The following is a 44,829-nucleotide window of genomic DNA, read 5'->3' as shown; positions in this document are numbered from 1 at the left end:
ACTTCCTTCAGATTCGACCTCGAAGTCGACATCCTTGTCTTAAGTTAATGGCTACTACTGCCTTCGCCATTCAGGACTTGAACCCTATAGATGACCCCCATGCCGAGCGCACCAAAAAATGGCCGCTTTTAAAAGGCCATTTTTTCCCTCAAAACTATATATACTGTACCTTCCTAATTCTGTGGCTGCTGCATCTGCGCTACACGTCTGCGTACTTCCTCCAATTGCTCCACCATCTCAGCGACAGCGCGCTGATTTTCGCTTGTATTCGCTTGTGCGATTGCACGTTCTGCCTGTTCAATAGCATTTTGAGCGCCTTCAAGCGCTTGCTGGGTAGGGTGGGATTGCATCTGAGCCGCAGCATTCTTTGCCTGCTCTACCGCGTTTTGCGCCTGAGAAATCGGGTTTTGCGTCTGTATGCTGGATTGTTGATTATCCATGTGATTGCCTCCTGCTCACATTTTTTCTGTATTTAATATAAGCACCTATCATTTTCTTTATCCGTCATTCTCCCATTAAAACCTTTTACCAAAAATATTTTCAATCAATTTAAATTTCATTTAACCTCTTGATTTCTCATTTTTATTTCCTATAATTTAACTTATTAATCAAATATATATTTCGGATGAACCATGCAGGAGAAGATGAACCGTGATTCACTGGTTTGTCTACCGACGGGGCAAGAAGCAAAAGCTTCGAAACTCTCAGGTCTTGGGATCAAGTAGAACTGTATGGGGACGAAACTCTGGAGAGACCCCCTCCGCTTCCACACTAATGAAACGGAGGAAAAAGGGCACCGAAGGAGCAAGTCTGCGCCACCGCGCAGATAATCTCTCAGGTAAAAGGACAGGGATTACAAAAAAGAAAAAAAGGCCAATCTTTACTTTATTTTATGGAAAGGCGTTCTTTCACCATTTATTCTCTACCTTGCCATATCTCCAGAGACCATTTTATCCACAGGATGAAATGGTTTTTTTATTTCTAAAAAGGAAAGGGAAAGGCAAATGGATGCTCTAGCAAAACTACTTGACAAAATCAACGGATACGTATGGGGAATGCCTACGCTCATTCTCTTGGCCGGAACAGGCCTTCTGCTCACTGTGCGTCTGCGTGGCCTCCAATTCACGAAACTTGGATATGCACTAAGCCTAGCTTTTGGCAGAAAACAGGACAAAACATCAGAAGGGGATATTAACCATTTCCAAGCGCTTATGACGGCTCTTGCCGCTACAATCGGAATAGGAAACATCGCGGGTGTAGCCACGGCAATTACCACCGGAGGGCCTGGTGCAATTTTTTGGATGTGGCTTACAGCCCTGTTCGGTATGGCGACCAAATACTCAGAAGCCATTCTAGCCGTCAAATACCGAGTAAAAGGAAAAAACGGGGAATACTCAGGCGGTCCCATGTACTATCTGGAACATGGACTAGGAAAAAAATGGCTGGCTGTGCTATTTTCTCTTTTCGGAATTTGCGCTTCCTTCGGCATCGGCAATATGGTGCAGGCTAATTCCGTCGCGGAAGCGGTAAAAATAAACTTCTCGGTTCCCCCAGTCATTACCGGTATTGCACTTGCCGTTCTCACTGCCTTTGTCATTCTCGGCGGCGTGCAGAAAATCGGGCAGGTAACAGGCGTGCTGGTTCCTTTTATGGCTATCTTTTATATTACAGCAGGAGTTGTGATCATACTTGTTCATATTGAGCACGTCCCTGACGCGATCGCTGCCATTTTGTCCGGCGCTTTTAACGGTACAGCGGCTGCTGGAGGTTTCCTCGGTGCGACAGTAGCCCAAGCGATTCAAATGGGGGTTGCACGCGGCGTTTTCTCGAATGAAGCTGGTCTTGGCAGCGCTCCAATCGCCGCGGCCGCGGCAAAAACCGATTCGCCCGCAAAACAGGCGCTTGTTTCAATGACAGGAACGTTTATTGATACGATTATCGTCTGTTCAATTACCGGACTAGCGCTTGTTACAACCGGCGTCTGGGAAATGGGCAAAACAGGCGTAGAAGCGACAACGCTTGCGTTCCGTAGCGTGTTCGGCAGTACCGGAAGCGTCATTTTAGCAGTTTCGATTATTCTATTCGCTTACTCCACGATTCTTGGTTGGGCGTATTACGGCACCAAATGTATCGAATACCTTCTGGGCCGCAAAGCCGTATGTTATTACCAAGCTATTTTCATTATCGTTATCGCCTTTGGTTCGGCGCTTAAGCTTCATATTGTCTGGACGTTTTCCGATATTGCTAACGGCTTAATGGCTATTCCAAATCTTATCGGTCTGATTGGATTAAGCGCAGTAGTTGTAGCTGAGACCCGACGATTTCTTGCTTCCGAAGCAAAACCGAGAAAAGAAAACACGAACCAAGCTCTATGATGATAGGAAAAGTAAAAACCTTTGAATTGTCTGCGCTTTTCCGTTATGATACCCTAAAAGAGGGACATTGCTGTTTTCTCCCGGGGACTTAAACCTTGAGGAAAGGAACTCTGTGTCTCTTTTTGTTTATATTAATGACATCATGTGAAATACATTACTTTTTTGCGAAGATCATACAAGGAGGTAGAAATGAAGCAAACACCGAACTACATTGAGAAGAAAGATGATGTATTATGGCTTACGGAAGATGAGCGCGAAAATTTGAAAATAAGCTACCGCATTAAAGAAATCGTCGCCTCGGAATCTTCTCCTTTCCAACATGTGATGATCCTTGACTCATATGATTTCGGTAGAATGCTGGTGCTTGACGGCGTTGTACAGACGACTTCAATTGACGGGTTTATATACAATGAAATGATTACCCATGTGCCGTTGCATTTCCACCCGAACCCTAAACGCGTTCTTATTATCGGGGGCGGCGATTGTGGCGCAGCGCGCGAAGTGACAAAGTACAAAAATGTGGAACAAATCGACATGGTTGAGTTGGACGAACTGGTAGTCAAATTCTGCAAAGAACACTTGCAGGAAGTTTCCGGGAATCTCTCTGACCCGCGCGTTCGTTTTATTTACAATGATGGCGTCGCCTTTGTCAAAGACATTGAAAATCACTACGATGTTATTATTGTGGATTCGTCTGATCCGATCGGGCCGGCGAAACAATTGTTTGAGTTGGATTTCTATAGAAATATCCACCGCGCTCTCAAAGAGGATGGCATTATGGTTTGCCAAAGTCAGTCGCCGATTTTCCACTTTGATGTTCTACAGCAATCATATAAGCATATCAGCGATCTCTTCCCGTTAACCAAACTGTACACTGCCGTTGTCCCGACATATCCGGGAGGGATGTGGACGTTTACAATGGGATCAAAAGTATATGACAAACCGGTAGAACATGCTTTCCAGCAAGATACGAAATACTTTAATAAAAATATTCTCGACGCTTGTTTCCAGCTTCCACAGTTTCTAATCCAAAAATTACAGGCCTAGCGCTGGGCCTGTAATTTTTTGTTCCAGAATCATTTGACAATACACAGACTTAAATAAGCCTCCTATTATTTCTCGCCCGCTGACGTCTATTTGCCGAAGTTGGGCTGTACGCCTGGGCAGGCATTGCAACGGATACATACACATAAGAAAACGAGGCGGCACAGATGCTACGGCACCCCTTCGGGCAAGTGCATCCATCCCCTCGTTTTTTGCCTTAACGAGAATGTTCCAACCGCCGCGCAATAAGCGACAGGCTGAAGTTAACGACGAAATACAATAAAGCGATTAACAGCAGAATCGGGATAACATATGAATAATTAGTATTGTAAATAACCTGTCCATTGTGCATCAATTCCGGAAGAGCAATGATAATTGCCAGCGAAGTATCCTTCAACAGCGAAATAAACTGACTAACGATCGGTGGAATCATACGACGCAATGCCTGTGGTAAGATAATGTAGCGAAGGGCTTGCCCGTACGTTAAACCAGACGCACGCGCAGCCTCAATTTGTCCTTTATCCACCGACATCAGACCGCTTCGGACAACCTCGGAAATCATCGCCGATTCGAAAATTGTTAGCCCTACTACTGCCGCGCTGAATACCCCCAGTTTAATTCCGACATCACGCAAGGCAAAATATACAAAGAAAATAATTAAAAGCAATGGCAGATTCCTAATCATTTCCACCCATACAAATAACAGTTGCGATAACACCGGGATTTTTGTATATCGAATAATCGCCACAATAATTGCAATCACAAATGAAAGCAAAATTGCCAGCGCTGCTACTTCAAGCGTTACCAGAAATCCTTCCAGCAAATAACGCAAATTCGGCCAACTGTACGCACCAGCAAAATCCATAAACTTCACTCCTTTTCCTCTCCACTACATTCAGGCATGCTTCAGGCGACGCTCCAACCAATTCACCAGAATAGAAAGTGGTACCGTAATGGTTAGATAGAAAAAGCCGACAAGAATATACGTATCGAAAACATTAAGCGTATTGGAAGCGACAATATCCGCATGATACATCAAGTCCATTCCCGCAATAACACCTAGGATAGATGAGTTTTTAACAAGGTTAATAAACTGGTTACCAAGCGGAGGGATAACAATTCTAAAAGCCTGTGGCAAAATAACGTAACGCATCGCCTGAATATAGGTCAGACCGGAAGCACGAGCAGCTTCCATTTGGCCTTTCGAAATTGAATGAATTCCGGCTCGGATAGCTTCCGAAATAAAAGCGGCCGTGTAAACTGTAAGGCCAAGTGTGCCTGCGGTGAATGCGCCAATTTGAATGCCGAGCGAAGGCAAACCAAAGAAAAAGAAGAATACTTGAATTAATAAAGGAGTATTACGAATGAATTCAACATAACACCGCCCGATAATAACCAGAATGCGAAAAGGCGAGATGCAAAAAATGGCGAGCATAGTGCCCAACGCTAAGCTCGCGATCAATGAGATGAAACTAACTTTCAACGTTGTGATCAGACCGCTAATATACTCAGTTCGGTATTCAGACAAGATTTCAAATATTGTTTGCAGCATACGTTCTGTTCCTTTCCTCCGGAAAGATGAAAAGGGCCTGCGGCCACCGCGCCGTCAGGCCCCTTCTTCCCCTATTTTTTCTGCGGCTTTTCGCCAAACCATTTTTCGTAAATCTTGTCATACTCACCGGAAGACTTCAGTTCCGCGAGCATTTCATTGATCGTTTTCAGCATCTCGTTGTCGCTTTTGCGAACTGCAATACCGTATGGTTCATCCGTAAATAGGCCTCCCACCAGTTTGAAATTCGGATCTTCTTTCTGCATACCAAGCAGAATGGAGTTATCCGTTGTAAGAGCGTCGCCTTTTTTCGATTTCAGCGCCGTAAACGCTTCTGCATAATTCTCATACTCAGCTACTTTCGCCTGCGGAGCTTTTTGGCGAATATTTTTCGCAGAAGTGGAACCTTTCACCGCGATAACCGTCTTGCCATTCAAATCCTGTATGCCTGTAATCGGAGAATTTTTCGGAACGAGCAAGGACTGGCCTGCTTCAAAATACACATCGGAGAAGTCAACCGTTTTCTTACGTTCTTCCGTAATGGTCATAGTCGCGATAATCGCATCAATATCACCATTTTTCAGCATTGGAATACGCGTCTTAGACGTTACTTCTTTCAGTTCAATCTTCGTCTCATCACCCATGATTTTTTTTGCTAGCGCTTTCGCTATGTCAATATCAAATCCTTTTACTTGACCATCAACCGGATCTTTCTTGCCGAACAGGTTCGTGTCATACTTTACACCTACGATCAGCTTGCCACGTTCTTTCGCCGCGGCTACTGCGCTTTTTTCTGCGCTCCCGTCGCTTGCCGCCGAACCCGCATCCGCTGGTTTGCCCGCTTCCTGCTTACCGCCGCAAGCCGCAAGCATAACAGACATGACCAGCATAAAAATAAGGCTTAAAATCGATATTTTTTGCTTCACCATGTAAAACCCCCTTTATAAATTGCATAAATTAATGGTTCAACAGGCGACTCAAGAAGATGCGCGCTCGTTCTTCCTTCGGATTTGCGAAGAACTCTTTCGGCTCGCCAACTTCTACAATTTGCCCGTGATCCATAAACACCACACGATCGGCTACTTCCTTGGCGAATCCCATTTCGTGGGTCACGACTACCATAGTCATGCCCTCTCTTGCCAAGCTTTTCATCACTTCCAGCACTTCGCCGATCATTTCCGGGTCAAGCGCGGATGTCGGTTCATCAAACAGCATAATCTTCGGCTGCATTGCAAGTCCCCGCGCGATTGCCACCCGCTGCTGCTGACCGCCAGAAAGGGCTGAAGGGTAAGCATCCGCTTTGTGTAAAAGCCCAACCTTCTCCAAGTAATAACGGGCCGTCTTTTCTGCTTCTTCACGCGAAATTTTGCGCACCTTCATCGGAGCAAGCGTAATATTCTCCAACACAGTCATGTGCGGATACAAATTAAAGTGCTGAAATACCATGCCAATTTCCTGCCGCAACGCATTTAGATTTGTTTTTTTGTCATGAACATTTACGTTATCAACAATGAGCTCCCCACTTGAGATTTTCTCCAAATGATTGATGCAGCGAAGCAACGTCGACTTTCCTGATCCGGAAGGACCAATAATCACAACCACTTCCCCTTCGGAAATCTTCAAGTTAATATCCCGCAGCACATGAAAATTGCCATAGTACTTATCTACATGGCGAAACTCGATCACTATGTACCTCCGTAAACTCCTAGTTTATGTTGGATAATATTGGCTGTCCTAATTTGATCATACTATAATTAATTGATAATTGCAAATATTTTATTAATTAATTAACATTCATCATTTAGACCCTTAATATTTAGGAAAATAGACTTCAATATCCTTAATTTTTTAATTTATAGATAAACAAAGAACATAAATACAAGAGAAAAAGCGATTCATCCCCCACCTATAGAGGAAGGAGACTTCTCGCTACTTATATAAAAAATGTCGTTCCCACCATAGTTTGTACGGGTGTCTGAAGCAAAAAATTAGTCACTGCTTCGATGTCTTGCGCAAATACGCGATCTTCACTAATTGGCGCCGTAACTGCGCGGGCCATGGCATGAAATTTTCTGGTTTTCGTTGCCATCTTCTCAACCCCATGATATTCGGCTGCCTGCAATGCGCAGATTAATTCAATCGCAAGCACCCGGCGGCAGTTTTGTATAATCTGATAAGCATGGCGTGCTGCAATTGTCCCCATACTAACATGATCTTCCTGGTTGGCCGAAGACGGAATAGAATCGACGCTCGCCGGGTGTGCCAGCGTTTTGTTTTCCGAAACAAGTGAAGCAGCACAGTATTGCAAAATCATCGCACCTGATTGCAGTCCGGGTTGCGGACTTAAAAAAGCTGGCAAGCCGCTTAATTGTGGATTAACCATCCGCTCAATCCGGCGTTCGGAAATATTAGCCAGCTCCGCGACAGCCATTTTTAGAAAATCCATCGCCAGCGCAATCGGTTGCCCATGAAAGTTCCCTCCAGAAATCACCTGCTCCCCGTCTTGAAAGACGAGCGGATTGTCCGTGGCGGCGTTCATTTCAATTTCTAACTTTTCTTTCACATACCCAAGCACCTGCCAAGAAGCGCCGTGAACCTGTGGGATGCAGCGCAATGAATACGCATCCTGCACGCGCAATTGACCTTGTCTTGTCGTTAGTTTGCTATCCGCAAGATAGTCACGCATCCGCGCCGCAACCGCTACCTGTTCCGGATACCCACGCGCGACATGCACTTCTTCGGCAAACGCGTCCATGATACCACGCAGTCCTTCCATCGTTACGGCGGCAATAAGTTCCACCTGATAGGCAAGCTGTTCCGCTTCGAGATAAGCAACTATACCCATGGCCGTCATAGCTTGCGTTCCATTAATTAGCGCCAGCCCTTCTTTGGCTGTCAAAACAAGCGGCTGAATGTTTTCTGCCTTAAGGGCTACGGAAGCGGGAACGATTTGCCCTTTGTAAAACACGTCACCTTCCCCAATGAGCGCAAGTGCCAAATGGGATAATGGAGCCAGGTCGCCGCTCGCGCCAAGCGAACCTTGTTGTGGAATAACCGGATGGATTCTACGGTTGAGAAAGGCAAGCAAGCTGTCAATCACTTCCCGACGCACGCCAGAGTACCCCTTTAAAAGTGCGTTCGCCCGCAGCAAGAGCATCGCCCGTGATACCACTTCCGGAAATGGTTCGCCAGTTCCACACGCATGGCTACGAATGAGATTTAGCTGCAATTTCTCCACATTTTTCGGATCAATCAACACGTCGCTTAACTTGCCAAATCCCGTGTTAATACCATAGGCAATTTTATTTTCTGCCACGATTTTTTCCACCGCACGTCGACTCGCTTCCACCCGCTGCAAGCTTTCCGGCGACACTTCTACCTGTTCAAACTCATACAGAATACGTTGCGCCTGGGCTAGTGTTAAAGAATAGCCGTTCAATTTGACCATACGCTTCACTCTCCTTTTCAAAATAAACAAAAAGGGAGCCACATATGCCTAAATAAAGCGATAAAACCGCTTCTTAAGCAATATGCAGCCCCCTATTATCTGTTTGCTATGGGCTTTCTAAATTCTTATTCAAATGTGATTGATTCCAAGTCCCAGCGTCTCGTGCTCCAGTCCGCGAACCGGTGCACCGATCGTGCCGTACAGCGCCACGGCGATCCACTCACCTTCTCGCTCACTATCATACGGACATCCCCGTACAATCGCAAAATTTAATCCTACAGTCCGAAGTACAGTGCCAAGCTGGACCTGGCCACGGGTAACGCCCTGCATCGCTTCGATGATGGCATGGTATAGCGCATGTGCCTCACGGTAAAACGAGCCGTCGATAATCTGCTCCTTTTTGGCGGCAGTTTCAATAGCGGCCACCACTTTATGAGCGTCCATAGAACCAACTTTTCCCCTACAATACTGATAACCTAACTTCTCTAACCTGGCAAGGGAAAAATCTTCTGCTTCAAACTCGTCTTCTTCCAGCAACGCCAACTGCATTGCCATCTTGCCGATGCGATGCTCAATACGTAAAGACACGTCTTCACCACTCACTAACTATAACGATCTGCTACTATACTAATATATAAATATGTCAGAAAATAGTCAATGTTTACACACAAAACTTTTTACACCTACGCTTGCTAATCTTTTCCCACACTGTCTCACATTATTTTTTCGGTTCTTTTATATGCGTGAGCAACTCGATTAAGAGAATCGAAAATGTGTGCAGACGCTCCTCCATTCTACCTGGGAACTGTGAACGGATAAAATTCAAACTATCTTTCTCAGGATTATGCCATATAGCCCCATGCTTTTCCGTTTGAACATAACCATCCTGATCACCCAGCGCCCAGTTTGTCGCTTCAAAATAAGCGAACGGGATTCCTAGTTTCTTAAATGCCGCATGGTCGCTCCAATCACCCGTCGAACCTTTCGGATATTCAGGATTAAGACCCGGATTGGTTTCCACGTTCAGTTTCTTTTTCTTTGCAAGGTCCAGCGCCTGATCGCGCACCCAACCGTCTTCGCCTTCATCCCCGTATACATACATCTTATCCCCAGCGATCAAACTATCCAAATTCACCATGGCTACCGTATTTTGTATTTCTTTCGGAGTCATTTGAGAAGTGTAATACTCAGAACCTTTCGTGCCGATTTCTTCAGCCCCGAAGAAAACAAACGTTAGCGTGTAAGGCATTTTCTTATGTTGAAAACTCTCAATGGCTTCCAATATTACGCCCACGCCGGAACCATTATCATCGACTCCCTGTACGCCTTTTACCGTATCGTAGTGAGCTCCTACAATGATTTGCCTATCTGATTCCCCTATTTTTTTCGCAATAATATTCTGCGAAACAATCGTTTCCCCCGCTTCTGTTCGTTGTTGTAAATGTTTGAATTTCTGGATGCAAGCCTAACTTTCTCAACACTTCTACAATATACTGTGCCGCCCGCTTCTCATCTTCCGTGCCAGCTACCCTATCGACAATTTGCGTCGCCAGGTTAAAGATATGATCGGCAGCGATAGTACCTGGTTCTGTCTTCGATTTTGCCGTTGCCAGCGGAACAAACGAAATAAATACAAGTATCAAACAACATAGAAGAACAAATTGCTTTTTGATCATCTTTCCCCCTCCTACCCCTCTCAAAATATGACTCTATTATATTTTTGTATAAAAATGTTGTAAATAGAATATTAATACAAATAAAAAGACCCAATCCGCAAGGAAAAGATTGGGTCTTTTTACATATTTAATGCTGTATTTCAATTTTGGTTTGATCGGCCAAAAGCGCCACATTATTAACGATCACTGTGTCATTTTTCCGTAAACCGGACGTAATCAGCGCTTCCGCTCCCTTTTCAGCCCCTTCCTTCACTTCCACTCGTTTTGCCTTATCGCCTTCTGCTACGTACACATAGGTTTTTCCATTTTCTTTTACAATAGCAGAGGATGGGATAACAATGCCTTTTTGCGAGCCGGGAGCAATTAAGCGAACGTCAGCGAGCATGCCCGCTTTCAGCTTCACATCCGGATTCGGTACCGTAATCTCTACAGGATATCCTTTTCCTTTTTCATCAAGTGGGCTAATATTCTTCACCGTGCCTATCGTTTGGAAATTAAACGCCTTTGCCTTTACCTGAACCTGGCTTCCCGGCTGTATACGGTTTATCTGATCAGCCGGGAAATATGTCAGAATCCGAACTTCGGACAGATTGGCCACGACAAGCACAGGCGCCTGCGGGGAGACCATCTCACCGATTTCTGCTTTTTTCGCACCGATAATTCCGTCGATCGGCGAAACGACAGTCGCGTCGTCAAGCATGTCGCGTGCTGAAGCAGCCGCGACTTGCGCCTGCTTCAACGCCTGACGGCTTGCTTCAATTCCCGCTTCACTTTGCGCTACATCAACCTGTTTTTGGGCATTTTCATAGCCGCTGATTGCATTTTGATAACTTGCTGTTGCATTGTCATATGCCTTCTGCGCAGTGGCCAGCGCTTTTTGGGCTGCTCCCAATTTCTCTCTAGCATTCGCGCGTGCAATTTCTGCGCTCCGATGCGCCGCTTCCGCATTGACAAGCGATGTTTCCGCTTGTTCCAGCTGCGCTTTGGATACAGCCCCTTGTTCGAACAATTGAGCAATGCGGTCACGGTTTGCCTTCGCATCATGCAGAGCTTGCTCTGCTTTAATGAACGAAGCGTCCGCATCTTTTACCGCGTTAGCGGTCTGCTCCAACGCACTTTTAGCCTGTGTAACAGCTCCCTGCGCCTGAATCATGCCGTTTTTCGCCTGTAACATTCCGTTTTTCGACTGTACAGCACCGCCTGTTGCCTGAACCACACCTGATTTTTGCGCCATCTCCGCCGTTTGAATCCCTGCTTCCGCCGCTGATACAGCAGCTTCCGCTTTCCGTACAGCGTTTCGTAACTCTTTATCTTCCAATTTAAACAGTACCTGGCCCTTTTTGACCCGCATGCCAAGTTCTACCGGCATCTCAGCAATTTTCCCCGCGATTTTCGGTACGATATTAACTTGCTGCTCCGGAAGCACAGTACCTGTGAATATCTCTCCTGTACCAAGCACACCTTCCTGCGCTTGCGCCACTTTCACCGGGACTACGGTTTCCGGGCTTACAGCTTCTTTCGCGCTGGTTGTGCATCCCGCCAGCGCGAACGCTCCAAGCAACAGGCAGGCTACTGCCTTTGTTCGTCTCATTTTTTTCATCCCTTCTCCCTTTCTTTGTTATCCTTGTTTTGTCATCTGCGCCTGTGGCAACTTCTTTTTTTGTTTAAACAAAAATACAAGCGGAATAGCAATAAACAGAGGTATAGAAGAAATCAAAAACGTATCAGCAATACTCCACGCTGTCGCTTCACGCTGTATAATCCCTACAAGTGTCGGAATACTATTTACACCGAGGCTTTCCTGTGCGGTTTGAAACGCTACCGTATTGATAGATTCGGTAATATGCTCGGCATGCTCGGCTGCTTTATGTTGCATAATAGCTGTCAATACCGCAATTCCAAGTGAAGCCGCTACTTGCCTAATAAGATTGGAAACTGCGGATGCATTCCCAACCTGATGCGGAGCTACGGCATTCATTCCGGCAGTGGAAAGCGGCATCATACAAAGCCCAATGCCAATGCCGCGAATGGTAAGCACAGTCTCAAGCCATTCTTGCGGCGTGTTGACAGTTAAACGATGAAGCTCGTACGTCATTACGCTCAAAATCGTAAGACCGACAAATCCTAAGGGAATGACTCCGACTTTATCAAATAATTTTCCGGCTATAGGCATCATGACCGCCATCGCGATCGATTGTGGAATGAGCAAAATTCCTGTATCAATAGCGGATATCCCCTGAATGTTTTGCAGGAAAATTGGGGTCAAAAACACGCCGCCAAATAATCCGATAGTTACAAGGCTAGCAGAAATTACACTCAGCGTATACGTAAAATTTTTAAATAAACTTAAATCGATGATCGGATCTTCTTTTCCGGTCTCAACCCACAGTAAGAAGACAAGCGCCCAAAAAGAAATAAACATCAAAGCCACAATTTCAAATGAAGTCCAACCTTTCGTCTGACCGTTACTGAGCGCATATAGCAGTGTTCCTGCTGAAATCGCTGTAAGTACAAAACCGAGCGTATCAAAGGATTTGCCTTCGACTTTTTCTGTCTCCTGTAACAAAACAGATATGAGAAAAATCGCCAGAAGCGCCACTGGAATATTAACAATGAATAAAGAGCGCCAATTGAACCACTCGATTAAATATCCACTCAATGTCGGGCCGACCGCAGGAGCTACCATGGCGGAAATCCCCCACAGTCCAAGCGCCATGCCAATTTGGTTACGCGGAATGATTTTATAAATGATCGACATGCTAAGCGGCATAATCACACCGCCGCCAAGTCCTGCAATCACACGTCCAGCAATTAATGACGTATCGCTCCAGGCCAGTGCGCAAAACAATGTTCCGGCGGTAAACACGCTTAGCGAAATGATAAAAAACTTCTTGTAGCCAAGCCTGTCTCCCATATATCCGCTAATCGGAATGATCACACCGGACGCCAGCATATAGCCTGTTAATACCCATTGGATTCGTTCTGTCGTCGAACCGAGATCGTTCGTCAACTTAGGAATGGCCACATTAATGAGACTATTGTTCAAAATAGCAACGAACGCCGCAACAATAATGGCAATAAAAGCAACCCAATTCGTACCGGATGATTCGGCTGAAGGAGCGGCAGAACCCTGCGTACTCACATTTATTCCCCCTCCCCGTTATGTAATATGAACTTTGATCTCCACGTTCGTTCCCGGTATGAGTTCTACGGCATCAGGCTTATCAATACTGATTTCAACCGGAATTCGCTGTGTTACTTTATTGAAATTACCGCTTGCGTTCGTCGCGGGAATTAAAGCAAATGTGGAGTTTGAAGCCTTCCCTATTTTTCTTACTTTTCCTGTAATCGTTTTGCCATTTGCCGCATCAAGCGTAATGTCCACCTTTTGTCCAGGATGTATTTTAGAGATATCTGTTTCCTCAATATTAGCTGATACATAAAGATGTTTGAAATCCATCATCACCGCTACTGGCTGGCCGGGAGCTCCCATCTCATGCTCTTTGGCGAAAACCTTAACAACTACACCGCTAATCGGTGCGCGCAACACGGAGCGACTTACCATACTGGGGTCCATATTCGCAGGATCTTGCTCCGCAATGGCGTCATTTTCTTGTACAACATCTCCTTCTTCGACATGAATCCGCATTATTTCCCCGGCAATTTGCGGCATAATTCGATACTGGTCTCCCTGAATGCGCGCATCTTCTGTTTTAACATAGTGTGTTCCCTGGTACCAGTAGTAATAACCGATACCGCCCCCACTGATCAACATTGCTAAAAGAAGAATCCATAGTAACATCTTTCGCTTCATTTTTTTCCCTCTTTCCTTTTGATTTCTCTTTCTAATATTTTGGATGCGAAATATCCTTGCAAAAATTTTTATTTTTTTTCTTTTATTTTCTCTTTTAGGCGATCAGCCAATAATTGTAGAGCGTTAACAATATTTTTTATCTCGTCTTCCGAAACCCCTGCAAATATTCCGTCAAAATAGTCGTCCCGAAGCGCAGGAACTTCTCTACAAAGAGCTTTTACCTTTTCCGAAAAGAACACCCAGACAACGCGACGATCTTTCTCATCCCGTACCCTACGAACATATCCGTTCTCCTCCAAACGATCTACGATACCAGAGACCGTGCTGTTCGACAGGCAAAGTTGCCGACTAATATCAGAAATACGCTGCGGCTCATCTTTCAGGCAACGCAAAACAAGAAACTGCGGTCCCGTTATATTAAAAGCCGCTATTTCGCGCGACAAAAGCTCAAAGGTCATCTGATTAATCTGACGAAGTAGTAGACGAATTTGCTTGGACGCGTTCTGCATGTCTGGCTCCTTTCACATAAAAATATTTCTTTCACAAATATTTTCTATACGAAATACACATATAAGATTATAGCAGTCACGCGAAGAATTACAAGATAAAAGTTTATAAAAATGGGGGCAAACGATACAGAACTCCGAGAGGTTGGTTCTTATTTATGTATGTTTTATAGCTTTGATAAAGTATTGATAAACAACACGCCTCTTCTTCCTGTACACCCTTTTGATTTTCCTCCTAGCACTGCTGAAAGCAAACGCAAAACATCGACTGCAACTGTCTCCATCTCCAAACAGATTAGATGTTTTGCAGACGCCGCTTTTACCGAAGCAGTATGGACAAATAATACATCCTTGCGGAAAATCAATGAATCCCAGGAAGAAGAGGCATATTTGTCAACAATCTAAGACTCTGTCCAAACTACGCAGAGCTTCTTTTAATTGGCCGTCGTTTTTTTCAAGGCAATCATACGTTCTGGATGATTGGTGCAAATCTGTAACTGCGGATGAAATCCTAACAAATGTTGAATGTCATCCGGTTCATCTACCGTCCAGGCAATGACGGTATATCCTGCTTCAATCATTTCTATTACGAAATCTTTCGTTACATACGGATACGGCATCGAAAGAATAGTCGCGCCGGTTTCCGCGAGCTGCTCGCGTATCAGCCTTGGTTTGCCCCCGAAAATCAATCCTTTTTTCAAAGCGGGAGCAAGCGCATGAACCCGCTTAATTGCGTCATGATCAAAAGAAGTAATATACACTTCCTGTTCCATTCCGTATTTATAGATAAGCTCTACCACTTTTTCTTCCAATCCTGGATATCTATCACCGGCAGCCTTCAGCTCAATATTTATCTCTAATTTACCACGGACTTCCGTAAGCACCTCCTCGAGCGAAGGAATATGCTCGCCTTTAAAAGATTCGTCAAACCATAGACCAGCATCCATCTGCTTTAGTTCTTCCCATGTATAATCTTTAACCGAACCCCCAGCTTTTACTGTACGTCCTAACACAAAGTCATGCATCAGCACAGGTACCCCGTCTTTTGAAAGCTGCACGTCAATTTCAATTGCTTGAATATCAGGATACTGCAGCGCGAGACGGACAGCTGCCATCGTATTTTCCGGTGCTTTTCCTGACCAACCCCGATGAGCAATACAAACATTCATTTGTTCTTCTCCTCTCTTCTTTTACTATGATATAAACATCAAAATACCCAAAATGATAGATACAGGATAGGGAGGGTTCGTTCGCTCTCCCCATCCTGTATTTACGCATCATTTAGTCATTTTATTTCTTCAGCGTTTTTTGTGCTTTCTTCACAGCCGTCTCTAGCGCTTCATCAACGGTTGCTTGTCCGAGCATGGCGCGCTGAAGTTCGCTCATAATAATCTCTTGCAACTCTTTGTATCCCGGCACCATCGGACGCGGCTTCGCATATTCAAGCTGATCGACTGCTACTTTCAGATTCGGGTCTTTTTTGTATGCTTCTTGCATTTCCGGCGATTGCACCGCTTCCGTTGTTACCGGCATATAACCGGAAGCAAGCGACCATTTAATCGTCTGTGGTGTATCGCTCATCCACTTGATAAACTCCCAGGCGGCTTTCTTCTCTTCATCCGAAGATTTCGCCAGCATGACCAAGTTAGCGCCACCCGTGGGCACGCCGTAGCTCTTGGCCGCCGGCAGGAATGCCGCCCCTACATCAAACGAAGCGCTGGATTTTAATGTTTGCAAATCGCCTGTAGAAGTAAAAATCATGCCTACTTGCTTGTTTAAGAAATCCTGTTTCGCTACATCCCATGCATTGTACTTTTCTCCCGGAGGATTTTTCATAATTCCTTCTTTCACCATGTCGCTCCAAAGCTTTAGCGGCGCTTTCCCAGCTTCATTGTTAATGGTAAGCTTTTTGCCATCTTCGCTTAGAATATTGCCTCCGTTCTGGAATACCAACGCTTCATAGAACCAAATATCAATCGGAGTGGAAAAACCGTACGTCTTTGTTTTATCGCCTTCCTTCTTCGTGAGAGCACGCGCGTATTTCACCAGCTCATCCCATGTCTTCGGACCAGACGGATCAAGGTTCGCTGCTTTCAACATATCACGGTTCACATACAAAAGAGGAGTCGAACGGTTAAACGGAATCGCATACAGCTTATCTTTCCAGTAAGAATTCCCCATCAGGCCCGGAATGTATTTCTTCTCCACCCCCTGTGTGTACGGCGTCAAGTCTTCCAGTACCTTCGCATCGGCAAACGCGCCCACGGACGCGATTTCTACCATCGTTACATCAGGCTGGTTACCCGCGGCTACCGCGGAAAGCACTTTGGCATGGTTTTGATAGTAATCCCCTTGGTAAGCGGGTTTGACTACAATATTTTTGTGAGTAGCGTTAAATTCTTTTACCATCTCTTCAATGACTTTGCCGTTTTTGCCTCCCAGAGCATACCAGAAATCAATCTCCACCGGTTTGCCTTCACCGGAACCGGCAGCCTGTTCCCCTTCCGCCGAGCCATCCGTTTTTGAAGCAGTTTGTCCCGAACAGCCCGCAAGTATAAGCGACATACTTAACAGCAACATCAGAAAAATACTGGCCCACCTTTTTTTCATACCTGACTTCCTCCCGGATTCGTAAAGTTATTTGGATTGATATACAAACGCGCTAATGATATGGCGTTGTGCAAAAAAGAAAATAACAAGAATCGGAATCACTAGAATCATATTGCCAGCCATAATGATATGCCACAGGGTGTCTCCTTCGGTCGATTTCAACATGGAAATGCCGACGGGCAACGTGCGCGCCTGTTCGCTATTGGTCATAATGAGCGGCCAAAAATAATCGTTCCAGTGATAGATGAAGCTAAACAATCCGAATGTAACAAGCACCGGCTTAGCCATCGGCACCATAATTGTCCACATGATTTTCCATTCACTGGCGTTATCCAAACGGGCTGCTTCAATAATTTCATCCGGCACCTGCATAAACGACTGGCGCAACAGAAAAATACCAAATGCGCTCGCCCCATATGGAAGAATGAGCGACCAAAGTGTATTTACAAGGTCCCATTCACTCATAAACACATAAATAGGTAAAAAAATTACCTGCGGCGGAATCATGAGCGCAATAAGCGTCAGGCCAAACAACATGTTGCGCCCTTTAAACCGATACCTAGCAAACGCATAGGCGGCCGGTACAGCGGTTAATAGCTGAAAGATGAGAATCGTAAGCGTAACAATTAGGCTATTTACCAGATAAGTAAGAAACGGACCCGACTTCCAGGCAATGGAAAAGTTCACAAATTGCCATTTCTCCGGCAGAAATGACGGTGGAAACCGGAACACTTCCGGCAACGTTTTAAAAGCGGTCAGCGCCATCCAAAGAAAAGGAAAAACAAAAACAAGCGCGATTGCAAGCAAAAGTATCCATTCAATCATTTTCCGCATATAAAGACCAAGAGAATACACCCTATGCTCCCCTTTCCTCCGGGTTTACCGATAATGAACCCGCCGGGACATAAAAGCAAAATGAAGCAATGTTAACAACCCGACAAGCAAGAGCAAGACGACAGAAGCAGCCGAAGCGAGACCACCATTGAAGAAATCCATCCCCTGCTCATAAATATAAAACACAAGCATGTTCGTGCTGTTCACCGGTCCTCCCTGCGTCATAATAGCGATCGTATCAAACGCCTGAAATGAAGAAATCGTGTTAATGATGAACAAGAAGAAAATTGTTGGCGAAAGCATCGGAATCGTAATTCTCCGCAGCGTCTGCAAGCGCGAAGAACGGTCAAGGGCTGCCGCTTCATAAATATCTTTCGGAATGCTTTGCAGACCGGCGATAAACACGATCGTGTTATAGCCGACTATTTTCCATACGCTAACAAGGACAAGGGACAAAAGCGCGCTCTTCGTATCGCTCAACCATGTATAAGCAGGCAACCCTACCGCTTTCAGCATCGCATTTAACAGTCCATACTGCGGATCCATCATCCACATCCACAGCATGGAAATTGACACAAGCGAAATAATATGCGGGCTAAAAATCGCACCCTGAATCACGCCGTATATTTTCGCTTTCCTGTTCAGCCATAATGCCAGCAAAAAGGCAAGCCCAAGCCCGAGTATCACCGTAAGCGCAGTGAACACCGCCGTGTTTACAATAACCTGATGAAAGTCTTTCTCCTGAAACAAGTCCTGAAAATTCGCCAATCCTACCCATTCTTTTTCTTCCAAATTCAATAGCGACCAGTCGTGAAAACTCAAATAGATCATGTAGCCAATCGGATAAAAGAAAAAAATTACAAAAAACAGAAAGGCAGGTGTCAAATATACATAAGGCCACCATCTTTCCCATTGCCGCACCGGAGACAATACCCGAACCGTCGACTTCCAAACTTTCGGTTTTGCTACCGCTTCATTTTGCATCTATGCAATCCCTCCAACAAGGGCATTTCTAATTCCCCGCACTTGTTCTCCAGTCATCCGTATACCGGTTTCTTTATGGAAGAAGTATAAATGCTTGGCTTCAACCGATACTCTCACACTTGTACCGAGCTCGATAATGCTCTCCGCGCTCCCTTTCACTACAATACGCTCCTGATTAACCTGAACATAATACAGCATTTCCGAACCGAGAATCTCACGCGAAACGAGCGTTCCTTCAAACGTTAAGCCTATATCTAGCACGGTCGCCTGCCCGTTCCTGTTCTGAACATCGATTTTTGCTTTTTCCGGACGAAAACCAACCACGCAGAAAGGATGGTTGCGAATTTTCACAATATTCATAGGTGGCGAACCGATAAACTGGGCTACAAACAAATTTTCCGGCATCGAATATAAATCGATAGGTGAAGCCACCTGCTGGATCTTCCCTTGATTCATAACGACAATCTGATCGCCCATCGTCATGGCTTCCACCTGATCGTGCGTGACATAAACAAACGTGGTGCCCATTTGCTTATGCAACGCTGTTAATTCTACGCGCATCTGGTGGCGCAGCTTAGCATCCAGATTGGATAAAGGTTCATCCATCAAAAACACTTTCGGCTTTTTCACCATCGCCCGCGCCAACGCAACTCGCTGCCGCTGTCCACCGGATAGCTGGGACGGTTTGCGCTTTAAATACTCAGTCAAACCAACTACTTCAGCGATTTCTTCAACCAGCTTTTTTGTTTCTGTACGAGACACGCCGCGATTGCGAAGACCAAAGCCGATATTGTCAAACACGCTCATGGTCGGATATAACGCATAATTTTGAAAAACCATGGCGATATCCCGCTTGCCGGGCGACACATCGTTTACCATTTGATCGCCGATCCAAATTTCTCCCGACGTTACGCTCTCCAAACCGGCAATCATACGCAACGTCGTCGACTTTCCACACCCGGAAGGACCAACCAGCACTGTAAATGAACCATCGGGAATTGTGAGATTGAGCCTTTCAATAACTGTCTGGCTTTCATACTGCTTGGTAACCTGTTTTAACATGACCTGTGTCATAGCGGCGCACGTCCTTTCATTTCGCTTTTTCCAGCACAAGCTCGCTTACAAGATCGCCAAAATTTAAAAAATAATAATCTGGACAAACGGTTACTCCGTGTTCCATACCATACCAATTCATAAAAATAGCAGCGACACCCGCTGCTCTAGCGGCCAATAGGTCATACTTGCTATCACCAATAAAAGCCGTCTCATGTAAATCGGCGCTCAATTCCGCTACCGCCCGTAGAACCGGTTCGGCAGAAGGCTTACCAGCGGCTACATCGTCCAAAGTCACAATCGAATCAAATAGTGGAAAAATACCCGCTATGTTTAATCCGCGCATCGTGAAATCGCGCTGTTTATTGGTTACAATGCCAAGTTTGCAGCCGAATGCCTTCAACTGTTGAAGCCCTTCAGCAACTCCGGGAAATAAGCGAACTGTCCGATCATGATGAGCGTCCATACGCTTGAAATAATACTGAAGTATCTGCTCCCTGGAATAAAAGCTTCCCAGCGCCTTATCGATCACATCCAAAAAATCGTCGAACGATTCCCCAAATCTGGCCAATATTTCTTCTCTCGTAAATAGTCCCGGAACATACGCTTCAGCCGTAGCATATACGGCGTCAATAATCGGATCGCGACTGTCTAGCAACGTCCCATCCAGGTCAAACAACAGGTACCGGAAGTGGCTCATTAGCTATCTCCTCCTTCCATAAATGATGATTTCCCATAGAAACGGCAATCGCTCCGCAGCGCAATGCCTGTACCATCTGTCCCCTATTCTTCAACAATCCTCCGGCGATAATGGGAACTTCAATATTCCTACGGAATTCAGCAATAAATTCCGGCAATAACGCAGGCATAATTTCTACCACATCCGGTTCCGCCTCTTTTACGGATAAAAAACCGGACTTAATCGCATCGCTATCAACGAAGAACAGGCGCTGAATGGTTAACAGCCCGTGCTTTTTTGCTTGCTTTACAAGATTATTGCGCGTTGTAATAATCCCGTCAGGTTTTACGCACCGGGCCAGAAATGCGATCCCTTCCTTATCCTGACTCATTCCGCCGATGCGCTCCGGATGGACAAAGACAGGAATACTATGCGCTTTGTAAATTCGTACATAATGAGCAATATTACCGACATCGCCGATAGACAAAACGACAGCACCCACATCGGCATGCAACGCCTTTTCCAGCGATTTTGGTTCTTTGACTGAAGCAATCTTTTTCACTTTGGAAAGCCTCATGTAAAGTTCGGTTCGGTTCACGCTATGCCTCCTTTCAAAACAAAAAAACCTTAAATAGAATTACAGAACAGGGGAAATGCCGATGTCGCAAATCTGCCGACCTTTCTCGTAAGTTCTATTTGAGGTTTCTCCAAGACTCCAACCTTTCTTTATTTACTTGTTACTTTAGAAGATACAACAGCATTGTTATCCTAAAATAAATAAACCATTAAAAAATTGTAAAAAACACCCACCTATTTTTGAAATAGGCGGGTGCTCTATCGCAATGATTTTATTCACTGCCTACAGGTTCCGCTTTGCGGCTTAGCAGCCTGCATGTAACGGCACGAATAAGACCAGGCAAAACGCCAAATGTATAAGGTTTGTATACACGTTCCGTCCATTTGTGACCATCTTTTCCGTATACACCAATATTGACGGATGAAATGTTAAGGCTGCGAATTTCATTTACCGGTACCGGATAAATATTCTCCCATTCCGGAAAATTCTTAATCAACGAAAGAATCTCTTCATCCGTCTCATGTAACGACAGAAAACTTCCATCTGCAAGATATGGAAAGAACTTCTTGAGTGCGAATTTTTCGCCTGTTTCTTTCTCCACCACTTTCAACACCTCACGGACTGCCTCAAGCAACTCGCGATCCCGCTCTTTGTCCGTGTTCAAATAATTGTGCGGCAAATACGGAGGGGCGTAGAAAATAATCACGCGCGCTTTTTTCTCCGAGTCCATGTTTTGCAGAGCCTCTACAATCTTAAAGCATAGCATGCGCGGCTCCATATCCTTATTCTGCTCCCACACTTCTCTTGCCTTCTGTTCCGGGTTCATTCCTTTTTCGGCTAGCTCTTCCATATATTCTGCAAGGCTGGTCACTTCAATATTCCATGATAGTGATTTAGCAGGAAGACCGGTACGGATCAGAAATTCTTTATAATTTCTGGATAATTTCTCCTCCACTTCACGAGTAGCTTCCACGGCAATATCTTTTAGCTTGTCCATAACTTCTTTCGCCGTTAACTCATAAATAAAGTAGTTAAAATAAAGATAACTGCTAGTCGCCGTCTGTACGTTATATACCTCCTTATTATCGCGTTGATAGAGGCATGAAGGCGGCAATACGAGTTCTCCCTCAATATTCTCGGTTAACTCTACATTATTGTGAATACGCCGTGTAATCTCCGCCGCGATTACATTCGGATCGATACCGGAAAGGGTATCCCCTACGTGCGCCTCCCGCCCGTAAATATAAAAGCTTGGCAACAGTTTGCCTGCCGCTCCCGTATAAATGTAGCGATGATGATCACCGTCATATAATGGCGTAATAAAGTCATTGTTAATGGCCATCACGAAATCCAGACCCTGGTGCCGCTTAAGGCGCTCCAGTTCCGAAATCGCCGTTATAACACCTTTATGTTGGCTTTCCTCGTCCGGATTTAGCATCAATAACACATTGCCCGAAAGTTCTTCGCGGTGCTCCGTAAAATACAGTACGTTTGCCAGATGGACAGCGATTCCGCTCTGCATGTCCACCGATCCTCTGCCGAACAGCCAATCGCCAGATTGCGCATCTTTCTGCACATCCTTATCCCGTTCATATCCAGAAAAAAACTCGGCCAATTCATCCGGCTTCAACGCATATTGTTTCATCACCCCGAAATCTTCAATTCCTACAGTATCAATATGCGAATGATAAATAATGGTTTGTTTTTCATCAGAAAGCCCTCTGACAAGAGCGAAAATATTTTTGCGTCCCAACGAGTCATTCGGGATTTTCTGCTCCCAAACATTTTCAGGATGCTCCTGGAAGTATGGAAAGCTTAACAACACATCTTTGATAAAATCCGCAATCTCTACTTCTCCAATGGTTCCGTTAATGCTTTTGATACCGACGAGCATCCGGGTTAATGTTTCAACTCTATCAAACATGTTCATGGAACGAAGCTGTGTATACATTTGATGTCTCTCCTTTGTTTATTGCGCTTCCTTTATCATTTGTCTCTCTTCTTCCGCTTTCTTATTTCTTGGCCTATTCAACTTTGTAAAATAATCTCTAGTAATTGCTCGCACTTCTCCGCTTAAGAACAAGACGGCGATAAGGTTCGGTACAACAATGAGCGCCAGTAGCAAATCAAGAAATTGCCAGATAAATTGCAGGCCGCCGACAGCGCCTACCATAATCGCACCGATATATACAAGGCGCATAATCTTAGAAAATGCGGTACCAAACAAATATTCCGCTTGCTTCTCACCATAATATACAATGACGATAACCGTTGAGATAACGAATAGGAACAGGACAATGGAAAGAAGCATATTGGCCAGCGAGGGACCAAAGATTTGTCCAAACGCTTCCGCCACCATAGAAGAAGCCTGCTCCGCTTTCAACGTTTTCCACGTTCCGGAGGTCAATACGATAAGCGCGGTCATCGTGCATATAATCATCGTATCTACGATAACTTCAAAAATGCCCCACATTCCCTGTTTGGCAGGGTGATCCGTCTTAGCGCTTGCGTGAGCGATAGGCGCTGTTCCCATTCCCGCTTCATTAGAATAAATGCCGCGTGCCAGGCCCCATCGGATAGCGGCAGCGATACCCGCACCCGCAAAACCACCCACGGCGGAAATCGGGATAAAAGCGTGCGTAAAAATTAGTGCAAACGCTTCCGGAATATGTTTTGCATTATAAATAAGCACAAGCAAAGCTCCAATTAAATAAATGGAAACCATAAGCGGCACAAGCTTTTCTGTAACTTGTCCAATTCTCCTAATCCCTCCGTATGTGGCTAACGTGACAACCGCCATCACCCCAATTCCCGTCGCCCATAACGGAACATCAAATGAGTTTTTTACCAGCGTAGAAATCGAATTGGTCTGCACCATCGTACTTGCGGCAATTTCCAGCATCAATCCGAAGGCGAACAACCAAGCGACAAATCGCCAGCGAAGCCCTTTTTCAATGTAATACATCGGACCGCCAACCCAATCGCCTTCTGCATTTTTTTGCCGGTACTTAACACCAAGCACGACTTCCGAATATTTCGTAGCCATACCGATAAACGATACAATCCACATCCAAAATACGGCACCCGGACCGCCAAGGACGATAGCAACCGGCACGCCGACAATATTCGCAGCTCCCACTGTAGAAGCCAAAGCGGACGTTGCGGCTTGAAATGGTGTCACTGAGCCTGGTTCATCGCTCTTCTTAAACATCTTTCCAAATGTTTGTCGCAGAATATGCGGCAAATAACGAATTTGAAAAAATCCTAAGCGAAACGTGAGAAAAAGCCCGCCGCACAGCAGCAACAAAATCATGGGTAGACCCCATATCCATTCCGTTACTGCCCCGATAATTTCCGTTACACTTTTCAAACAGTATCGCCCCTCTTTCCGTCTCTCTTGGTAAATAATAATATAATTACCAATTTAATATAATTTTTTATTGTCAATATAAAATTCAAGCAATAATAATGCCAAATTATGAATAAATATACTATGCAATAACAGGAAAACAGGAAAAATTTTTCAAAAAATATTTTACATTCATTTTTTTAATTTACTTACTTACTGTGATTATGCAAAATTATTTTTCTTATGAAAAAACTATTTACATTCGTTATATTATTTTGCACAAGAAAAATGCGCCTTCAAAAGGCGCAATGCAATTATACTGTATCGTGCTGCGGGGGGCGGCTATTCTTTTTTCTCAAACAGGCTTACATACTGGCCGTATCCTTCTTTCACCAACTCTTCTTTGGGGATAAACCGAAGCGCGGCAGAATTAATGCAATAACGTAATCCCGTAGGCGCAGGGCCGTCATCAAATACATGGCCCAAGTGCGAATCAGCGCCTTTACTCCGCACTTCGGTGCGAATCATAAAGTGACTGTAATCCGGCTTTTCGACGATATTTTCTTCATGTAGCGGTTTTGTAAAACTCGGCCAGCCGCAACCGGAATCGAATTTATCAAGCGAACTGAACAGCGGCTCTCCAGACACGATATCCACATAGATGCCCTCCCGCTTGTTGTCCCAGTATTCATTGCGGAATGGCGGCTCTGTGCCGTTGTTCTGGGTAACTTCATACTGCATCGGAGTTAACCGCTTCTTTAACAGGTCTTTATCCCGCTCTTTGCTCCAGTGCTTCTCGATAAACGCTTCACGTCCAGAACCGCGGCGATACATTTTGTAGTGCAACGGATTTTTCTTATGGTAATTTTGATGGTATTCCTCCGCCGGATAGAATGTCGAAGCCGGAAGAATTTTCGTTACGATCGGCTTATCAAAGCGGCCGCTTTCTTCCAACGCTTTTCTAGATGCTTCCGCTTTCCTTCTTTGTTCTTCGTTATGATAAAAGATGGCGGTCTGGTACGACTGTCCCCGGTCGTAGAACTGGCCGCCCGGATCGGTCGGATCAATCTGGCGCCAGTAAATATCCAACAGTTTCTCATACGGAAATACATCTGGTTCAAACGTAATTTGCACCGCTTCATAGTGTCCGGTTGTATCGGAACATACCTCTTCGTATGTCGGATTTTCCTTATGCCCGCCTGTATAGCCAGATACAACTTTGATAATGCCAGGCATTTCTTCAAATGGCGATACCATGCACCAAAAACAACCACCTGCGAACGTCGCAAGTTCGTAACGTTTCTCGTCCGTATTGCTACTCATACGATTTATCACCTCATTCGCTGATATCCATGTTTGAAAAACGGAGGTTCTTCTGCGCCATGTTCAATTCTTTTTTTCTCTTTTTATAATAAGCCAAGGGTGCTGCTTTCAAAAGCGAGGCAGACTCTGAAATGCGCTACCGTCAGTCTTTTTGAACTTTCACATAACAAGTACGACGGCGTGGGCCGTCAAATTCGCAGAAATAAATACCTTGCCATGTGCCGAGTATTAGATTTCCGTCCGCCACCAGCACAGTCTGCGACGCCCCCATCGTGCTCGCTTTCAAATGAGAAGCAGAATTGCCTTCCGCATGCCGATACTTTGAATGTTCCCACGGATATACTTCATCAAGGCGCATCAGCATGTCATGCACCACATCCGGGTCTGCATTTTCATTAATTGTAATTCCCGCTGTCGTATGTGGACAATATACGATCACCATTCCGTCACGTACATTTTCTTGTTCGATAATCTTACGTACCCGATCCGTAATTTCAATAAATTGATCACGCTGTGACGTTCTCAATTCAAGTTTATGTACCATATTTTTCACCCCTTCAAATTAACATCTTTAAAAAAACTTTAACTGGCGTGGGCCTAACCAATCGTATTCTACCCCAAGAAGCTCCATCAGTTCTTTCGCATTATCGGCAGCATCGCCGCCGGAATTATTATTGAATATGACACAAATTTCCTTCGTTTGCTTTTGCAGCAATTCCAGTTTTTCTTTCCATTCCTTTAGCTCTTCCGTGCTATAACGGTACAAATATCGCACCTCCCGCCAATTCGGTTGTCCGCTACTATGCCAACCCGCCGCATTGCGGCCATGAAATCGCACAATTGTTACATTCCTGTCTGTAGCATGCAACACAGTCGGAACCGAACCAACGCCTGCCTGCGGCTCGTCACAGATACTATGAATCCAGCCGTCCTTCTCCATAAATGCGAGCGTTCGCTCCCGCATTTTCGGCGCAAACCAACTTTGGTGCCTGAACTCAAGCGCTACCGGAATATCTTCCATCTTATCTTTGGTATACCGGAGAATATCCACATTTTTGCGGGTACAATCAAACCATGGAGGGTATTGGAACAGTACCGCTTTTAATTTACCTGCTTCCCTTAACGGCACAATCGAATTTTTAAACGCGTCAAACATTTCACCGATGCTTTCAAACGGATTCTCACCCCTTAAATGTCCAGTCATCCCCTGGTACGCCTTTACGATAAAAGAGAACCCCTGAGGCGTATCTTCCGCCCATTTTACATAGTTCTTAACTGGTTGCACAGCATAAAATGAACTGTCCACTTCTACAATCGGAAAATGAGTACTGTATACCTTCAGCTTATCCCGACTCAATATTTTCTGAACGTATAAATGATCATGATCCCCCCAACCGGTTAAGCCAATCAAAATCATCGCTTATGTTCGTACTCCCTTCATAAAACTCAATGTTTGCCTTATTCCTTCTTCATAGGAAGTTTTCGGCAATGGCCCGATATGTTTCTCATATTTTGCACCCGATAAAACAACCGGCTCTTCCGTTAAATACATCATTTCTCTTACTTCCCACATCATCCTGCTAAATAAACCGGCCAATGTTATCATTCCTCTGCCAATCGTGCCGACCTTCCGGCTATAGCCAGTTATCTCTTTCACAATAGAAATAATTTCGCGTCCAGAAATCACACCGTACCCTGGAATATTCCAGTTTTGCCCGTAAGCATCTTCCCTGAGCGCCAGTTCTACCGTTGCTTTCGCTCCATCCGGAGTGAAAATATATTCTCTCTTTACGTTCTGATTTCCTACAAATGCAGCCTTTTTTCCAGCAACCATTGACTCCAGCGTATAGGAAAGGAGAGTGTTGGTAGCATTCGGACCATAAAAATCAGGAAAATGAACGATTAACGCCGGAATTCCCTGACGATGCGCGTCCTTCGCCATGTGATCGATTTGCAGGCGAATGTTGCCTTTTTTCGTATGCGGTCGCTTCGGATATTCTTCAGTAATCGGTTGACCGTTTCCTCGGCCATATGCATAAATATTGTCAATCAGTACGATTTTTGAGCAGTTAGCAGCAGCTGCTTCCACGACATTTCGCATAATGGTAGGGTGTCCTTTTTCCCACTCATGATACGGAACACTCACTGTGTGAAAGATTACTTCAACTCCTCTCCCCGCTTCTTTAACATCTTCCACCTGATACACATCTCCTGACATAATCGTAACTTGTTCCATATGTCCGAACAGCTTTTCTAACTTTTCCCTTGTTCTTGCAAAAGCTACCGTTTCAATTCCCCGAGCCACCAATTCATGGACGAGCGCGTACCCCATTCCGCCTGAAGCTCCTAATACAAGCGCTTTTTTCATAAATTAGCCTCCTTTTATTGACCACTGTTCAATTATTGTTAAAAAACAATCCCAAGCCTTTGAGCAAAAAACCGACATGCGCTTTCGCCATCGTTTCTACATCAGCAAACGTCTGACCTGACCTGCAATAATGGGAAACAAAACCGTGCAATGACAAAAACAACGACCAAATCTTGGTGCTATCCGCACGGCCATCACTCAGCTTATGCACTAAATCCGCAAATTTATTGTAGCTTATCGTCGGTTCCTGACACAGATAATGATTCACTTCATCATCTTTTATCAAAAACATAATTTCATAATGGCTCTGATGGGTAAATCCGAACTCGATAAAACCAAGCAATACTTCCTCTAGCTTCTCCAGAGAATGGCCTGGCTTTCTCATGATCGTCTCTAGCTTCTTATCAAGCAAAGAAAAATACTCTCTTACAAGCGCATAAAAAAGTTCAGCCTTATTCTGAAAATGATAATAAATCGAACCGTGGCTATAGCCTAGTTCTCTTGCAATTTGCCGCATGGAAACGTTCCGGTACCCATGCGTAACGAACAATTCCCTTGCCACGTCTAAAATTCGTTCTCTTGTCAATTCCTGTTCGACCGCTTTTCTGGCTGCCAAATGATCACCCCACCATTAATTGACCACTGTTTAATTATATAAAAAACATACCATCTTTCCCCTCAATCCTCAAGATTTTAATAGAGATTCAGGGCAAAAAGCGCGAATTTTGTGCGCTAAGCCACCTTCAGACTAAAACATTGCCGAAAACGTCTATTTTCCACAGATAAACCTGCAAAACAGTCGTGGAACAAGACAACTGTTATATTGTTATCTTGTATTGTTATACTTTTATTATGTAATATAAATTCAAAATACACATAACACTTTTACAAGTTATGCCTTTTCCCGCAGATTTTGAACAAGCGGGAAACATTATAGAACATCCTTTTATTTATACAGATTTAAGGGGGATATCCATAACATGAATATGTACAAAGCTTTAACCATAGCCGGTTCCGACACAAGCGGCGGCGCTGGCATGCAAGCCGATCTAAAAACATTCCAGGAGCGCGGCGTATACGGAATGACGGCTCTTACTGTTATCGTGGCGCAAGATCCGCATAACAATTGGTTTCATAATGTGTTTCCTATTGCTATTGAAACGCTGGAAGCACAGCTCGAGACCGTACTTGCTGGTATCGGCGTAGACGCGTTGAAAACAGGCATGCTCGGTTCTATCGATATTATCGAAATGGCAGCCAGCAAAATCGAAAAATACGCCATTAAAAATGTGGTCGTCGACCCAGTTATGGTATGTAAAGGCGCGGATGAAGCTTTGCATCCAGAAACAAATGAATGTCTGCGCGACGTGCTCGTGCCGAAGGCACTCGTTGTTACACCGAACTTGTTTGAAGCATGGCAACTAAGCGGCGTTGGTCCGATTAAAACCGTCGAGCAAATGAAAGAAGCAGCTGCTAAAATCCATGAGAAAGGCGCAAAATACGTAATTGTAAAAGGCGGTGGAAAACTCGAACACGAATCTGCCGTAGATGTACTGTACGACGGTAAAACATTCGAAATTCTAGAATCGGATCGTATTGGCACAACTTACACGCACGGTGCGGGATGCACATACTCCGCGGCCATTACCGCTGAGCTAGCAAAAGGCAAATCTCCGCGCGAAGCGATTGAAGTGGCTAAAGCATTCATTACGGAAGCGATCCGCCACTCATTCCCGCTGAATAAATACGTTGGGCCAACCAACCATGCTGGTTACCGCCTGTTCGGTCCTGGAAAGAACGAAAATCTACAAGAGCAGGTAGTTGCAACCAAATAGCACAAAAAAAGCCTTCGCTTGAAAAGACGAAGGCTTTTTTTGTGCTTGCAAAAATAAAAAATCTCTGTGCAACCAAAGCTGCACAGAGATATAAACACTAATAGAAATTATATTTCCCAAGTCCTGTGAAGCTTATGATTAAGCAAATTGAACTTGAGAGTTAAATGTCATAATCCAAATAGAGCCAGCTACAATTGTAACAACGAAAACAATGCCAAGCACTAACGCCATCACATTATATCTTGGCTTCTCTCCTTCTCTGATATGCATGAAGAAGAACAGCTGCACTGCAAATTGCAGAACCGCCATTACCATAATGGTCACGAAGAGTGCAGTCCGGCTCATCATATGATTGAGTACCAATACCAAAGGAATGATGGTTAATACAATCGATAAGATAAACCCGATAATATACGCTTTTGTTGAACCATGAGCCTCTTGCTGCGACATCTTACATCACCCCCAGCAGATAAACAACCGTAAAGAGGAAAATCCAAACAACATCAAGGAAGTGCCAATACAATCCAATAATCGTTACTTTTCGTTTGGTCACTTCATTAATTCCATAGCGGCCTAATTGGATCATAATCGCTACCATCCATATCAAACCGATGGAAACGTGAAGACCGTGCGTACCAACCAACGTAAAGAATGCTGAGAGAAAAGCGCTGGCTGAAATCGTCGCTCCCTCATGAGCCAGCTTAATAAACTCATCTATTTCTAAGCCTACAAACGCTAAACCCAATAATGCTGTAACGATCAACCAACCAATTAGACTCTTAAGCTTCCCTTTATGCATGGCTAATGTTGCCAAGCCACTCGTAAAGCTACTTGTTAACAGAATAAACGTTTCAGCAACAAACACTGGAACTTCAAACAATTCTTTGCCTGTCTGCCCAGGGTTTGCATGCGTGTACAATACGGCGTAAGTCGCAAACAAAGTACCGAACAAGAGGCAGTCCGTCACAAGGAAAATCCAGAATCCCAAAACTTTTAAGGACTCGTGATCCTCATGATGATGATGTTCATGATGGGATACTGCTTGTGCCATTATACAACCCTCCCTAACGATGCTTCGGTACGTTTCACTTCGTCAACCGGGATGTAGTAATCTGTGTCGTATTGGAAAGAACGGGCTAGCATGCAAAGACCTACGCCAAGCAAGCCGATAACAGCCATCGAAATCCAGACAAACGTAAGTTTCGTTTCACCGAACGTAATGTCAGTCGGAGCAAACGTAAAACCAAATCCAGCGATAAACCAGAAAACTGCCATCACAAATGGAATTCCGGAGTTTTTCGGCATATGAATTGGCTCAAGTTTCGGCTTTTCTTGTTTCGCCTTTCCTTGCTTCATTTCTTCCTTCATCCGCCACCATACATCTTTACCTGCTGCATGAGGAATTACGGCAAAATTGTAATGCGGTGCCGGAGACGGAATTGACCATTCCAGCGTACGTCCATCCCATGGGTCTCCTGTTACATCACGCTCACCATGTTTGATGCTGTAAATAATTTGCCATGCTTGGAAAATAAATCCGATACCCATTAAGAACGCGCCGATAGTAGACAACAGGTTAAGCGGTGCCCAACCTAAATCCCAGTTACCGTACGTATAAAGGCGTCGAGTCATACCCATAAAGCCTAATGCGTACTGCGGCATGAAACATACATAGAAACCAATATTCCAGAACCAGAACGCCCATTTTCCTAAGCGATCATTCAATTTGAAACCGAACATTTTCGGCCACCAGTAAATCAATCCAGCCACATAAGCGAAAACTACGCCACCAATCAATACTTGGTGGAAGTGGGCGATTAGGAAATAGCTGTTATGATATTGATAGTCCGCCGGAGCAACTGCCAGCATAACGCCTGTTGCACCACCAATAAGGAAGCACGGGATAAAAGCGATGGTCCACAGCATCGGCTGCTCCATCCGAATCCTTCCTCGGAACATTGTAAACAGCCAGTTAAATACTTTAACCCCTGTAGGAATAGCAATCGCCATTGTCGTGACCGCAAAGAAAGCATTAACGTTAGCACCGGCACCCATGGTAAAGAAGTGGTGAACCCATGTAAAGTAACCGAGAACACTAATAATCATCATGGCGAATACCATGGACGTATAACCAAAGATCGGCTTTCTTGAGAACGTACTTACAATTTCAGAGAAAATACCGAACGCCGGTAAGACAACGATATATACCTCAGGGTGTCCCCATATCCAGATGAGATTAATATACATCATCGGGTTACCGCCACCATCAATGGTGAAGAAGTGGGCACCCGCAAAACGGTCAATAAACAACAAGGCAAGAGTTACTGTCAGCACCGGGAACGCGAAAATGATCATGATACAACTAGCCATTACTGACCAAGTAAACAACGGCATATCCATCAATTTCATGCCCGGAGCACGCATTTTTAAAATGGTGACGATAAAGTTGATACCCGTCGCCAAACTACCGATACCGGAAATCTGAATACCCCAGATATAGAAGTTCTGACCCGGTCCCGGACTAAATTGATTTTCAGATAATGGCGGATAGCTAAGCCAGCCTGCATCCGCAGAACCGCCAATTACGAACGATATGTTAAAGAGCATTGCTCCCAAGAAGAACAGCCAGAAACTTACAGCGTTCAAGAACGGATACGCAACGTCACGCGCTCCGATTTGTAGCGGAACGACAATATTGAACAAACCGAACATAAACGGCATCGCCATGAATAAAATCATGATCGTTCCGTGTGTTGTAAAAATTTCATTGTAATGTTCGGAGTGTAGAAAAGGCATATTAGGGAACGCTAATTGTATGCGCATTAACAGGGCATCCACCCCGCCACGGAACAGCATCAATAACGACGCGATGATATACATAATACCGATTTTTTTATGGTCAACGGTTGTTAACCATTCGCGCCACAACCAGCCCCACTTCTTGAAATACGTAAGAACAAAGACAATAGCAAGAGTGGTGAGTACAATCGAAACGTCCGCACCATAAATTAATGGATCTCCCGTCACAAAGAACTGGGAGGCGAAGTTTTTGATATTCTCTAACATACGGTTTTCCCCCTTCCTTTGACTTTATTTGTCCGCCTTCATACCGGACATCTCATGTTGATTTGCTCCATGCTCCATATGCTGGTTTGCATCATGATTCATGTCACCATGATTCGTGTTCTGATTCATCTTCATATGGTGCTCATGTTGTTTATAATATTGGCCACCGTTTTTATCTACGATTTCTTTAAACAATTCCGGCGGGAAGGATGAGTAGAATTGCTTATCAGAAATACCTGGTTTTGCCAGCTCTTTATAACCATCTTTGGTTAAAGCAGGCGCTGTCTGTTTTACACTTTGTACCCATTTATCAAACTCTGCTTGCGATTTTGCAACGACTTTGAATTGCATATGAGCAAATCCTTCTCCTGTGAAGTTCGCACCCGATCCAAAATACTCGCCCGGTTCATTAGCCTTCAACGAAAGACCCATTGCCATTCCAGGCATCGTATATGTCTGTCCGCCTAACTGCGGAATCCAGAATGAGTTCATCGGGGCATCCGAAGTCACTACGAACTGAACAGGAACTCCTGTCGGAATCTCAATATAGTTGACTGTTGCAATCCCTTGTTCAGGATACTGGAACAACCATTTCCAATCCAGTGAAGTCACCTGAATCGTCAGCGGTTTAGTCTCAGGATCTTGAGGTTTGGCAAGTGCAAATGTGTCCCTTACCGTGAAAAAGCCCAAAATAGCGATGATAACAATAGGAATTCCCCACCAAACAATTTCAAGCGTCTTACTATCTACCCATTCCGGAGTATAAGGCGCTTTATTACCTGGCTTATCTCGATAACGCCAAACAACATACACGAGCATAGCCAGAACAGGAATGACGACAACAAGACACAAGATGATTGAGATAATAATTAATCGATATTGTGTTTCAGCAACCGGTCCTTTCGGATTCAGAACAATATAGTTCTCACACCCGGCTAACAACATTGTCGCCAAAGCTGCCATAATGAAGAATACAACCCGACGTAGCAGCTTTTGTTTCTTCACTTTGCTTCATCTCCTCTCTTACCCATCCGCCTGTTCTAACAGCAGAAATCCTTTCTGCTTCGTGAATTGAATCAAAAAAGAATAAGACCTATCAGTATCGTTTTTATAATATCAGAGGTACAAAAGATACGCGCAACGGTTCACTTAAAGTTCATCAATTCGTCACAATTTTATTCATAAAGTTTCCACATACTATGAATAAATTTACTATCCATCCACAAAATAGGAGTTAATATCCAAGAATCATCATAAATTGGCAACAATTTCATGATCTATTCTATAGAATTGTTGTATATTTTTCTCTCTATAAACATCGGCTCACGTTCACAAAACGATATAGAAAATTTAATGATTCATGTTTTTTTCACAATCTGTTGCAGACTTTTACTGTATCAATAGTAAAAAATAAGCTACAATAAAGCATAGACAAACAATAGTACTATAAAATGTAAAGTGACAAAGGGGTGATTTCGGTGAATTCTCATCAAGTAAAACAGCGTAATTATACGCCGGTCATTGTCACACTTACGATTGTAATTAATGCAATCGTTGCGATTTTGTATTTTATGCCGGAATATAAAGGATTAAGCGACGTTGATTTAACGTTTTTGCCGTTTTTAAACGCCGTATTAAACAGTTTTACGTTCGTTTTCCTCATTGCAGCCCTTGTATCGATTAAACAAAAAAATATTCAACGTCACCGCCGTTACATTTTTGCAGCGTTCACGACGACCACGCTCTTTTTGCTTTCATACGTAACGTATCATGCACTTACAGAGTCGACACCGTATGGCGGGGAAGGCATCTTACGTTTCATTTATTATTTCATTTTAATTACGCACATCGTATTATCTGCGGTCATCGTTCCGCTTGCGCTCATATCGACGGCGCGCGGATTAAATATGCAAGTCGAGAAACACCGTAAAATCGCACGCATAACAATGCCGATTTGGCTTTATGTTAGCTTTACCGGTGTACTTGTTTACATTATGATTTCACCATATTATTAAGAAAAATGCGGAAAGAAAGAAGCGGCATTACCTCTGTGGGGATGCCGCTTCTTTTTGATTTCTTTATTATTTCATTTCGGCATTTTGAACGAACTTTTCAACGAAACGATGCGGTTAAACACTAGCTTATCTGACGTAGTGTGCTTCGGATCAACATTGAAATACCCGTGACGAAAGAATTGGAACTTATCATGCGGTTTTACGTCTTTCATATTCGGCTCGACAAAACCCTGTACGATTTCGAGCGAGTTCGGATTTACATAATCCAGGAATGTCTTACCTTCCTCCTCTTCTCCCGCTTCCTCATCCAGAATAAGAGGCTCGTACAACCGAAATTCGGCTGGTACCGCATTCTTCGCTTCTACCCAGTGGATCGTTCCTTTCACTTTGCGTCCCGTAAAACCGGTACCGCTCTTCGTTTCCGGATCATACGTACAACGTAGCTCCACTACGTTACCGTTCTCGTCCTTAACCACTTCATTGCACTTGATAAAATACGCGTGCTTCAAGCGTACCTCATTGCCCGGATACAGGCGATGATACTTGCTTGGCGGATTCTCCATGAAATCGTCTTGCTCAATGTAAATCTCTCTGGAAAATGGAATTTGGCGCACGCCCATTTCCGGATTTTCCGGGTTAATTTCCGCGTCCAGCATTTCCACCTGACCTTCCGGATAGTTCGTAATAACAACTTTCAGCGGACGCAACACACCCATCGTTCGCGGTGCTTTTAGCTTTAGATCTTCACGAATAAAGTGCTCCAGCATCTTCGCGTCAACCAGACTGTTGCTCCGGGCAACGCCAATTTCACGGCAAAACGCACGAATCGCTTCCGGCGTATATCCCCTTCGACGCAGACCAGAGATAGTTGGCATACGCGGGTCATCCCAGCCATCCACATATTGCTCGTCCACAAGCTGCTTCAGCTTACGCTTACTCATCACGGTATTTGTCAAGTTCAAACGGGCAAATTCGTACTGGCGCGGGGTATGCTCCATCTCGCATTCCCGGATAATCCAGTCATACAATGGACGATGATCTTCGAATTCCAGCGTACAAAGCGAATGGGTTACACCTTCAATCGCATCTTCCAGAGGATGTGCGAAGTCATACATTGGATAGATGCACCATTTATCCCCAGTATTGTGATGTGTAGCATGGGAAATACGGTACAATACTGGATCGCGCATATTAATATTCGGAGAAGCCATATCAATTTTGGCACGCAATACTTTTTCCCCGTCCTTAAATTCGCCCTTACGCATACGCTCAAACAGATCGAGATTCTCTTCCACAGAGCGATTGCGATACGGACTCTCCTCACCCGGTTCAGTCAACGTACCGCGCGTTGCGCGAATTTCTTCCGGCGAAAGATCACAAACGTATGCTTTTCCCTTTTTGATGAGGAGTACAGCCCGGTTATACATTTCCTCAAAATAATCGGAAGCGAAGTACAACCCATCCCATTCGAAACCGAGCCATTTCACGTCTTCTTTGATGGCTTTGACGTATTCCCTGTCTTCTTTTAATGGGTTGGTATCATCAAAACGCAGGTTTGTTTTACCGTTGAATTCGTCCGCTAACTCAAAGTTCAAACAAATGGATTTAGCGTGTCCAATATGTAAATAGCCATTCGGTTCCGGCGGAAAACGCGTGACGATCGTATCTACCTTCCCGGATTTTAAGTCTTCTATAACGATATTTCTAATAAAGTTGGAGGAACTCGGTTTTTCCAAAACGATCAACCTTTCTATATTGAAATAAAAACGCCCCGAAGCGTTTTTGCCTTTGTTATACATAATATCGTCTGCATATAGAGAGTTCAACATGCCTAGTTCCGGCATCCCTTATTCTCTACAAACAGCTATAGTTTTATTTTTTCCAAGGATGTGGCTTTTTAGGGAAACAACATAATGAGCCTTCTACTCAAACGTAAAGCCAAGATCCTCGGCGTTTGTTAAAGAGCGAATATCACTATCCTATATAGTGATCTTTTATGTAACCCATCATATGATTCTGTCTTTCCAGTTCCTTTTTTAAACTTTCATAGTTCTCAATCATAGCGCTATAGTATTGCATAAACTTATCTTGTTCAGCTTTATCAGGAAGGCTAATTTCAAATTGGAGAAATTTCCTTTCATCTAAATATTTTCTATTTGTCGTACCGGAGCTGGACTCTTTAACGATCGCCATAAACTCTGATGTCGAAGTAAATAAGTTGAACCAATCAATATTGAGCAACTCATGTTTTGCTTCATATGTCCAAAAGTTCCCCGTTATAATCGCACCTTCCAACTCCTCCGGAACAATTCCAAACGCCCCGTTCCTTGCATCTATTCTCGACAATAAAAATTGTCCTCTTGATATTTTAAACTGTCTTTTTGTACCAATTTCCTTTCCATAGACAATATCCCTTAGATAAATTCCACCATGATTCAACTTTATCGTAACCCTTTTATACTGGGTTTCATCATCTAAAATTAAAGTATCTTTTATTCTTGTTAACAATTGACCTATTTTATACTTTCTTCTTTTTCTATTAATAGAACGCACGTAATCCAAAAATGCAATTGTATTTTTCTTCCGTTCTTCCATCAGGTTTATTGCCTTTGTGCTTGTATTTATCATGACATCTCTAAGCTTATCTGCTGAAAAACAATCATCGTTTTTATTTTTATTAGGGTTCTTGATATCCAAGTTATAGTTTCTCTCAGTAATTTCATGAATAGATACCAACCAGGCATGTTCGTTGGCGCTCCTATTGTTCCACCATTTGCGTTCTATTTCAAACTCCTCATATCGAATCGGCCGTGTTTTGGAATATTTCTTATACTCGTCTGGAAGCGGATGTTCAAAATACCAAATATGTTCAGTAGATTTTCCGCCTTCAATAAAAAGCAAGTTCGTCTCAATATCAGTATAAGGTTCAAAGACTCCTTTCGGCAGCCGAACAATGGTATGAACATTCCATTCTCTTAACAATTTCTTCTTTATATTGATTTTTACTGTATCCTTTTCAAACAAAAAATTATCTGGCAAAATTACACACGCCCTACCGTTTTCCTTCAGCAAATACATAAGCAGTACCATGAATAAGTCCGCGGTTTCTTTCGTTCTAAATTGAAGGGGAAAGTTGCTAGCAATTCCATCTTCCTCTTTTCCGCCAAAAGGGGGATTGATCATAATGACATCCACTTTATCCACTGGTTTGTACTCTTCAACATTTCTAGTCAAAAAGTTATCACGGCATATTTTGGGAATATCGATGTCGTGCAAAATCATGTTTGTTACCGCAAGCATATATGGCAGCGGTTTCTTTTCAATCCCGATAATGGTTTCCTGCAAAATCCTGTTGTCATCAACGCTTTTTATCTGTTGTCTAAGATGCTCCAGCGCACTTAGTAAATAACCACCGGTACCACAGGCAAAGTCTAACACTTTTTCTCCCAGCCGGGGATTAACCATGTTCACTACAAATTGCGTTACCGGGCGGGGCGTGTAATATTCCCCCGCGTTACCGGCGCTCTGTAAATCCTTTAAAATCGTTTCGTAAATATCGTTAAATATATGCCTATCTTTTTGGGTAGTAAAATCAATCTCGTTTAATTTACGAATGACTTGCCGCAGTAAAGCTCCCGATTTCATATAGTTATAGGAATCCTCAAATACTGATCTGACAATACATGCTTTGGAATGGCTATTTCCATCGAAATGCAGCTCTTTTAACCCTTTAAATAGCTTGTTGTTAACGAACCCCAGCAATTCTTCGTCGGTCATGCCTTTGTCGTCTGCCGTCCAGTCTCTCCATCTTAAGCCTTCCGGGATGATCGGTTCATAATTATCATACAATCGTTCCCATTCTTCTTCTTTTGCGTCAAAAACTTTCAAAAATACCATCCATACCAGTTGAGAAATACGCTGGGCGTCGCCGTCTATCCCGGCGTCTTTTCTCATAATATCCTGTACAGATTTAATCACTGACAAAACGGACATTCAGCACTCCCCCTTCTTATCGTCCGAGCTATGTTATACTACTATTATTTCTCAAATCCGCTCAATACCGTGAAAAACTGCTTGAGAAACTCATAGAACCGCTTTTCTGTAGGCAACAGCTCACGGTCACTCGGAATAATCACGCCCACGGTACGGGTAACAGTCGGCTCACTGATAGGAAGCTTCACTGTTGCGCGCGGTATGCTATCAACTAATGTAATTTCAGGAATCAGCGTGACGCCAAGACCAGCTGCCACCAGCCCCTTAATTGCGTCAATGTCTTCCCCCTCAAATGAAACTTTAGGCTGAAAACCAAACTGCCGGCAAGCATTGACGACAAGCTCGCGCAGGATAAATCCTTCAGGAAACAACACAAACGAATCATCCCGCAGTTGACTCAATTGCAGAGAAGATTGACCCGCGAGGGGATGATGGGCTGGCAGAAGTGCAACAATATTCTCCAGGAACAAGATATGGCCCTGAATCTGTTTCTCATGTTTGGGTACCGGGCCAAGCAGCGCCAGGTCGATTTCCCCTTTGGCCACCGCATCAATCAAAGAGCGGTAGGAGCCTTGACGCAACTGAAATTTAACCTGAGGGTGACTTTCGCGAAATGCGGAGATAACGGTAGGTAGTGTATAGGCAGCCAAACTGCTCGGAAATCCAATACGAATCGTACCCAGTTCCGGGTCGAGAAATTCTTCGATTTCCCGCTTCGCTTTTTCGATCACCTGCATCGCCTGCTGCATGTATGCCAAAAAACTTCTTCCGATCGGGGTTAATCTAACGTTCCGCCCCTCCCGAATAAACAAATCAACTCCCAACTCTGATTCTAAGTTAAAAATCTGACGGCTTACAGCCGATTGTGCCACATGCAAAGCAAGTGCCGCCTCAGTTACATGTTCTCGTTTGGCCACTTCGATAAAATACTGTATTTGCCTCAATTCCATTCTCATCACTCCACTGTTTAATCATCTCATATCGGCATTAATATTATCTAAATTTTATATTGTTTCGATTAATTTTCAATTATAAAATACACCTGTAATTAAATAACTCGGCTATCCTCCAAAAACAATGGGTACTAAAGTAAAGCCTAATTGGATAAACCGAACGATAAAATTACAAAATATTCAGGATATTACTTTAAAGGTGGGGGGGAGAACAATGGCTACCGTACAACAAGTGCAACAAACAGAAAGGGAAGTTCTTAATCCATATCAAATCGTACAAACACAGATTGAAAACGCAGCGGCCATTCTCGGACTTGAGCGCGACATTGTAGAAATTCTAAAAAAGCCCAAGCGTGTTCTTTGCGTTACTTTCCCGGTGAAAATGGACGATGGCAGCATCCGCGTGTTTGAGGGATACCGCTCGCAACATAATGACGCAATCGGGCCAACAAAAGGCGGCATCCGCTTCCATCCTGAAGTGACGATGGATGAAGTTAAAGCGCTATCGATGTGGATGACCTTCAAGTGCGGCGTAGTAAGCCTGCCATACGGCGGCGGAAAGGGTGGCGTGATCTGCGATCCGCGAACCTTGAGCCAAGGAGAAATCGAACGGATCAGCCGGGGATTCATGGAGGCAATTGCGGATATCGTCGGCCCGGACAAAGATATTCCTGCACCGGACGTATACACCAACCCGCAAATTATGAGCTGGATGATGGACACTTTCAGCCGCATGAAAAGATCGTTCAATCCAGGTGTAATTACCGGCAAACCGCTGATCGTTGGTGGCTCCAAAGGACGCAATGAAGCGACAGCTCGCGGCTGCGTGTACACCATTGAGGAAGCGTTAAAAGACGCGGGCAGGCAGATGCGAGGCGCTACGGTAGCTATTCAGGGATTCGGCAACGCGGGACGAATCGCCGCTAATCTTCTGGCCGCACAAGGCTGCAAAATCGTGGCGGTGAGCGATTCCAAAGGTGCGCTGTACAATCCACAGGGACTTGACCTTGACATAGTAAAACAATTAAAAGATTCGTCGACGATTATGAATTATGACCAGTGTTACCACCTGCAACGACCGGAAGAAATTCTGGAGCTCGACGTAGACATTCTGATTCCAGCTGCGCTTGAAAACGTAATTACCTTGAAAAACGTAGACAAAGTGAAGGCACGTATCGTGGCGGAAGCAGCCAATGGCCCTACTACACCGCAAGCGGACAAAGTACTGTTCCAAAAAGGCATCCTCGTCATTCCTGACATTCTGGCTAATGCTGGCGGCGTAACAGTATCTTACTTCGAATGGGTTCAAAATCTGATGAATTTCTATTGGAGCGAGGAAGAAGTCAATCAGAAGCTGCGCGACGTGATGGTTCAGTCTTATCGAGAAGTGCGTTCGCTCGCACACGAATACCGAACCGATTTCCGTACAGCCGCCTATATGATTTCCCTGAAACGTATCGCCGAAGCGATGAAAGCACGCGGTTGGATATAAAATAGCGTTTAAAAAATATTTATTATATACTCCCTTTTTTAGACAAAGTGTGGCGGCAAAGCATTCTATACCACCTCAAAAAAGAAAACTTTGCCGCCGCCTCCCACTTTGTCTGAAAAATCTATCAGCTTTCACTATGATAGTTTTAAAAAAAGCATTCAAGTTATATTTGCTTTTAACTCCTTTCCCCTTAGACTCTGAATAGTTTCCAATTCCCACGACAAATGTGAACCTCGATTCTTGATTCTTGTGCCTTTGGCATTTTTCTGTGTAAAAAGAGAGCATTTCTAATCATACTGATTAAAGAGTGGGATGACAGATTTTTTCATTAGATCAATAAACGCATGTACAGTTGGCGATAGATTGTCACTTTTCCAAGCAAGGGCCGTCGTAGTGGTAAATGGATGATTCCGAATGTCACGATAGACAACTTTAGTTTTTAATACATATTGTATAAAAGATGGTACGAGAGCTACTCCCATTCCTGATGAAACAAGAGATATGACAGTAGGTAATTCCTGTGCTTCCTGTACTACCTTTGGATGGAATCCTGCCTGATAACAACAGTTCATCACTGTATCATAATGACTTTGATTTGCCTTTCTTCCCGTTAAAATGAATGGATCGTTAGATAAATCAACAAGATTTATTGGGGATGTTTTAGAAGCTAAAGGATGATCCTTTGGTAAAGCAATCACCATTGGTTCTTGTCGAATCACTTCAACATGAATGGTGTCATTTTTTATTTTTATAGGATGACAAAGTATTCCTATATCAATATAGCCTTCGTGTAAAGCTTTTACTTGTTCTGCTGTTGTTAACTGTTGCAAATCTATATGAATATTAGGGTATTCCTTTCGATAGAGCTCTATAATGGTTGGAAGAATATCATAGACTGCTGAAGCTATGAAACCAATCGTTATTTCTCCAGCCTCTCCGCGGTTCACCATTCTTATCGTTTCGATTGCTCCCTCTAAATCCTTAAAAATCTGATAAACTTTTTCTAAAAACAATTGGCCTTCTTTTGTTAATTCTACCTTTCTTTTCGTTCGATGGAAAAGAGGCACCCCTATTTCTTCTTCTAATTGACGGATTTGAAGACTTAATGGTGGCTGTGCCATATTTAAACGAGCTGCAGCTTTACCAAAATGTAATTCTTCAGCTACTGTTATGAAATATTTCAAATGACGCAGTTCCAACATATGACCCCCTTTTTAATACTTATTATATATTAATATCTCTATAAATATATATTAGACATATTACAATGAGTTTTGTAAGGTGGAAATAGAATATCTCTTCCATAACGAATGATTCTATGAAAATGGAGGTTATCATGCGAAAAGTTTTTCTCCTCACGATAGGTATGTTCGCTCTTGGGTTTGATGCCTATGTGATAGCTGGTTTGTTGCCGAATATAGAGGTAACGTTCAAAATAAGCGCCTCACAAACAGGACAAGCAGTGAGTGTCTTCACCCTTTTTTATGCACTAGCAGCCCCAATTTTTGCGACATTGTTGGCTGGAAAACCAATGCGCAGGATTTTAGTAGTGGCACTTGCAGTATTCTCATTAGGCAATGGGGCTAGTGCACTAGCCTCGAGTTTCTCCATGCTGCTTATGGCTCGTGCAATTGCAGGTATCGGAGCTGGGCTTTATTCCCCGCTGGCCGCTACAGCTGCTGCATCCCTTGTTTCCGAACAGAAACGCGGCCGTGCTCTTGGCATAACACTAGGCGGCATGAGCACAGGAACGGTCGTAGGGGTTCCACTTGGATTGATTATTGCTGAACATCTAAATTGGCACGCAACTCTCTGGTTCATCACTGCACTAGGTCTTATCGCCATGATAGGAATTGTAATATGGTTTCCAAATTTTCCAGCTTCAGCGCCACCCTCACTACGTCAACGTGTGGCCATGATGACCAATGGACGGGTTGCAGCAATTGTTGGCATCACTTTTATGACCAGTATTGCCAGCTTGGGTCTCTATACATATATCGCAACCATTTTAGATAACCTGGCAGACATTCCTATGATCACACCCTATCTTTGGGCATGGGGCATTGGTGGCGTAGTTGGGAGTTTTTCCATCGGTACTTTGATTGACCGAGCGAGTAGACCAGGTTTACTCATGTCCGGCATTTTAGTCATAATGGCTTTAGCCATGTTCAGCTTACCATTCGTGCTTCAATTTCCGATACTATCATTCCTGCCTTTCATTCTATGGGGGGCGATGGGTTGGGCCTCGCAAGCCCCGCAACAACATGAATTACTTTGCTTACAACCTAATCACGGCGCAGCTGTCGTTGCTTTAAATAGTTCCGCTAATTATTTAGGTAGTGCGATAGGGTCCGCTCTTGGAGGGGGAGTAATGCTAGCTGGATTAGCACCTTCCCAACTTCCATTTGCTGCCGGTTGTCTAGTATTAGTGACTTTACTGGGACAATGGGGGATTGTGTCAAGCAAAAGAAAGCATGGAAGAGTGAGAGAAAACATAGAAAATCAAATGCAATAAAGACTATCTCGAAATTTGATAAAAACATAATATGTATCGCCTTTATACTCAATTGGTGTCAAAAATAAACAATAAAATTCAACAGAGGCTTGAATATAAAAAAGAAACCCCCGAGTGTTCTTCTCAGAACCGCTCGGAGTTTCTTTTCTTAATCTTTCAGATCCTTGTCGGATAGAATCCCTTTGCTCAGATATCCACAGAATTATTTGAATTTTTAATCGTTGGTTAAGGAGGAATGATATCAATAATCTGATGAATCCCCTACTACTTTATATAAAATTCTTAACGGAACCTAAAATTATTCCGATTAAAATAAAAGATACTATATAAAATCGTAATTAATATATCGGCATTCTTTCGTGGTTAGAAAGGAGGAAGAATGATAAGAAGAAAAAGAAAGACTCCAGAAGATAAACAGGATATCACTTAGGAGGAACAATCATGTTACGTAGTATAAAGGGCAAGTTAGCCATTACTTTTTTATTGATCATTACGATACCAATCACCGTAATTAGCAGCATTGTTTATATCAACATGAAGCAACAAATTCTTGATGATTTTATTCAAGCAAATACGAAAGAAGTTATCCAGGTCGATAATGGAGTTTCTCTTTACTTTGAAGCTATTCGAGAAAATCTTGCCATGATGGCAAATAATGCGACTGTGAAAAAAGCAGATCAAACGATTAAGTCATATATTAATCAGCCCAATACAACAAAGCTTACGCCATTGGAAAACGGAGGCATTGAGGCTGAAATTTATAAAGAATTT

General features: G+C 43.9%; 43 protein-coding genes and 1 riboswitch (1 of these 44 running past the window's edge). Of the genes, 8 read left to right on the top strand and 35 right to left on the bottom strand.

Annotated elements, in window-relative coordinates; all coding sequences use genetic code 11:
- Window positions 1–173 precede the first annotated feature (173 nt).
- Complete coding sequence (locus tag ACH33_RS00820; RefSeq protein ID WP_057897299.1) at window positions 174–440, bottom strand: hypothetical protein; 267 nt, start codon at window positions 438–440, stop codon at window positions 174–176.
- A 295-nt stretch (window positions 441–735) separates the two neighbouring features.
- Window positions 736–860: riboswitch (glycine riboswitch) on the top strand.
- A gap of 144 nt (window positions 861–1,004) precedes the next feature.
- Between ACH33_RS00820 and ACH33_RS00815 the strand changes: the two genes are divergently transcribed.
- Window positions 1,005–2,375 (top strand): alanine/glycine:cation symporter family protein, encoded by a 1,371-nt coding sequence (locus tag ACH33_RS00815; RefSeq protein WP_057897297.1) that lies wholly within the window; start codon window positions 1,005–1,007, stop codon window positions 2,373–2,375.
- 189 nt (window positions 2,376–2,564) lie between these two features.
- A complete protein-coding gene (gene speE / locus ACH33_RS00810; RefSeq protein WP_057897296.1) occupies window positions 2,565–3,422 on the top strand; it encodes a polyamine aminopropyltransferase in 858 nt (285 codons plus the stop codon).
- 214 nt (window positions 3,423–3,636) lie between these two features.
- Here the strand turns inward: speE and ACH33_RS00805 are convergent, their stop codons facing one another.
- From ACH33_RS00805 to ACH33_RS00750, 12 genes are all read right to left on the bottom strand, one after another.
- Window positions 3,637–4,284, bottom strand: a complete 648-nt coding sequence (locus ACH33_RS00805) for an amino acid ABC transporter permease (RefSeq protein WP_057897295.1) — start codon at window positions 4,282–4,284, stop codon at window positions 3,637–3,639.
- A 30-nt stretch (window positions 4,285–4,314) separates the two neighbouring features.
- A complete protein-coding gene (locus ACH33_RS00800) occupies window positions 4,315–4,971 on the bottom strand; it encodes an amino acid ABC transporter permease (RefSeq protein ID WP_057897294.1) in 657 nt (218 codons plus the stop codon).
- Between the two features lie 71 nt (window positions 4,972–5,042).
- Entirely contained in the window at window positions 5,043–5,897 is an 855-nt protein-coding gene (locus ACH33_RS00795) for an ABC transporter substrate-binding protein (protein WP_057897293.1), read from the bottom strand.
- A gap of 28 nt (window positions 5,898–5,925) precedes the next feature.
- Window positions 5,926–6,654, bottom strand: a complete 729-nt coding sequence (locus tag ACH33_RS00790; protein ID WP_057897292.1) for an amino acid ABC transporter ATP-binding protein — start codon at window positions 6,652–6,654, stop codon at window positions 5,926–5,928.
- Between the two features lie 247 nt (window positions 6,655–6,901).
- A complete protein-coding gene (hutH, locus tag ACH33_RS00785; protein WP_057897291.1) occupies window positions 6,902–8,416 on the bottom strand; it encodes a histidine ammonia-lyase in 1,515 nt (504 codons plus the stop codon).
- A 129-nt stretch (window positions 8,417–8,545) separates the two neighbouring features.
- Window positions 8,546–9,004, bottom strand: a complete 459-nt coding sequence (gene hutP, locus ACH33_RS00780) for a histidine utilization transcription antiterminator HutP (RefSeq protein WP_057900196.1) — start codon at window positions 9,002–9,004, stop codon at window positions 8,546–8,548.
- A 130-nt stretch (window positions 9,005–9,134) separates the two neighbouring features.
- Complete coding sequence (locus ACH33_RS18430) at window positions 9,135–9,773, bottom strand: M20/M25/M40 family metallo-hydrolase (protein ID WP_236781996.1); 639 nt, start codon at window positions 9,771–9,773, stop codon at window positions 9,135–9,137.
- 7 nt (window positions 9,774–9,780) lie between these two features.
- Window positions 9,781–10,092, bottom strand: a complete 312-nt coding sequence (locus tag ACH33_RS18965) for a hypothetical protein (protein ID WP_057897289.1) — start codon at window positions 10,090–10,092, stop codon at window positions 9,781–9,783.
- 127 nt (window positions 10,093–10,219) lie between these two features.
- Window positions 10,220–11,683: an efflux RND transporter periplasmic adaptor subunit gene (locus tag ACH33_RS00765; protein ID WP_236781937.1), complete on the bottom strand. Its 1,464-nt coding sequence runs from the start codon at window positions 11,681–11,683 to the stop codon at window positions 10,220–10,222.
- 27 nt (window positions 11,684–11,710) lie between these two features.
- Window positions 11,711–13,234 carry a DHA2 family efflux MFS transporter permease subunit gene (locus ACH33_RS00760; RefSeq protein WP_057897287.1) on the bottom strand — a complete coding sequence of 508 codons (1,524 nt, stop codon included), beginning with the start codon at window positions 13,232–13,234 and terminating at the stop codon, window positions 11,711–11,713.
- A gap of 18 nt (window positions 13,235–13,252) precedes the next feature.
- Complete coding sequence (locus ACH33_RS00755) at window positions 13,253–13,906, bottom strand: HlyD family secretion protein (protein WP_057897286.1); 654 nt, start codon at window positions 13,904–13,906, stop codon at window positions 13,253–13,255.
- A 68-nt stretch (window positions 13,907–13,974) separates the two neighbouring features.
- On the bottom strand, window positions 13,975–14,415 hold the full coding sequence (locus ACH33_RS00750; RefSeq protein ID WP_057897285.1) for a MarR family winged helix-turn-helix transcriptional regulator: 441 nt from the start codon (window positions 14,413–14,415) through the stop codon (window positions 13,975–13,977).
- 111 nt (window positions 14,416–14,526) lie between these two features.
- Between ACH33_RS00750 and ACH33_RS18960 the strand changes: the two genes are divergently transcribed.
- Window positions 14,527–14,817, top strand: a complete 291-nt coding sequence (locus ACH33_RS18960; protein WP_139184955.1) for a hypothetical protein — start codon at window positions 14,527–14,529, stop codon at window positions 14,815–14,817.
- Window positions 14,818–14,846: 29 nt separating this feature from the next.
- On the opposite strand, the gene ACH33_RS00745 is transcribed toward ACH33_RS18960, so the two are convergent.
- From ACH33_RS00745 to ACH33_RS00680, 14 genes are all read right to left on the bottom strand, one after another.
- Window positions 14,847–15,581, bottom strand: a complete 735-nt coding sequence (locus tag ACH33_RS00745; protein WP_057897284.1) for a glycerophosphodiester phosphodiesterase — start codon at window positions 15,579–15,581, stop codon at window positions 14,847–14,849.
- A gap of 121 nt (window positions 15,582–15,702) precedes the next feature.
- Complete coding sequence (locus ACH33_RS00740) at window positions 15,703–17,022, bottom strand: ABC transporter substrate-binding protein (protein ID WP_057897283.1); 1,320 nt, start codon at window positions 17,020–17,022, stop codon at window positions 15,703–15,705.
- A 27-nt stretch (window positions 17,023–17,049) separates the two neighbouring features.
- On the bottom strand, window positions 17,050–17,856 hold the full coding sequence (locus ACH33_RS00735) for a carbohydrate ABC transporter permease (RefSeq protein WP_057900195.1): 807 nt from the start codon (window positions 17,854–17,856) through the stop codon (window positions 17,050–17,052).
- A 45-nt stretch (window positions 17,857–17,901) separates the two neighbouring features.
- Complete coding sequence (locus tag ACH33_RS00730; RefSeq protein WP_057897282.1) at window positions 17,902–18,840, bottom strand: carbohydrate ABC transporter permease; 939 nt, start codon at window positions 18,838–18,840, stop codon at window positions 17,902–17,904.
- Complete coding sequence (locus tag ACH33_RS00725; RefSeq protein WP_057897281.1) at window positions 18,841–19,914, bottom strand: ABC transporter ATP-binding protein; 1,074 nt, start codon at window positions 19,912–19,914, stop codon at window positions 18,841–18,843.
- A gap of 16 nt (window positions 19,915–19,930) precedes the next feature.
- On the bottom strand, window positions 19,931–20,593 hold the full coding sequence (locus ACH33_RS00720) for an HAD-IA family hydrolase (RefSeq protein WP_057897280.1): 663 nt from the start codon (window positions 20,591–20,593) through the stop codon (window positions 19,931–19,933).
- Window positions 20,565–21,170 (bottom strand): glycerol-3-phosphate responsive antiterminator, encoded by a 606-nt coding sequence (locus ACH33_RS00715; RefSeq protein WP_057897279.1) that lies wholly within the window; start codon window positions 21,168–21,170, stop codon window positions 20,565–20,567. The genes ACH33_RS00720 and ACH33_RS00715 overlap by 29 nt, the downstream gene beginning before the upstream one ends.
- Window positions 21,171–21,420: 250 nt before the next feature.
- The gene (locus tag ACH33_RS00710) at window positions 21,421–23,100 is read right to left on the bottom strand and encodes a M20/M25/M40 family metallo-hydrolase (protein ID WP_057897278.1); all 1,680 of its coding nucleotides are present in this window, start codon (window positions 23,098–23,100) and stop codon (window positions 21,421–21,423) included.
- 18 nt (window positions 23,101–23,118) lie between these two features.
- Entirely contained in the window at window positions 23,119–24,519 is a 1,401-nt protein-coding gene (locus ACH33_RS00705; RefSeq protein ID WP_057897277.1) for an alanine/glycine:cation symporter family protein, read from the bottom strand.
- A 321-nt stretch (window positions 24,520–24,840) separates the two neighbouring features.
- Window positions 24,841–25,821, bottom strand: coding sequence for a peptide-methionine (R)-S-oxide reductase MsrB (gene msrB / locus ACH33_RS00700; RefSeq protein ID WP_057897276.1), 981 nt, complete (start codon window positions 25,819–25,821; stop codon window positions 24,841–24,843).
- A gap of 142 nt (window positions 25,822–25,963) precedes the next feature.
- Window positions 25,964–26,365 carry a secondary thiamine-phosphate synthase enzyme YjbQ gene (locus ACH33_RS00695; protein ID WP_057897275.1) on the bottom strand — a complete coding sequence of 134 codons (402 nt, stop codon included), beginning with the start codon at window positions 26,363–26,365 and terminating at the stop codon, window positions 25,964–25,966.
- Window positions 26,366–26,392: 27 nt separating this feature from the next.
- Window positions 26,393–27,238: a DUF72 domain-containing protein gene (locus tag ACH33_RS00690; protein WP_057897274.1), complete on the bottom strand. Its 846-nt coding sequence runs from the start codon at window positions 27,236–27,238 to the stop codon at window positions 26,393–26,395.
- 3 nt (window positions 27,239–27,241) lie between these two features.
- Entirely contained in the window at window positions 27,242–28,189 is a 948-nt protein-coding gene (locus tag ACH33_RS00685; protein ID WP_057897273.1) for an SDR family NAD(P)-dependent oxidoreductase, read from the bottom strand.
- A gap of 28 nt (window positions 28,190–28,217) precedes the next feature.
- Entirely contained in the window at window positions 28,218–28,805 is a 588-nt protein-coding gene (locus ACH33_RS00680; protein ID WP_057897272.1) for a TetR/AcrR family transcriptional regulator, read from the bottom strand.
- A 364-nt stretch (window positions 28,806–29,169) separates the two neighbouring features.
- On the opposite strand from ACH33_RS00680, the gene pdxK reads away from it, so the two are divergent.
- Window positions 29,170–30,024: a pyridoxine/pyridoxal/pyridoxamine kinase gene (gene pdxK / locus ACH33_RS00675; protein ID WP_175493589.1), complete on the top strand. Its 855-nt coding sequence runs from the start codon at window positions 29,170–29,172 to the stop codon at window positions 30,022–30,024.
- Between the two features lie 138 nt (window positions 30,025–30,162).
- On the opposite strand, the gene cyoD is transcribed toward pdxK, so the two are convergent.
- From cyoD to ACH33_RS00655, 4 genes are read right to left on the bottom strand one after another with little or no spacing between them, the layout of a single operon-like run.
- Complete coding sequence (cyoD, locus tag ACH33_RS00670; RefSeq protein ID WP_057897271.1) at window positions 30,163–30,474, bottom strand: cytochrome o ubiquinol oxidase subunit IV; 312 nt, start codon at window positions 30,472–30,474, stop codon at window positions 30,163–30,165.
- Between the two features lies 1 nt (window position 30,475).
- Window positions 30,476–31,075, bottom strand: a complete 600-nt coding sequence (gene cyoC, locus ACH33_RS00665) for a cytochrome o ubiquinol oxidase subunit III (RefSeq protein ID WP_057897270.1) — start codon at window positions 31,073–31,075, stop codon at window positions 30,476–30,478.
- Window positions 31,075–33,090, bottom strand: a complete 2,016-nt coding sequence (gene qoxB / locus ACH33_RS00660; protein ID WP_057897269.1) for a cytochrome aa3 quinol oxidase subunit I — start codon at window positions 33,088–33,090, stop codon at window positions 31,075–31,077. Before qoxB ends, cyoC begins: the two co-directional genes overlap by 1 nt.
- 24 nt (window positions 33,091–33,114) lie before the next feature.
- Entirely contained in the window at window positions 33,115–34,095 is a 981-nt protein-coding gene (locus tag ACH33_RS00655; protein ID WP_091260548.1) for a COX aromatic rich motif-containing protein, read from the bottom strand.
- Between the two features lie 473 nt (window positions 34,096–34,568).
- Between ACH33_RS00655 and ACH33_RS00650 the strand changes: the two genes are divergently transcribed.
- On the top strand, window positions 34,569–35,105 hold the full coding sequence (locus ACH33_RS00650) for a DUF420 domain-containing protein (protein ID WP_057897268.1): 537 nt from the start codon (window positions 34,569–34,571) through the stop codon (window positions 35,103–35,105).
- 71 nt (window positions 35,106–35,176) lie between these two features.
- Here ACH33_RS00650 and ACH33_RS00645 read toward each other — a convergent pair whose 3' ends face one another.
- The 3 genes from ACH33_RS00645 to ACH33_RS00635 form a co-directional block, all read right to left on the bottom strand.
- Window positions 35,177–36,850, bottom strand: coding sequence for a glutamine--tRNA ligase/YqeY domain fusion protein (locus tag ACH33_RS00645; RefSeq protein ID WP_057900192.1), 1,674 nt, complete (start codon window positions 36,848–36,850; stop codon window positions 35,177–35,179).
- 229 nt (window positions 36,851–37,079) lie between these two features.
- The gene (locus tag ACH33_RS00640) at window positions 37,080–39,083 is read right to left on the bottom strand and encodes an N-6 DNA methylase (protein WP_236781936.1); all 2,004 of its coding nucleotides are present in this window, start codon (window positions 39,081–39,083) and stop codon (window positions 37,080–37,082) included.
- 59 nt (window positions 39,084–39,142) lie between these two features.
- On the bottom strand, window positions 39,143–40,048 hold the full coding sequence (locus ACH33_RS00635; protein ID WP_057897267.1) for a glutamate biosynthesis transcriptional regulator GltC: 906 nt from the start codon (window positions 40,046–40,048) through the stop codon (window positions 39,143–39,145).
- Window positions 40,049–40,265: 217 nt separating this feature from the next.
- On the opposite strand from ACH33_RS00635, the gene ACH33_RS00630 reads away from it, so the two are divergent.
- Window positions 40,266–41,543, top strand: coding sequence for a Glu/Leu/Phe/Val family dehydrogenase (locus ACH33_RS00630; RefSeq protein WP_057897266.1), 1,278 nt, complete (start codon window positions 40,266–40,268; stop codon window positions 41,541–41,543).
- Between the two features lie 287 nt (window positions 41,544–41,830).
- Here the strand turns inward: ACH33_RS00630 and ACH33_RS00625 are convergent, their stop codons facing one another.
- Window positions 41,831–42,742 (bottom strand): LysR family transcriptional regulator, encoded by a 912-nt coding sequence (locus ACH33_RS00625; RefSeq protein WP_057900191.1) that lies wholly within the window; start codon window positions 42,740–42,742, stop codon window positions 41,831–41,833.
- A gap of 137 nt (window positions 42,743–42,879) precedes the next feature.
- Between ACH33_RS00625 and ACH33_RS00620 the strand changes: the two genes are divergently transcribed.
- Window positions 42,880–44,058, top strand: coding sequence for an MFS transporter (locus ACH33_RS00620; protein ID WP_057897265.1), 1,179 nt, complete (start codon window positions 42,880–42,882; stop codon window positions 44,056–44,058).
- Between the two features lie 441 nt (window positions 44,059–44,499).
- A protein-coding gene (locus tag ACH33_RS00615; protein WP_057897264.1) for a methyl-accepting chemotaxis protein crosses the window boundary here: on the top strand, window positions 44,500–44,829 show its beginning. It continues 1,725 nt past the right edge of the window; only the first 330 of its 2,055 coding nucleotides appear in the window; it begins with the start codon at window positions 44,500–44,502; its stop codon lies beyond the right edge, outside the window.

Origin of the sequence: Aneurinibacillus sp. XH2 (assembly GCF_001439585.2) — a bacterium.
In the GTDB taxonomy this organism is placed as follows: Bacteria; Bacillota; Bacilli; order Aneurinibacillales; family Aneurinibacillaceae; genus Aneurinibacillus; species Aneurinibacillus thermoaerophilus.
Note: the sequence above shows the minus strand (reverse complement) of the source record. Positions and strands in the feature narration are given on the sequence as shown.

What these genes read in the sequence shown, in the direction of transcription:
- ACH33_RS00820 (WP_057897299.1), bottom strand. Translation starts at nt 440, where the DNA reads ATGGATAATCAACAATCCAGCATACAGACGCAAAACCCGATTTCTCAG.
- ACH33_RS00815 (WP_057897297.1), top strand. Translation starts at nt 1,005, where the DNA reads ATGGATGCTCTAGCAAAACTACTTGACAAAATCAACGGATACGTATGG.
- speE (WP_057897296.1), top strand. Translation starts at nt 2,565, where the DNA reads ATGAAGCAAACACCGAACTACATTGAGAAGAAAGATGATGTATTATGG.
- ACH33_RS00805 (WP_057897295.1), bottom strand. Translation starts at nt 4,284, where the DNA reads ATGGATTTTGCTGGTGCGTACAGTTGGCCGAATTTGCGTTATTTGCTG.
- ACH33_RS00800 (WP_057897294.1), bottom strand. Translation starts at nt 4,971, where the DNA reads ATGCTGCAAACAATATTTGAAATCTTGTCTGAATACCGAACTGAGTAT.
- ACH33_RS00795 (WP_057897293.1), bottom strand. Translation starts at nt 5,897, where the DNA reads ATGGTGAAGCAAAAAATATCGATTTTAAGCCTTATTTTTATGCTGGTC.
- hutH (WP_057897291.1), bottom strand. Translation starts at nt 8,416, where the DNA reads ATGGTCAAATTGAACGGCTATTCTTTAACACTAGCCCAGGCGCAACGT.
- ACH33_RS18965 (WP_057897289.1), bottom strand. Translation starts at nt 10,092, where the DNA reads ATGATCAAAAAGCAATTTGTTCTTCTATGTTGTTTGATACTTGTATTT.
- ACH33_RS00765 (WP_236781937.1), bottom strand. Translation starts at nt 11,683, where the DNA reads ATGAGACGAACAAAGGCAGTAGCCTGCCTGTTGCTTGGAGCGTTCGCG.
- ACH33_RS00755 (WP_057897286.1), bottom strand. Translation starts at nt 13,906, where the DNA reads ATGAAGCGAAAGATGTTACTATGGATTCTTCTTTTAGCAATGTTGATC.
- ACH33_RS00750 (WP_057897285.1), bottom strand. Translation starts at nt 14,415, where the DNA reads ATGCAGAACGCGTCCAAGCAAATTCGTCTACTACTTCGTCAGATTAAT.
- ACH33_RS18960 (WP_139184955.1), top strand. Translation starts at nt 14,527, where the DNA reads ATGGGGGCAAACGATACAGAACTCCGAGAGGTTGGTTCTTATTTATGT.
- ACH33_RS00745 (WP_057897284.1), bottom strand. Translation starts at nt 15,581, where the DNA reads ATGAATGTTTGTATTGCTCATCGGGGTTGGTCAGGAAAAGCACCGGAA.
- ACH33_RS00740 (WP_057897283.1), bottom strand. Translation starts at nt 17,022, where the DNA reads ATGAAAAAAAGGTGGGCCAGTATTTTTCTGATGTTGCTGTTAAGTATG.
- ACH33_RS00735 (WP_057900195.1), bottom strand. Translation starts at nt 17,856, where the DNA reads ATGCGGAAAATGATTGAATGGATACTTTTGCTTGCAATCGCGCTTGTT.
- ACH33_RS00730 (WP_057897282.1), bottom strand. Translation starts at nt 18,840, where the DNA reads ATGCAAAATGAAGCGGTAGCAAAACCGAAAGTTTGGAAGTCGACGGTT.
- ACH33_RS00725 (WP_057897281.1), bottom strand. Translation starts at nt 19,914, where the DNA reads ATGACACAGGTCATGTTAAAACAGGTTACCAAGCAGTATGAAAGCCAG.
- ACH33_RS00720 (WP_057897280.1), bottom strand. Translation starts at nt 20,593, where the DNA reads ATGAGCCACTTCCGGTACCTGTTGTTTGACCTGGATGGGACGTTGCTA.
- ACH33_RS00710 (WP_057897278.1), bottom strand. Translation starts at nt 23,100, where the DNA reads ATGTATACACAGCTTCGTTCCATGAACATGTTTGATAGAGTTGAAACA.
- msrB (WP_057897276.1), bottom strand. Translation starts at nt 25,821, where the DNA reads ATGAGTAGCAATACGGACGAGAAACGTTACGAACTTGCGACGTTCGCA.
- ACH33_RS00695 (WP_057897275.1), bottom strand. Translation starts at nt 26,365, where the DNA reads ATGGTACATAAACTTGAATTGAGAACGTCACAGCGTGATCAATTTATT.
- ACH33_RS00690 (WP_057897274.1), bottom strand. Translation starts at nt 27,238, where the DNA reads ATGATTTTGATTGGCTTAACCGGTTGGGGGGATCATGATCATTTATAC.
- ACH33_RS00685 (WP_057897273.1), bottom strand. Translation starts at nt 28,189, where the DNA reads ATGAAAAAAGCGCTTGTATTAGGAGCTTCAGGCGGAATGGGGTACGCG.
- pdxK (WP_175493589.1), top strand. Translation starts at nt 29,170, where the DNA reads ATGAATATGTACAAAGCTTTAACCATAGCCGGTTCCGACACAAGCGGC.
- cyoD (WP_057897271.1), bottom strand. Translation starts at nt 30,474, where the DNA reads ATGTCGCAGCAAGAGGCTCATGGTTCAACAAAAGCGTATATTATCGGG.
- cyoC (WP_057897270.1), bottom strand. Translation starts at nt 31,075, where the DNA reads ATGGCACAAGCAGTATCCCATCATGAACATCATCATCATGAGGATCAC.
- qoxB (WP_057897269.1), bottom strand. Translation starts at nt 33,090, where the DNA reads ATGTTAGAGAATATCAAAAACTTCGCCTCCCAGTTCTTTGTGACGGGA.
- ACH33_RS00635 (WP_057897267.1), bottom strand. Translation starts at nt 40,048, where the DNA reads ATGGAATTGAGGCAAATACAGTATTTTATCGAAGTGGCCAAACGAGAA.
- ACH33_RS00630 (WP_057897266.1), top strand. Translation starts at nt 40,266, where the DNA reads ATGGCTACCGTACAACAAGTGCAACAAACAGAAAGGGAAGTTCTTAAT.
- ACH33_RS00620 (WP_057897265.1), top strand. Translation starts at nt 42,880, where the DNA reads ATGCGAAAAGTTTTTCTCCTCACGATAGGTATGTTCGCTCTTGGGTTT.